Raw genomic sequence first — 41,593 nt, 5'->3', positions numbered from 1 at the left:
TGCAACCGAATATCAGGATAGACGTACTTATCTTATCATTAATATTCTTCCAGAGGACGTTTTGCATTATCCCCCGCCAAGGAGACCGGATCGTAGCGGTCCGACCAAAGAAAGAGAATTAATTTCATTTATCGAGCGAACGGATTTTCCCTGTGTCGGGGCCAAGTCAGCCCTTAATCAGGGCGGATTGTATATCCTGCATGCGCGATCATTGACATCTGCTTGGAATGACGTGGCTCTCCATACCGCAGTCGTCAGATTTGCAGAAGAGCACGGGAACCGAAAACGAGGGTTCCGGTCGCTGATAATATTATTTGAAGGACCGCTCAATCTTAGCGAGCGGAATTATGAAAAATATCTATGGGAGCGCTTGCAAAGCTGGACGGACAAAGACGTTTGGCTGGGATATAAAAATGATGCGAGCGTTAGCAGTGATCCGAAGGACACTCATTTTTCGCTTAGTTTCGGCGGTCACGCATTTTTTGCTGTGGGCTTGCATCCGCGGGCCTCACGCAAAGCTCGCCGTTTTTTCAAGCCTGCTATTGTTCTTAACCTTCATTCCCAGTTTCAAAACCTGCGTGATCAGGGGAAATATGAGGGTATGCGGAAGGCTATATTACAACGGGATCGAAAGTTTCAGGGTAGTATAAATCCGATGCTTTCCCGTTTTGGAACCAGTTCGGAAGCGCCCCAATATTCCGGACGCAAGGTGGATAATAACTGGCAGTGCCCTTTTAAAAGAAGAGAGTTACAGGGCAACACGGAGGATCACAAGTGAACATAATAGAACCAAGAAGCGGTACGGCATTTTGTCTGGAAAAAGGCCAGACTCTCACAGTCCGTGATCCGGAAGGTGAACAGGTGGCCGATTTGTTAGCATATAATGCGAAAGATACCCGCGAAGTTCTGTCTTCGGGTCGCACCCTCGATTATGCATCGCGAATATTTCTGACCAAAGGCGATCCGCTCTATTCCAACCGTTCAAATGTCATGCTGGAAATTACCCATGATGACGTGGGGCGTCATGATTTTCTGTTAACGCCTTGTTCGAAAGACACTTTTCGGATCATCTACGGAGATCAATCTCCCCATCACGGTTGCTTTGGCAATTTAAAAGAGGCCCTTGCTCCGTTTTCTATTTCTGAGGACGATATTCCGGTTGCGTTTAACTGTTTTATGAACGTCGTTGTCGATGGGGAAACCGGAGAGCTTTCCGTAGAGCCACCGAGATCAAAAGCCGGGGATACTATCTGCTTCGAAGCGAAAATGGATCTGGTTATCGGCCTGACAGCATGTAGCGCCCCCCAATCAAACAATGGCAGCTTCAAACCGATCGAATATGAGATTGAGTAGTGCGCAACTCGCCATTCGTGCAAAAGCATTACATTATTGCCTTATCTGATTAAGGACTGCGATATTTCTGTATCTCAGCCATCCAATAGCTGTTCTGTTTTGCAGAGCCGTTATATTCCGTCTTTATCTCTTCATTCTCAGATATTTCGGATATATCCATCCGTTCTCTACATCCCGAATAAAGATGCAACCAACATCGCTTAACAGCGTTGTCTTTAACATGTCGGAATCGGCCCTGCAGGAATGTAACCATATACCGAATAATCGCGCTGCATTCGCGCAGCAATCGGATTCGGGTGAAACCCGTCCCTGGGATTTTTTGGTTCAGACAGGCCCGATTATCACAACCGCCATTCACGCTGGACACACGATACGCGATGAATTGCAGCCGTGGCTTGAAATTAGCGATATGGATCGCTTGCGTGAAGAGGACCCGCTGACCGATTATTTTCTACCCGTTGGCGATAGTTTGTTACGTGTAAACCGTTCACGTTTTGAAGTGGATTTGAACAGGCCGCGGGACAAAGCCATATCCACCAATGCGGAAGACTTATGGGGACTTCATGTCTGGAGCCCTGATCTTCCGCAGGAGCAGATTGAAAAGTCTATGCAGCTGCACGATCAATTTTATGCCATGGTACGTGACCATTGCGATAAAATGATCGCAAGATACGGCCACATCATGCTGCTCGATATACATAGTTATAATCACCGCCGCGAAGGCGTAGAGGCCCCGCCAGCTCTACCAGATGAAAATCCGGATATTGACCTGGGCGCGACTACCATGAACCATGAGATCTATGGCGAATTGCTGGAACGTTTTGCGAAACAATTGCGCCGTTTTCCGGTTTGCGGAAAAACCCCAAGCGTTGGGGTCAATATCCGGTGGGAAGATGGGGGCAATTTCCCTGAATGGCTACACAATATATATGGCGATCAAGCTTGCATCATAACCCTGGAATATAAAAAATCGTTCATGGATGAGTGGACAGGCGAAGCGGATATTCTAGCGCTTCAGTGTCTGCGTGAGGGACTTTCCCATGCCGTAAACGAAGCACGCATTTATTTTCAACAAATGGCGCGGTCTATTGCATGAGTAGTAGTGGCCTGGCTGCGTTTCGTGCTTCCCAGCGAAAGCATGATCTAGAGGATGACAGTAGGCGTAGAGCCAAATTATCCCCCGCTGCGGCGCAAATCGATGAAGCCTTAGCTATAATGGATAGTCAGATTGATTGGCTAACCCGTCTCACGCCGGTTAATATCGATAAAATCAAAACTGAATTTATTGCTTCTGGCTTTCGTTACATGCCCGACAGTGAATATGGCGAGGGGTTAAGCAATGACGCACCTGTCTTGCGAAAGCACCTGTTCGCTCTGCCCATTGATGAAATTGAAAATCCGCTGATTGAAGCCCTGTTAATCGAGAAGCAACGCGAACTGGACCGCCAGATAGAGTTGGTCAGGATGCGCGACCGTGACGGCTTTATACTGGCCAGCGTCGATCTGTTTGGGAGTGTAGGGGAACAGCTTCTCGAGCAAGCAGATGATATAATGAAAAATGTTCCTGCCTTGCCGAGCGACGAAGCAGATTGTGATGCTAATGCTGTCGCACATGCGGCTCGCAAGGCAACCGCATTTTATACCTCCAGCAATCCCGATTTCAAATGCGATGTTATTATCGATCCAAATCCCGGAACGGGGCTATACACGTCTATGGGCAATTTCCATATAGCCTATGACTACCGCGTTGCAAACTCCCGGATAGATCCCTTGATCCAGCATGAGGTCGGAACCCACGTTGTGAGCCGCCATAACGGTCTGTGTCAGCCGCTCCATACATTGGCGGGCGGCCTTGCAGATTATGATGTTCTGCAAGAAGGTTTGGCGGTTATGGCGGAATATCTCGCGGGGTATCTCCCCGCTGATCGGCTGCGTATATTGGCTGCGCGTGTCATAGCGGCTCATATGGCGATTGAAGAATATAAAGGCGCTGAAATCTATGCCTGCCTAGCCGAAGAATTTCATATGAATAGCGATATGGCATTCGAAACCGCCGTTCGGGCCAAACGTGGCGGAGGCCTGACCAAGGATGCGCTATATTTGAAAGGGCTTTCGGAATTGCTTGCCTATCTGCACCATGATGGTGAGATGGAAATACTATTTCTCGGTAAATTTGCGCTGAAACAGTTGCATAGCCTTGAGAAACTTCTCGAACAGGGGGTTATCATTCCGCCGGATATAATTCCGCAATTTCTTCACAATAGAAACGCCCAAGAGCGTCTGAATAGAGTCCGCTCTATGTCACTATGTTCACTTTATCAGGAAAGCCCTGAACAATGACAAAAGATAAAATCAAAATTGCATTTGTTGTTAATAGCGTAGAAACTGAGCAGGATAATTACACAACAATCCGGTTGGCAAGACGAGCGGCTGCGCGTGGCCATGATGTTGCGCTAATTGGTCTGGGTGATTTTATCTATGACTGGCATGGAACAATCTGCGCAATGGCGACCATAGCCAATAAAACAAAATTCAAAAACGACAAAAATTTCCTTGCACATCTTCAGGACAAGAGCGCAAGTCGTCAACGGATAGAGGTGGAGAAATATGATATTCTCATGCTCCGTAGCGATCCGGCAGAGGAACTTGGTTCTCGTAGCTGGGCACCTTCATCCAGCCTGTTGTTCGCGCAGATTGCTGCCGCCCATGGGGTTATCGTCCTGAACGATCCGAAACATCTCACCGATGCAGTGAACAAGACCTATTTTCAAGGGTTTCCCGAAGAAATTCGTCCCGCCACGACTATCACACGCGAACCCGATGAAATCGTTGCGTTCCTGAAGGCCCATGACGACAAGGGTGTGATTAAGCCGCTGCAAGGCTCCGGTGGTCAAGGAGTATTCATTATCAACGAAGCTAACCGCCAAAATCTTAACCAGATTATGGAGGCTGTTATTCGTGACGGTTACGCGATTGTTCAGGAATATCTTCCCGCCGCCAGCAAGGGTGATCTTCGCATGATTACACTGAATGGCAAGCCGCTGGAAGTGGACGGTCAATTTGCCTGCCTCCACCGGTTTAGCAAGAGCGATGATCCCCGGTCTAATATATCAGCAGGCGGCGGCGTAGAATTGGTTAAACCAGACGCAGTCGCAATGAAGGTTGCGGAAATTGTTGGCCCGAAGTTGATCGAAGATGGCATGTATCTGACCGGGTTGGACATTGCCGGTGACAAGATGATGGAGATCAATGTCGATACGCCGGGTGGGCTTACATATATCGAGGATTTGAGCGAGGTGAACTTTTCCGGTGCCATTATTGATGACCTCGAACGAAAAGTGCGACTTAACCGGCAATATGGTGGAACCTTAACCAACCGTCAGTTGGCGGTTTTATGATAGCTCGTTACGCAATGCCTCCGACAAAGCCAGAGGTTTCGCCTTCACCCGGCATAGCCATGCGCATGGTTCCGCCGCATCCGCGCTGACGGCATCGTGCACGCCGCTCGACATCTTCAAGCCAGAGATATTTTGCATCTGGCCGGCTCAGCAGTTCCTCTCCCGTCAACCATCTAAGCTTCCCGCATTTGCGGCATAGCAGTTCCAGCCGGTCGCTGGGCTCCAGATCAAGCACCTGTATATTGCGTTTCCAGTTCACCAGAAATCCTCGCCGCTGGGAATACGTGTGAACGCAATCTTGCCACCGACATTGCCGCCATTGGGCGGTTCCCAAAAACCGATACTGGCAACCGTCTTGCCATATTTGATATTAAGCCGGTCGATCGCGAGGCCAAGCCGTTCCCATCGTTGCCGTTCGGTATCGTCATTGAGCAGAAAATCAAGCTGGCGGTGATTAGCCGGGGTAAGCTCGCCCAAGGTCACTCCTACCCGCAAAACCTTTGTCTTGCTGTTTAAGCGGCGTTCTGCGCGTTCCCATAGCGTTTTCAGGCCGGCGAGTATGGCCTGGTCATCATTGACCTGCGGCAGGCTGATACTATCCGCAAATCCATCGTCATAACATTGCATCCACAGCATGAGCGATTGGCAGTAGAACCCGGCGCGCCGTAACCGTCTGGCCGCTTTAACGAGCAACACACGCGCTATCGACCGTGCATCTGCCATAGTCCTTGCTTCCGGGGGCAGCACACGGGCATGTCCATACATGCCGCGCTCGGTCGGCGGCGGCTCGATTGCATAGCCATGAAGTGCATACCAAAGGCGCTCACCGGTGACATTACGCCATAGGGCGCGCATTTGCTTGGGCTGGATCTTCAGGAGGTCAGAGGTTGAGAATACGCCAGCTTTGCCAAGCCTGATCCGCATACGTTTACCGACACCGGGAATGTCATCAAGAGCGACCTTCGCTAACGGTCCCGGCATCAGACTGGGGTGCCATATGGTCAGACCATCAGGCTTTTGGGTTGATCCGGCGATCTTTGCCAAGTGGCGGTTTGCTGCAAAACCAATGCTGCACGTTACGGTCGCGCCGATATTATAACGGATTGCCCGTTTGATCCGCGCGCCAACGCCCGCAGGGTCATGTTGCTGACGTTCGTCCAGACGGCAGGATAGCTCGTCAATCGACTTCACCTGATCTATCGGAACGACCGACCCTATCTGTGCGACCAGAGCATTATGGGCGCGCCTATAAAGATCCGGCTTTTGGGGCACCAGGATCAGGTCACGGCACATGCGCCGCGCCTCATCCACCATCATGACATTCTGTACCCCCATGGCTTTGGCTTCGCGGCTACAGGCAATCATACAGGTCCTGCCGCCTTCATAGGGCACAACGCCTACCGGTCGCCCTCGCAGCGATGGATCACGCAGCTGCTCAACCGAGGCAAAGAAGCCGTCGAAGTCGAGATAGAGATGTTCTGTGGTGGTGGGTTTGCGCATGGCTGCCTTCGTGATTCGGGAGACTGCCATATGAGAACATTAAGTGAACATTCGTCAAGAACTGTTCATCTGGAACGAGCAAACTTATGAAAAATATCTCGTGTGTCGAAGGTGTGCATATCTATTCCTTCTCACCGCTGGGGTCCCAGCGCGTTGTATAGGGCCCGCTAATCAGGAGAAGAATGAGAATTATCGCTGTTATGATAATAGCCAGCCATAATTCGCCAAACCCACATATTAGGCCAATAGCCCCCGAAGACCAGATAGCTGCTGCTGACCCGGCTCCCTGAACAAAGCTGCCTTCACGAAACATGGCCCCAGCGCCCAGAAAGCCGATACCGGTTATGACCCCTTCGTAAATGCGGCTTGGATCAATCTGGAAATTTTCGTCATTCGTCGTTGCGAGCAGTTCCATGGCACCGATCGCAAGGCCACAAGCGCTGACAGAGATAATCACAAATGGCCGAAAATCTATCGGTTTACGTCGCAAGAATCGTTCCATGCCGATCAGCAGCGGCAAAAAAGTTGCAGCGCCCATACGCAACAAAAAGTCCGTCCATGCGATGGTTTCAGGAGTAAAAAGGGCGTTCATGATACAAGTAAAACAACTCGCGCGCCCTTCGGTTGCAGTCTCAGGCCTGTCCCGGGAAATAATTAAAGATATTCATTAAAGTATCGCGGGAACCGGAGGCTTTCAGGAACGTATTGATAGGTTGTGAAACCCATGCAATCTTCAACCTACTGCCCGCCTCCTCCCGGGCTTGTATATGTAAGCGATAATGAACCTGGAATATCCCGCGTTAAACGGGGGCGTGGTTTTCAATATATGCTACCGGATGGCTCAACGCTGAAGTCGGCAAAACATCTGCAACGTATAAAAGGTCTTGGATTACCGCCAGCCTATACTGACGTATGGATATGCACCAAGCCAAATGGCCATATTCAGGCCACGGGATTTGATAGCGCATCTCGCAAACAATATCATTATCATGACGACTGGACGGAATTTCGCAACCGGCAAAAATTTGAACGGCTTGCAGATTTTGCGAAATGCCTTCCGCGCATTCGCAGACGTATTGATACCTTGATGAACGAAGCAGGAAAGTCCGACAGGTTTTCAAAAGAGATTTCGATTGCTGCTGTAGTTCGGTTGATTGACAGGACAGCGATACGGATTGGCGGACGATCAAAATCCAGTCAGGGCGCGACCACGCTTAAGATGAGTAATGTCAAATATGAGGAGAATATCCTGCGCCTGCGATATCGTGCAAAGGGAGGAAAGCGGGTGCAGATGAGTCTTCGGGATACTAAACTCCAAACCATTCTGGAAGAGGTGCATGATCTGCCCGGAAAAAGGCTGTTCCAATATATTGGAGAGAATGGAGACGTATATCCGTTGGATTCCGCAGATGTTAATCAATGGCTCAAAGAGGTTGGCGGGATGGAGGATATCAGCGCCAAAATGTTTCGCACCTGGCAGGGTAGTGTCGCCGGGCTGGATGCTGTTTTTAGAGAAACTGAACCTACGATCAAACTGGCTTGTGAGGCGGCTTCGAAAGTCTTGCGCAACACGCCTTCAATATGCCGTAGCAGCTATATTCATCCGGCGGTTATATCTTTGATCGAGATGCAACCGGAAAAACGGGAGAAGAAACTCAAGGCGAAATTTGAAAGAATTCGTGGATTACGGGTTGCGGAAAGCCGCCTGGTGAATCTTATCCGTCATGAAGGCAAATAGCTTTGGTGTCAGGCAGTTTTGCGAAGAGCCTCGTTCATGAGCCCAAGCCCGGCTTCCACACTGCTTAACCGTATCTGCGTCCGGCCCACCGCGCCGCAATGAATTTCTTTGTGCAGAGGTTCCACTCCTTTGCAGGCACATGCGAAATGGACCAGTCCTTCTTCCTCATTGCCCGGCGGAGGACCCGCAAAGCCGGTCACAGACAAAGCTATATCCGCCCTGGACCTGTTAAGTGCCCCCTCGGCCATCTGGATTGCCACCTCTTTTGATACCGCTCCATAAACTTCGAGCGAATGGGCAGGGACGCCGAGCATGTCGCGCTTTGCCTCATCGGAATAAACCACAAAGCTACGTTCAAAAACATGGCTCACACCTTCTATATCGGTCAATAAGGACGCTATAAGACCGCCGGTGCAACTTTCCGCAGTGGCAAGGCGAAGTTCCCGCTCACAGACATTGTGAAGAAATTCCCTGAGGTTATTTTCCAACTTCTGCGGTACATCAAGTGAAAGCAGTTGGGTCATATCCCACTCCGGATCAATTGGCGAGCGTTGGCAATAGAAACGACTTGGCTGCAAAAAAGTTGCGGTGCGTCCTATTACTGACAGAGAGCGATGGCCAAAAATACCGTATGTTTTTCAGCAAAGATGAATGCAACTTTTCATAGAATCGTCCGTTATTATTTCATGACACAGAAAAATGCCGATGATCCGATAAAATCGAAATCGCATTCTGATGATGGTGCACCGCAAATTGAGGGCCAGAGGGCGCGTGGCGGTGAAATCATATTAAACAAACCATGGCGCCGTATCGTGTTCTTCGGTGGGCTGATTGCAGTGGTGCTGTTTATAGTGGTTGCCACGATACTGGGTTATTCATAACAGTTTTGAACTAAATCCGGATGGGGCTCCTCAAGTTTTTTTGGGAACCTATCAGGGGGTTGCAAGTTAAGTTCCAGACATGGCAGCACGTGCATATTGGAAAGGACAGATCAGGATCGCGTTGGTTTCGATCCCGGTCGAGATTTACCCTGCAACCCAGTCGGGCGCACAGATTTCTTTCCGCCAGATACACGAGCCTTCGGGAAAGCGCATAAAATACGAAAAAGTCGTTCCCGGTGTCGGGCCGGTTGACCATGATGAAATAATCAAAGGGTTTGAATATGAAAAGGACAGCTATGTCCTGCTCGATCAGGACGAGATTGACGCCGTAAAACTGGAGAGCAAGAAAACCTTGATGCTGACCCGGTTTGTCGATGCACATGAAATCGACGTACTCTATTATGAAAAGCCTTATTATGTAGTTCCAGCCGACGATTTGGCGGAAGAAGCCTATGTCGTTCTGCGTGAGGCCCTGCGTAAGACAAAGAAGGTCGGGGTGGGGCAGCTTGCTGTGCGTGGTAGCGAGCATCTGATCAGCTTGAAACCATGCGGCAACGGGCTGGTGCTGGAAACGCTGCGCTATGCCGATGAAGTAAAAAAGGCGCAGAGCTATTTCGAAGATATAGATGATATTAAGCCAGACAAGGAACTGCTTAACCTTGCCGAGAAGCTGATTGAGGAAAAATCGGCTCCCTTTGATCCTGAAGAATATCAGGACCGCTATGTGGATGCGCTGCAAAAGCTGATTGCCAAGAAACGCAAAGCGGGTGGCAAGAAGGTGCTGGAGGATGTCGAGGACAGCACGGACGAGAGCGGCAATGTTATTGATCTGATGGCGGCGCTGAAAAAGTCGGTTGCTGAAAAAGATGGCGGAAAGAAGCCGTCCGCAAAGAAAAGCAGATCGCGTAAAGCCAGCTAGTCATGGCCCGGCAATCCGATCCTCTGTCTGATTATAATCTGAAGCGTGACTTCACGAAGACAGCAGAGCCCGAAGGTAAAATTAATAAAGGCCAGGGTAACCGGTTCATTGTCCAAAAGCATGCAGCGCGGCGACTGCATTATGATTTTCGTTTGGAAATGGACGGCGTATTGAAAAGCTGGGCAGTGACCAAGGGCCCCAGCCTTAATCCAGATGACAAACGGTTAGCCGTTCGCACTGAAGACCATCCGCTATCTTATGCCAAGTTTGAAGGAACAATCCCGAAAGGCGAATATGGCGGCGGTACGATAATGCTATGGGATGAAGGAACATGGGCGCCGGTCAAGGGCAAGAGTGCTGATGATCTGGAAAAAGGCCATTTGCATTTCATCCTGAACGGCGAGAGGATGAAAGGGGAATGGTTGCTGGTAAGGATGCGCGGCAAAAAGGGTGAGAAGCGGGAAAACTGGCTGCTTCGCAAGATCGAGGATGAACATGCGGGAGGGAGCGATGACCTCGTGGCGCGTGAGCTTACCAGCATAAGAACAGGCCGCAGCATGACGGAAATCGCCGACGATGAGGGCGGAGAGATTTCGCTTCAGGGCAAGAAGGGGAAATCTTTCAATGAAGCCATGCGAAAAGCTGAAAATAACAGCGACGCCAAATCAAAAATTTCCAGGAAGAATACAGATAAAACGCCCGCCAAGGGCAAAGCTCCAGCCTTTCGGAAACCCCAACTGGCGACATTAGTAGACAATGTACCAGCCGGAAATAACTGGTTCCACGAGATCAAATATGATGGTTACCGTTGTCAGCTGGCTGTAGCGGGTGACAAGGCAGTAATTTACACCCGGTCAGGCAAAAATTACACGGATAAATTTGCCGATATTGCCAAGGCCGCGCAGGCGCTGGACCTGCCGCCAGTTCTTATTGACGGTGAGATTGTCAAACTGAACAAGAATGGAAATCCGGACTTTTCAGCACTCCAGAAGGCGTTGAAAGAAGACAGCGGCGACCTGACTTTTTTTGCCTTTGATATATTGGAGCAAGAAGGGGAAGATTTAACTTCTCTTACTACAATTGAGCGCAAGGAACGGCTGGCTACGTTGCTAGGGGATAGCGATGGCCCAATCCGTTTTTCCGAACATATTATCGGTTCCGGTGAAAAACTATACAGTGCGATGTGCAAGGCGGGGCAGGAAGGAATCATCTCAAAACGTGCCGACGCACCTTATCGAAACCGCCGCACCAAAAGCTGGTTGAAAATCAAATGCACGAGACGGCAGGAATTTGTGATTATTGGTTGGCGTGAGTCCGACAAGAAAGGCCGTGCTTTTGCGTCGCTGTTGCTTGGACAATATGAGAATGGCGAACTGGTTTACAAAGGACGTGTAGGGACCGGTTTTACTCAAGATGTAATGGATGACCTGGCGACCAAGATGGCTCGGCTCACCCGAAAGACTCCGCCTGCCGATGTACCAAAGGCGGAAGCCAAAGATGCCCATTGGATTACGCCAAAACTGGTTGCCGAAATCGCCTTTGCCGAATTTACGGCGGATGAGCGTGTGCGCCACGGCAGCTTTATCGGGCTACGCATGGATAAAAAAGCGGAAGATGTATCACCTGAGCGGCCTTCACAGGTGGATCAGACCGAGGACAGTTCTCAAGAAGTGGATATTTCCAGTCGCGACCGGGTAATATTCCCGGATGCGAAGGCGACCAAGGGGGATCTGGCAGATTATTATAAAGAAATGGGCGGGCTGATGCTCCCGTGGGTCGCTCATCGTCCTCTCAGTCTTGTTCGCTGTCCACAAGGCCGTGCAAAGAAATGCTTTTTCCAGAAACATCATGCCGGGAGTTTCGGAGAGCATGTCAAAGAGGTGCCAATTACCGAGAAAGACGGCGGTGTCGAAGATTATATCTACATTGAAGACGTATCCGGACTGCTGGCCTGTGTCCAGATGGGCACGATCGAGTTTCATGGTTGGGGATCAAGGATTGACCCATTGGAAAAACCGGACCGGATGATATTCGACCTTGATCCGGATGAAGGTCTGAATTTCACAGATGTCATAAAAGCAGCGAAGGATATTCAGCGGACACTTGCCGACCTCGGACTTACCAGTTTTGCGATGCTGACGGGCGGTAAAGGCATTCATGTTTATGTGCCGCTAGACCCGCAGGCCGAATGGCCGGAAGTAAAGGATTTCGCGCGGCGATTTGCCACCGCTTTAGCCCAGGCACAGCCCGACAAGTTTACTGCCACCATGTCCAAGGAAAAACGCAAAGGAAAGATATTCATTGACTGGTTACGCAATCAGCGCGGAGCAACCTCGATAGCTCTTTATTCTGTTCGTGCGCGTAAAAATGCTCCGGTGGCCGTGCCGGTAACTTGGGAAGAGCTAGACGATTTTGATAGCGCCGGCCATTATACTATCAAAGATATAAACACACTGGTCGAGCGGGCCAATCAGACGGGCCTGCGCCACTGGGGAAAAGCGGCGCAGGAGCTTCCCGATATTTGAATATATCCAATCAGTCTAAACTCAAGACAATGCAGATTACGAGGCTTTGGCCGCTTCTGCATTTTCGCATACGACCGGCTCCAGTGGCCGTCCCATCGTCCAGTTCTTTTGCAGCCGGATTTTGGGATTTGGGATACACCAGATTTCTCCGGTACTATCGATTGCAGTGACCCAGATTAAATTATGTTCCGGTCCATAATCGATTATGGCGTGTGCAAGCCCATTGCCTTTGTCTAATGCAAACACTGGAAGAGGGGGATTTAATTGAGTCAGTGACATTATGATCTTGTCCGTTAGAGTTTGACCGTCGCGTGATCTCCGCTTTCGTTTTCTTGCATTCTCATCCCGAGCATCATTTTAAAAGCGCCTTTGATACTCATATCGGCGGTCCATATTTCAGCATCGCGCAATTCAAACCGCAGCATGAGCATGTCGGGATCGTCTCGCCCTTCATCATACCAGGCGGCGACTGCGTTATTCCAATGCTTATCAATAATGGAGGTGTCTTTTTCCTCAAACAAAATGCCATCTATACAGGCAAAGAGATCATGCCCTTTACTAACGAACTGTGCCATTGCTTGGCCGCCGGGAGCGAGCCGGTTGGAGCGGCTGGTATAAAACCATATTGCACCCTTGGCATCCTCGTCCAGATACGCGCGCATGGGAACGCTGTGATCGGACGAACTGTGTAAATTAACCAGCATGTTGGGGCTGTCGGACAGAGCAGTCCAAAATTCTTTTTTGATGTCATCGGTATTGGTCATCATGTTTTCCTGATTGTTACATAGAGGTTAGAAAAGTTGAGAGCGGCGGGTCTGCCGCTCTCAATCTTAAATTCGTCCAGTTTCGCTGTCAGGCTCTCAGTGGGTGCTTGAAGATTGCTTGCTGCTTGACCCAGACGCAGAGTTGTCCGCCGACAGATAATCGCTTTGGCCAGAGCTTTGCTGGACCCGCAGATTATTCTGAACATGCTTGACGCCGGACACTGCATCTGCACAATCTTCAGCACGGCGCTTCGCCATCTTGCTATTAGTCGTTCCATCAAGGGTGACTTCGCAATCTGAAACCGAGACGCTGATATCCGAAGCATCCACATAATGGTCTTTAGTGAGATAATCGTTCACGTCTTCTTCAATCCGGCTATCAGAGCGGGTGTAGCCCTTGGGGCCTTTGCCTCTGTGACTATCGCGCATCCGGCGACGTTCTGCATCTTCATCACCGAACCAGGAACGAACTTCGTCACCCGCTTTGTCTATGAAACCGCGGTCATCCGGATCATAGTCATCGCGACCATAATCCTGGTCCCAGCCCTGACGACCACCATAGTAGCCGTCGCCGTAACCCTCTTGGCGATCACTGCCATAACTGCGTGAACGGTTCGGGGTAAGGCCGCGTTGGCCTACCCTGTTACCGGCACCATAGTTACGGGAACCACGTGAGGACTGTTGCTGGGAATAGGGATCATCATAGTCCCGATAATTCCTGCTTACCTGATTCCGGTCATAAGCATTATCGGCGCGATCGGCGCGATCAAAATTATCTGCTTCGTAGTTTTGATCATATTCGTTTTGATCATATTCAGGGGCATAAGACTGACGTTCGATATAGTCTGCCCGGCCGCCACGATATTGACCGCTATAACGTTCAGGCCGGTGTTCACGCTCAGGGGGATGAAAATAATTGTGTCTGGATGGATGTTTGTTCTGGTGCATTTTTTCTCTCTCCTTTCAGATTGGGAACCGGCAGGCGCCAAAACACAGGGGGGAGGGAGGCAGCCATACCGGTCGTTACATTCACGAATGAAGCTGGAAAAAGTTGCAAAATTTTTTGGGAGGTAACTTGATACAAACAAATGCTAATTCTGAAAATCTAATGCTGCAAAGCGGGCCTTATTTTACAACCCTTTCAATTACAGAGAAAATTTGGTCCAAATATATTCTGATAACGAAATATACCGCGTAGCGAATGAAAAGCATGTGGAGCAAGATGTGCAATCTTTACGATGAGTGCTTTTAATTCAAAGCGGCTGTCCTATGATGCTATTCGGGCGAGACGCATGTACGTGTTTGCCTTGAAAGAGGCTCTGCAGGCATGTTCATTTATGGGAACAGTTCTTGTGCATCTGCGTAGATGGATAGGCAGATGTCTCAAAATTGCCCTCAATGGATCGAAGATGATATGAATCAATCAGCACACTGGCGGAGTAATTGTCAGTGCGCCTGATTTTTATAGTGCTGTTCTTGGCCATCGCTCTTCGGGGGTATGAATGGATTTCAACGAGTCATAACACGCCGTGGGCTCCGCTTTCGCTGACTGATCCCATCGGACCATTTACCTTAAGAAAAATCGATGCTCTCGCCGATGATTATAGATTATGCCAATCATTGTTGGAGAATGCCGGGCGGAAGTTTTCTACGCTTCCGCCGGTCAGACAAAATGCCGATTGTGGTTATGATAATGGCGTGGCGTTAGAAAACGGGGAGGGCATGAATTACAGTCCGGCCGCCAAAATAAGCTGCCCTGTCGCGGCAGGGCTTGTGCTTTGGGAATGGCAAATATTACGCCCCGCCGCATTCAAATATTTCAGTGCACAAGTCGATGAGATTATTACTTATGGCGGGTATAGCTGTCGTCGCATCAATAACGCCAAAGAGGGAAATTACAGTGAGCATGCCTCCGCGAATGCCATTGATATTGCCGCTTTCCGTCTTTCTGATGGCCACATCATATCCGTGGCAAGCCATTGGAATAGTGCAAATGAAAAGGCTGCCTTTCTAAAAGAAGTAAGGGATGGAGCGTGCGAGGTTTTTGCGACGACATTATCGCCCGATTATAATGCCGCTCATGCCGATCATTTACATCTGGACCAAGCAAGACGAGGGGGAAGGAGTTTCTGCCGCTAGCAATAATCGCTGCAACTTAATCATCCATAAAGTGTTGGTGCGGGGGAAAGGAGCGCGAAAAATGTCCCTAAAACAAACCGAACTTCATGAAGACAGTCTGCCCGGAAAAGAAAGTGATCTTGAGCCAAAGCCCGATTGGCAACCCCGCTATCCCGGATCAGGCCGGTTAACAGATAAAGTCGCAATTATCACCGGCGCAGACAGCGGTATCGGCCGTGCTACTGCCGCTCTGTTCGCGAGAGAAGGAGCGGATGTTGCGATTGTCTATCTCAAGGAAACCGGCGATGCGGACAAGACGGCCAAAATTGTGGAAGATGAAGGCCGCGCGGCACTGACCATTGAAGGCGATCTTGGCGATCCTGAATTTTGTAAACAGGTCGTTGATAAGGTCATAGACAAATTCGGGAAAATCGACATCCTTGTTAACAATGCGGGTGAGCAGCACCCTGATAAAGACATTACCGAGATTACTGACAAACAATTGCGTCGGACTTTCCAGACAAATATTTTTGCAATGTTCTACCTGACGCAGGCCGCACGCAAGCATCTGAAAAAAGGGGCGGCCATCATCAACTGCACTTCTGTCACGATGTATAAGGGCTCTGCACCATTGCTTGATTATTCCGCGACAAAGGGCGCGATCACTGCCTTTACCCGTTCACTATCAGAAAATCTGGTGGCAGATGGCATCCGTGTTAATGCCGTCGCGCCGGGACCAATCTGGACCCCGCTTAACCCCTCGGGCGGAGCGACCGATGAAATGCTTGAAGATTTTGGTGAAGACACACCGATGGGTCGCCCCGGTCAGCCCAATGAAGTCGCACCATCTTTCCTGTTTCTCGCTTGTGAGGATTCCAGCTATATGTCCGGCCAGGTTCTCCATCCCAACGGCGGGGAGATTGTAGGAAGCTAGACATCCGCCATGATGCTCACAGCGGAAATGCGGTTCTGGTGGCGCGGGGATGAAAGTCAAGAATTGCGATCATGGTTGAAGCGGCTGAACCTCGAATTGTCTGGTGTCGAAAATCGCACAGATGTGTATTTTAAAACGGACGACCCCCTGACCGGGATCAATCCCCTGACCGGTATCAAGCTTCGCGGCGGCGAGAAACTGGAAGTCAAAAAGCAGACAGGTGAGGGGAGCTTTCGCTCCAGCACCGGTGAGCATTGGAACTTCAATACATGGAAAAAAATTCCCGGCAATGAACAAAGCGTAACACCGGCGGACTCGATCGAGGTCAGAAAGCAGCGCTGGCTAACCGTTCTTGACGAGAAAGGGCGCGAGACGAGCCTTCTCAACAGAGCCCAAAACGGTTGCCAGATCGAAGTCAGCAAAATCCATGTCGGCAATAACACGGAGAGCTGGACGAGTTTCTGTCTGGAAGCCTATGGAGCAGAAGAAAAACTCAAGCCCATATTGCAGCTATTGGTAGATCAAGTGGGAGAGTTCCCGCCCATGTTCCAGTCTGCTATGCAGACCAGCTATCCGGAGTGGTTAGCGCTTATCTCGGCTGATCCAGAATGAACCTGTCCGAAAAGGCGTAAGCAGCTAGCGGGTGCCCAATAGCTGCCGTTACTCACCCTTTGGGTTCATTGCATGAACCAGTTCACCGAACAGACTGTCCACTTCCGGATTCTGGCTTCGACCCATTAAACTCACGCCAATCGCGGTCAGCATGCTGAGGGTGAAACCGGGGATAATTTCATATACCCAGCTCGATAACGAGCCACCTTCGATGGTTATGGGAGCGTATAGCCAGAATAAAACGGTTGCTGCGCCAACGATCATGCCTGCCAGAGCGCCATCACGTGTCAGTCCCTTCCAGTATAGGCTTAGCAATATGATCGGGCCAAATGCCGAACCAAAACCTGCCCATGCGTTGCTGACCAAGGATAGGACGTTGCTATCCGGATCAAATGCCAGACCGATTGCCACTACAGATACCAGAAGGACGGAAATCCGGCTGATTGTCACCAGTTCCTTTTGCGACGCGGATTTCCTGATGAATATCTTGTAGAAATCTTCTGTAAGCGAGCTCGACGATACAAGCAGTTGCGATGAAATCGTGCTCATGATCGCGGCAAGAATGGCCGCCAGAAGGAACCCTGAGATAAAGGGGTGGAAGAGGACTTGGGACAGCAGAATGAATATGGTTTCAGGGTCATCAAGAGCAACCCCTGTTTCCGTAACATAGGCCAAGCCAAATAATCCGACCAAAACCGCTCCGGTCAGGGTTACAGTCATCCATGTCATGCCAATCCAACGGGCAGTTGCGATATCCTTCAGCGTCCGGATCGCCATAAAGCGCACAATGATATGCGGCTGCCCGAAATATCCCAATCCCCAGGCAAGGCTCGATATAAGGCCAAGCGTGGTGATACCTTCAAACCATGACAGGGCAACCGGATTAGCCGTATTGATCGCCACTTGAGCTTGATCCCAGCCACCTATGGTCTGCACGGCGACAATTGGAACGAATACCAGTGCCAGAAACATCATGCAGCCCTGAACAAAATCGGTCAGGCTTACGGCCAGAAATCCGCCGAATAGCGTGTAGACGATCACCACGCCAGCAGTGATAAACAGGCCCAGTTCGTAGCTTGTACCGAATGACGCTTCAAACAGTTTGCCGCCTGCGACAATGCCGGCGGAGGTGTAAAGCGTGAAAAATATAACGATGACTATGGAGGAAAAGACACGCAGCGCACGGGTTTTATCCATGAACCGTTTTTCAAGAAAGTCGGGGATTGTGAGGGCGTCATCAGCTTTTTCTGTGAATACCCTGAGCCGGGGGGCGACGAGTAGATAATTGAAATAAGCCCCGATTATTAGCCCCACCGCGATCCACGCTGCGCCAAGGCCGCTCAGGTAAACTGCGCCCGGCACGCCCATCAGCATCCATCCGCTCATATCCGACGCTCCGGCCGAAAGCGCGCCCACAGCAGGATGAAGGTTTCGTCCTCCCAGCAAATATTCCGAGCTGCTGCTGGTCGATTTGCGCCATGCATAAAGTCCAATAGCGATCATCGCTATGAAATAGATAGCGAGCGAAATCAGTTCTCCAGCATTCATATATCTATATGTCCTATCCCGTTATCGACACTTACCGGAAAACCTACATTATTCAGTTTCTTGCTTATCCTTGAACCAAATAACTTCAGGTTACCAGCTTTCCAGCCCGTCACAACAGTTGGCTCCGTCTTGTAACTGGCGGAGAACACCATTCATATTTTTCCATTTTCCGGGAGCAATATTTTATCAGACTGGCTTTTTACCGTATGTTCCTGTCAGCGAATGTATACCGTAACTCACTTAGTGTTCGAAATAGATATGTCAACAGTCGCTGATTCCACGGCTTATTTTGATATATTAAAGGTTCGACCACTTAATTATTGCACATGAGCGCTTAAGTACCTACTTGCATGCATGATTGGAAAAGGTTGCTGATGGAACTTAGAAAAACAATTGTAATTAAAGTGGGCTCCAGCCTGCTTGCGAATACGGAACGATTGACACCGCGTTGGGCGTTTATGCACAACCTGATGGAAGATATAGCTCGCTTGCGCGAAGACGGAGCGAAAGTAATATTATGTTCCTCCGGATCGGTCGCGCTTGGATTGAACATGATTGGGGAGCGGCCGGAAACGGCGGGCCTGCGCGATAAACAGGCTGCGGCTGCGTGCGGTATGCCACTCCTGCTGAACGCCTATAAGCAAGTGGCGCATGAATATAGTTTTGAGATAGCTCAGGTGCTTGTCACTTTGCGTGACCTTGAAGACCGGAACCGGTTTTTGAACACCAAAAATACGGTCGACCGGCTGCTTGACGCGAATATCATGCCGATTATCAATGAAAATGATACGATTACGACTGAGGAAATCCGGGTTGGAGATAATGATAGGCTATCCGCGAAAATCGCGCAGATGGTGCAAGCGGACGAGCTTATCATTCTGACACAAGTCGATGGTTTATTTGATAAAGATCCATCGGACCCTAGTGCCGTTATGGTCGAAGAAGTTATCGATGTATCTCCCTATTTGTCGGTAACTGATGGGGTAAGCAGCCTGGGTTCCGGCGGGATGCTCACAAAGATACAGGCTGCACATATGGCCCAGAATGCAGGGTGTGATACACGAATTGCGCATGGGGAATATGAACGGCCTGTCACTTCCGTGTTAAATGGCGAAAGACGCCATACAAAGGTGCTCGCCGATAAACATCCAGCTTCCGCCTGGGCAAACTGGCTTACTGACCGGCTGCAAATGGCGGGAAGTATTGTCATTAAACCCGCTGCCGCCGCTGCGCTGGAAGATGGTCCGCAAAATATCGGAAGGGAAGATGTTCTCTCTATTCAAGGGCCGTATGTCAAAGGCGATGTTATCCACGTTTACGACGAATCCGGTAAGGAACTGGCCAGAGCTTTGACGAATTTCTCTTCCGATGAAACGATGGCTCTCGCGCGGAACGCCGGAATGTCTGCATTGCAGTTACTGGGCTATGAAACGGGAGGCACGCTGATTACCGCCAAGAATATGATCGTGCTCAGCGAGCGTCATCTTCCGTGGGATTTGCCTGCCGACGATGCCATGACAGAGGTTTCGTCTTAGGGTTGGATTTCCCCGATCTCAAGTATCGGGGCCGATTCCAGCCGGTCTGCATCCATCATGGCCGCAATGCGCTGCACCGAGGAAATTAATAGGCTTTGCTCCCAGTTTTCCAGTTGGGAGAAGGAAACCAGAAAGTCTTCCTGCAACATTTCAGGCGCGTTTTCGATGCACTTTCTGCCTTTGTCGGTCAGTACTATTTCCACCGAGCGTCGGTCATCAGAGCTTTTTTCACGCGTCACCATTTTTGACTTTTCCAGCCGGTCCACAATGGACGTGACTGTTGCATGGGACAGGTGAACCGACTTGGCGATGACCGACGGCTTTACTCGTCCACCTTTTTCAAGTGCTTTAAGTATCAGCAGTTGCGGCGTGGTTTGACCGGTTTCCTTTTTGAGCCTTTTCGAATGCAAGTCGATTGCGCGGTTAATCTGGCGCAAAGCGACTAAAAGTGCGTCGGAATTCGTCAACATTGCCATTAATGTCCTTGATAAGAATTGAACGCTTTCAACGTAAGCTCATAGCTGATCTTTTGCCAAAGCTGCGTGATGATATTCAAGCCAGCAAGGAAACATTGCCGCCTGCTGCAGTCGTATCAATGCAGACGTGCCTTTCGGTAAAGCAGCGGTCGGAAAACTCTTTGTCGGTGACTAACGGAATTAACGGCCCGTCTCGTTCGGCAAGGGCTATGCGTATGGAGCGGAGGTCTTCAAGGTCGCTCCAGCATATAACCGCCTCTATGCCGTTGAGCCTGGACAGGAATTCGCGGGGGAGAAATCCATCAAGTGCATGTTCTCCCTTGGCCCCCGGCACGCAGATCAGCGGTGTACAGCCAGTTTCACTCACAATTTCCGCCTGCTTTACGGATTCTTCCACCGATGGACCAAGGCATAATATTTTCCCCCGTGCATAGGTGAACAGCTCATTGGATTCCCCCGTGGGGCCGGGCATGACTTCACGGCCATATGGCTGTTTGCTGGAATCGGGAAGATTGTCGAGCGCGGTCTGAATAGTGACTTCGTCCAGTTCTGTACCGCGAGTGACCGGCGTCAAAGGGCTGTCGCTTTTATAAAAGCGCGGTAAATAATGCGGTCCTCCAGCCTTGGGACCTGTGCCGGACAGCCCCTGTCCGCCAAATGGCTGGGACCCTACAACAGCGCCAACCTGGTTACGATTGACGTAAATATTCCCGATCTTCAGTTCTGCGCTCAATTTGTCAATGCGCCGCTCGATGCGGGTCTGCAAACCAAAGGTTAGCCCATAACCGCGATTATTTATGTCGTTGATAATCGTATCAAGCTCGTCATTTTCAAAGGTGGCCACGTGCAGAACCGGCCCGAATATTTCTTCTTCCAGATCGTTAATCCCGCCAACCTTTATGACCGCAGGCCCTACGAAATAGCCGTCATCAGGGGAATCGAGCTGTGTGATCAGGCGGCCTTCTTTCTGCGCGGCGGCAATATAGGCGCTGATCTTTTCATAGGCTTTCTCGTCAATGACCGGCCCGATATCGGTGGATAGCCACCATGGGTCACCTGTCTCCATAACGTCCATAGCGCCTTGCAGCATGTGCAGAAACTGCTCAGCGACATCCTTGTGCAAATAGAGAAGCCGCAAAGCCGAACAGCGTTGCCCCGCAGACTGGAATGCCGAAGTGATGATATCCCGAACAGATTGCTCCGGTAAGGCTGTAGAATCCACGATCATGCAGTTCAGTCCACCGGTTTCGGCAATCAAAAGGGAATCTGGCTGACCATTTTCAGCAACATTCCGGTTTATCGCCTGTGCCGTCGCGGTTGATCCTGTAAAACAGACTCCCTGTATACGGGGATCACCGCAGATTACATTGCCTACTGTAGCGCCAGCGCCAGGCAAAAGCTGAAGCGCCGTTAAGGGGACGCCGGCCTCATGCAGCAGATTTGTCGCAAGGGCAGCAATAAGGGGGGTCTGGTCAGCTGGTTTCGCCAAAACTGCGTTCCCTGCCGCCAATGCGGCTGCGACCTGGCCGGTAAAAATTGCCAGCGGGAAATTCCAAGGCGAGATACAACTGATTGTTCCACGCGGCTCGTTTTCAGGAAATTTCTCTGCCTCTTTGGCATAATAGCGCAGAAAATCGACCGCCTCCCGCAATTCGGCAATTGTATCAAACTGGGTTTTGCCCGCTTCGCGTGCCAGCAATGCGAAAATTTCGCCATGGTGCTGTTCATAAAGATCCGCAGCCTTACGCAAGACTTCAGCCCGCTCTGAGACGGGAGCATCCCAGACGCGGGCTTCCTCCATTGCTTCCAGAGCTTGTTTTTCATCAGCCTCAATGACTTCGCCAACCTGACTGTCCTTTATCGCGGGATTAATTATTTTATGCGTGGTTCCGCTGGTAACAGGCCGCACGGTTATAGGTGACGAACGCCATAGCTTTTCGGCAAACGGTGCACGCCCTGACACATAGTCATTCAGGTCGGTGCGATTGGCCAGATCCCAACCACGCGAATTGATACGTTCTGGTAGATATAAATCACTAGGCTTCTTGATTTTTAACTGGCTTGCTTCCTGATCGGCTTTCAGCGTCTTAAAAGGATCGGTGGCGATCATTTCGGCTGAAACAGTGTGATTCGCCAATTGGTTTACAAATGAAGAGTTAGCACCGTTTTCGAGCAGGCGCCGGACAAGATAGGCCAGTAATTCACGATGCTTTCCGACTGGCGCATAAATTCGTGAACGAACCTTTTCATTGCTGAGCAAAGCGCCGTGCAAAGTCTCTCCCATGCCATGGAGTCTTTGGAACTCGAAATTATCGTTATTACCCGCCATTTCCAGAATGGCTGCAACGCTATGGGCATTATGTGTGGCGAATTGCGGATAGATACGGTCCGTCATGTTCAGCAGTTGTGATGCACAGCAGATATAGCTTATGTCAGTCGCCGATTTTGTTGTGAATACAGGAAAGTCGGAAACGCCGTCCATTTGCGCCCGCTTGATCTCGCTGTCCCAATAGGCGCCTTTGACCAAGCGAACCATAATTTTTCTATCAAGTTGTATGGCAAGCGCATAAAGCCAGTCGAGAACGAAGCTGGCTCGCTTTCCAAACGCCTGCACAACGACGCCAAAGCCATCCCATCCCGTCAGGCGTGGATCGCTTAGCACCATCTCAACCATATCGAGCGACAGGCCAAGGCGATAGGCCTCCTCAGCATCAATATTCAAGCCAATATTGGCATCTCGAGCGGCGCGGGCCAGTTCACCCACGCGCTCGGCAAGGGCAGGAACTGCCTTGGCTTGCTGGCTCATCTCGTACCGGGGATAAAGGGCCGATAATTTAATCGAAAGACCCGGATTTTCGCGTAGATCATCGGAATGGGCCACCTTTGCGATTTCCTTTATCGCGTCGGCATAAGCATCAAAATAGCCATCCGCACCTTCTTGCGTAATAGCGGCCTCTCCCAACATATCATAAGAATAGGTCGCGCCTTTATCTTTCCATTTCTCAGCCCGCTTCAACGCAAGCTTCATGTCCTCCCCAAGGACAAACTGGTTGCCAAGCTCTTTCATAGCTTGCCGTACAGCCGTACGGATCACTGGTTCACCCAATCGCTTTATTGCGCCCCGCAGCGCCTCCAGTGGCCCACGGCTTTCAGGCTGATTTATCACGCTGCGCGTCATTTCCAGAGCATAAGTCGATGCGTTGACGAGCGAGCTTTCAGACTTGCCAATATGTTCTCGCCAATTGGACGGACCGATCTTGTCTTCGATCAGATCATCAATCGTCTGGTTATCCGGAACACGTAACAGTGCCTCAGCCAAGGTCATCAAGGCGAGACCTTCGTCGGTGGAAAGGCCATATTCACCAAGAAAACTTTCGGTCAGGGTAGGGCCGGAAGCGCGCCGAACATCCTGAACAACCTGTATCGCGCGCTCTTGAATACGCGTGCGCATATCTTTGTCCGGGCCGAAATTTGTCATTAGATAATCTAGGATCTCGGCTTCATCGGACCGGTGATGGATGCGAATTTTTTCCCGGTAATCAAACAAACTAATCATTGATGATGGAACCCTCATAAGATCATTTCAATTTATGTGATCTATTGTCTATCGCAGTTACAGCTTTGAGCCAACCTTTGTGAAATGGCTGGCTAAAGTATGAAAATTTGCTGGCCTTTGAGTATTTATAGGTTAATGGTTTCTTGCTCCCATTATTAATGGAACTGATGGAGCCTGTATGTGTTTATTAGATGGTTAACACGATTGTAACTATTTGAGAGAAGGTATGACACAGAAATCTATGGGCGCTATGGCGATGTTCGTAACGGCTGTGACTGCATCAGGTGCAGTTCCATCCAGTGCGATTGCGAATGATTCCGCCTCCTTCAAGCTCAGAGCTGTTGTTCCTGTCTCTTGCGAGGTCCAGTTTACTCCGACGGGCTCGGGGTCAAGCGTTGCCGCTGATATTATCCGGCTCGGTGAGCTTAAGGAAACATGCAATTCGCTCGACGGGTATAAGCTGGAAGTCCGCTATACGCCCAATACTCTACGCGGTGTCACCCTCTATGTTGGAAATGAGCGCGTTGTGCTTGACGGGTCGGGCCGGGCGTATATTCCCGGCTCTGCCGGTCCCACGATCCAGACCCGGAGGCTTTCTGCCGGAATTGGTGAGAATGGCTTTGACACGCGCGAGTTTCAGGTTGTCGCTATAGCGAACTGATGCTGGTTAGCCCTGATCTACCGGACATGTTTTGCAGAATGGACAGGTCTGGGACCACATAGCTCTTTCATTCTGTTCCCCGTTGCGAAAGGTGAGGATGATGTTTGTCGCAGCCTATTGGTGGAAAGTTCATCCCGGAAAAGAAGACCAGTTCCGTGCAGCATGGCGGCGCGGCACCAACCTTATCCAACAGAAATATGGCAGCCTTGGATCCCGCTTGCACCGTGAAGAGGATGGGCGGTTCATCGGCGTTGCAGAGTGGCCGGACAAGGCGACATGGCAAAAGGCTTTTGATGCCAAAATGGTGTATGACGAGCCGGAGACGAGGCAGGCATTTGTTGATGCCATATCGGAAGCCGCTGATGAACCGCTTTTGCTGATGGAAGTTACGGACGATCTTTTGGACAGGAAATAGCCTGTTGCATTGTAGAATCCGTTATATCCTCGCCCTATGTCGTCACTATACCGACTATCTGGATTGAATCCTGTCCCATGATAAAGGCTGCATCGCAACTTGACGTTCAACCCGTTCTCTTCGATAATGCATTATGACCGGATACGCAAAAATCAAACATAAAACCATCAATCGAATTCAGGACAACATATTGGCGAGGGCGGAACGCAAAGTTCTGACCCGGATATGTAGTCGGCTGCCCCTATGGGTCACGCCGGACAAGCTGACAGCGATAGGCATGGTTGGCGCGGTAGCGATATTTGCCGGTTACGCGGCAAGCAGCTTTCACCTTGGATGGCTATGGCTGGCTATCATAGGCATAGCTGTCCAGTGGTTTGGGGACTCCCTCGACGGTAGTCTGGCACGATATCGCAAAATAGAACGCCCGAAATATGGCTATTTCCTAGACCATAGTTGTGACGGAATTACGACAGTCCTCTTGCTCGCCGGCATGGGCCTAAGTCCCTTTGTCCGCGTCGATGTCGCGCTATTCGCAGTGTCAGGTTATCTATTGCTCTCCATACATGCCTATCTTTCAGTCTATACGGTGGGCGAACTCAAGCTTTCCTATCTTGCCGCCGGTCCGACTGAGTTAAGAATAGTGGTCATCACCATGACACTTTTGATGATGGTGCTTGGGACCAAGGATCCCGGCTGGTTTGGAGAAATTTCCGGATTTGATGTGTTTGTCGGAGGCGTAGGCGCTCTCTTCATGGTGCTATTTATCGTTCAGACCATTATTACGGCCAGGCGCTTGGCAATTCGCGAAGAAGTACAGCAGGCTGGTACGGGAAAAGACGGCGAATAGAATTTTGCTATCGCGACTGGAACTTATCCAGCAAAGATAACCGACCGGCCCGTTCTTGTTGACCGTTTCTACCGCGCATTATAGTTCCTTTACATGGAGCATGAAACCTCACTGATCGGGACCATAGTCGTTGGTATCGGTGTGGCTTTTCTAATTGGGGCATTGGCGCACCGGTTACGGATCTCGCCTATCGCCGGTTATTTGCTCGCAGGGGTTATTGTCGGGCCGTTTACGCCGGGTTTTGTGGCTGACACAGGGCTTGCGCTCCAGCTTGCAGAGATTGGCGTTATTTTGCTTATGTTCGGGGTAGGTCTTCATTTCTCGGTTAAGGATCTGCTGTCCGTACGAAAAATTGCGCTGCCCGGTGCAATCATCCAGATAACAGTCGCTACTGCACTTGGAATCGGGCTGGGCCTGATGCTGGGCTGGTCGCTGTCGGGGGCGTTGATCTTTGGTCTGTCACTGTCGGTCGCAAGTACAGTCGTGTTGATCCGCGCATTGCAAGCCAAGGACATGGTTGAGACTGAAAAAGGGCGGATCGCAGTCGGCTGGCTGGTTGTCGAGGATATAGCGATGGTGTTCACGCTTTTGCTGCTTCCCACCATAGTCGGCTCGCTGGGCGTAGAGGGTGGTTCAGGGAGCTGGACCCGATCGGCGGTTGTCGTGCTGTTGAAGATTTTTGGCTTTGCAGCCTTCATGTTGTTTGTCGCGCGGCGCATTTTGCCTTGGGTTCTTCACTGGACAGCGCATTCAGGATCGAGAGAGCTGTTCCGCCTTTCGGTGCTGGCGATTGCTTTGGGCGTCGCATTTGGCGCAGCGGTTATTTTCGACGTATCTTTTGCTCTCGGTGCGTTTTTTGCGGGCATGATTCTGGGTGAGACCCAGCTTAGCCGCCGTGCAGCGGAGGAAACGCTGCCGCTTCGTGATGCTTTTGCGGTGCTGTTCTTTGTCTCGGTCGGCATGATATTTGACCCGATGGTGCTGATTGAACAACCCTTGTCGGTGGCGGCGACGGTGGCGATCATAGTCTTTGGTAAAACGATGGCCGCCTATGCGATCGTCCGTCTATCCGGCTACAATAAAGAGACAGCGGTAACAGTGTCGATCAGCCTGGCGCAGATAGGCGAGTTCTCTTTCATCCTTGCCGGGCTCGGCGTTGCACTGGGGGTTATGCCGGATACCGCGCGTGACCTGATACTTGCGGGGGCGATCGTGTCGATCCTTCTTAATCCCATTTTATTCGCGCTGGTGGCGCGGCGTAACTGGCAGGCGGCCGGACAGAAAGTCGCTATCCCCGATGAGGATATACCTCCACCCGAACCGGACCGCACCATTTTGATCGGTTTCGGCCATGTCGGCAGACATGTTGCAAAGCTGATACACGAGCGCGGTGAAGCTCTGACGTTGATAGAGGACCAAAAGGACATTGCCGCAAATGCTATGGAGGCTGGATTCAACGTGGTTATCGGCAATGCGGCGGCAGAAAATGTGCTACGTCAGGCGGGAATTGACGGTGCCCGGACATTGCTGATCGCTATTCCAGAAGGGGTTGAGGCAGGGGCGATTTGTCGTCGCGCGCGCGCTATTAACCCTGACCTGACTATCATCGCGCGTGTCCATTCGGACGAGGAAGTGGCTGACCTGACACAGCATGGCGCAGACCATATCGTGCTGGCTGAGCGTGCAACCGCTGAACGTATGGCTGAGTGCGCGCTGGCGGCGCAGATATCACGTTGAGAGGCCGCGCCGCAGGTCAAGGCCGCTGGGCTCCTGAAAGGAACGCAGCCCGAATTCCGGCAAAATAGCTATCAGATGGTCGAATATATCCGACTGGATATTTTCATAGGGATTCCACGCGGTCGTGTTTGTGAAGCAATATATCTCGATAGGTAGCCCTTGCGGCGTGGGGGCGAGCTGGCGCACAAGCAATGTCATGTCCTTGGCAATATGGGGACTGTTTTGAAGATATTCTCTGATATAAGCGCGGAATGTGCCGATATTGGTAATGCGGCGTTGGTTGATCCGGTCACGTCCGGATTTTTCGACTTCGCTATTCCATTCGCCAATTTCTGACTGCTTACGGTCAAGATATGCATGAAGAAGCTGAAAGCGGCGTAAATCCTGTTGCTCCTCATCCGTAAGAAAGCGGATGTCATTCTGGTCGATAAAGATTGATCGTTTGATCCTCCGCCCACCCGATTCGGACATGCCGCGCCAGTTCTTGAAGCTATCCGATATCAGCCGATGCGTCGGGATAGTGGTGATTGTCTTGTCCCAATTCTGCACCTTGACCGTGTGAAGAGCGATATCGACCACGTCGCCATCTGCATTCAGGGCCGGCATCTCTATCCAGTCACCGACACGCAGCATATCGTTTGAAGTGAGCTGGACCGAGGCGACGAGGGAGAGGATCGTGTCCTTGAATACCAACATCAGGATCGCCGCCATCGCACCAAGGCCGGAGAGAAGAAGGAGCGGCGATTCGTCCATCAAAATGGCGATCATGAGTATCAGGACGCCGCCGTAGACGATGATTTTCAGTAGCTGGATATAGCCCTTGACCGGACGGGCAAGCGCATTGGGCCGACGCTCGTAAAGTTGGTTGACGAGGGTCAGAACCTGACTGATGGCCATGCCGATAAAGAGGACTATCGACGCAGAAACTACATTGCTTATGACGGAAACTAGCGGTTCCGGCAGGTACGGGACCGCTGCGATGCCCCTTGAGATGATGAGCGCCGGCACAATATAGGCGAGCCGCGAGGCAACGGGGAGTAGCGATATATCACGGCGCGGAAGCCATCGCGTGCCCAGTATCATCAAAATATGTCTGACGATAAAATTGGCGACCCAGGCAACGGTTACGAGGATTCCGATACCGATTAACGATTCAACCCAAGGCGGGATGCCGTTGAGGATGGGGAGGGCTGTCGAAAAACTTTCGAACGTGAACTGGCTCATAATATTATGCCCGCGAAACGGCGGGCTATATCTCCTTGTGATGCGGGGCGAATGAAGCCGCAACCGTGACGATGGCGACGGCCCCTGTCAACCGATGTGCGGGGCCAATATCACCACACTTGCAAAATATGCCGTTGAACCTACCGGGCCGGAGATAGAGAAGGTTTGATAACCGCCCAAGTAGAGGTTCCTTCAAACAGCTTTTCTGGCACTGATTTGGCGGATACCCAGCGCTGTTCCAACCATGTAGCGCTATGATCAGATATATCCATAAATCAGAAACCGTATGAGATTCTGCAATATAAATTATCTTATGTCAGAATAGCCAACCAAGGCTGGTTGCCACTAAGCCGCTGTTTTTCATGGAAAAAGATGGATCCCCCGTGAGGATTCGAACCTCAATTAACGGAGTCAGAGTCCTTTTTTGACGCTACGGAATCCTTGCCATTCGTCCTTCATGTTGCATCTATGTTGCATCTTCAAAAATTGCTGTCTCTACTGCATCGGCTATACCTGCATCTTTTTCCGCCTGATTGAATAAGTGCCCGTAAGTATCAAAGGTCACCTGAATTGATGAATGGCCCATCCAAGTTTGGATTCGCTTAGGCGATACATTTTGCTCAATCCAGAGCGAAGCGCAAGCATGGCGGAAAGCATGAAGGCCATAAAGCGGCTTTTCCCCATCCGGCGTTTTCAGACCGCAAGCAATCTGCACCGGGCCGCTGATCCCCTGTAGCATCGCGGGATGCGACATAACTTTTCCCGATGGCGATGGAAAAACCAAATCCATAGGGGAGGGCGGGCAAGCGAGTTTCCACTTACGCAGTGCCTGCAAAGCCATATTGGGAAGGGGTATTGTCCGGCGTCCTGCTTGTGACTTTGGCGGGCCGATATTGTTCTTTGCGTCCGCACGCTGGATGACTGCGACCATTGCACCGGATATGTCGATTGCCTGCCAAGTTAATCCCCGCAGTTCGGAAGCACGCAGACCGGCGAATATTGCAAGGCAGTGCAGGGCAAGGGCTTGATCGTCCCCTGAATGGCCCAGGATGGCGGCTAGGGCTTTTTTAGGTGGGATGACTATCTGGGGGCGGGAACGTCCGCCTGAATCCACAGTGACGCCCAGGGCGACGTTCTGAGCGACCAGACCGCGTTCCTGGGCATCCTTTATCAGCATCCTTAAGGATTTAAGAACGCGGGAGGCCATAGGAGCGGAAAGGTCTTTCATCCATTGATTGCGATAGGCGATGACATTGGGCTTAGTCAGACGGGAAAGTTTGACGGCACCACAAAGCGGATTGATATGCAATCGAACGTGCTGGTCATAGGCTGCAATCGTGGTTGCTTCCCGGCCTTTCAAAGTTACAGTCTCGATCCATAGCTTGCCAGCTTGTTCAATCGTGATTGATTGGCTGTCCGCTGTATGCGTTCCCTGGCTGACTTGCCATGCAGCGCCGACCTGCCAAGCCTCAGCATCCTTTTTGCGGCTGAACTGCTTTGACCGGCGCTTGCCTGACTGATCCCGATAATCGACAAGCCAGCTTTGCTTCTCATCACCCTTGGCATTGGTCCATAGGCGTTTGCGAATAGTGGTCATGAGTTATCTATGAGATTACCAGCAATGTGGCCGCCCCAACTTACATTTTCTGCCCAGCTTGCCACTTCTTGCCAAAGCTCATTTTGCTTATTTGAAAGGCCAGTTCCGTTGATTGCATCTTCGATCCTTAAAACAATCAAGCTCACATTGACTAAGAGACCTCTGGGATAAGATGAAATATCATTTAGTAACTTAATCGACTTTTCCGCTTTTCTAGTTTCGTGTTTTTGCGGTGAAGCAAAAAGCAAAGATCCTGAGTTTATAAAACTATATTTCTGTATTTTCGAATTAGATGCACCTTCAGTTGTTATACCGCTCAGGTCTCCTGCCAAAAATGTCATCATAACTGGCGACTCATGGTTTCTTGATGCTAATACCGCAGCCTCAATTTCATAGGCACAATGTCCAACCACAATACGAACGCGCTCCGGGGTAAGTCCGAGCAACAATAATTCGATAGCAAACGCTAGTTGGAACAGGTGCCCTCCATTGTATATTGCGGGTTTACCGCGGCCAGTGTTTAATCCTTCCGGAAAGCCAATACGTTGGAGATTCTTCAACCGAGCCCTAAACCCAGGTAATTGCGTATCAGAGATACCATAGGTTTGAGCTAAAATCGCCTCGACCTCTGCGTAAGTGAAACTTGCTGGCAATGAGACCTCCGAAAACAAACATTTCTTTTCCCCTTGCACAGTTTTCAATGTATGTCTAATGAGTGCAATGATACTCTTTGTATTAACGTGTATCTAGGAAAAATAAAAGGAAAAGTATAATGGCCACACCTGACAGCATTGCTGACGATTTATTGACTGGCATCCCAGCGGCTGCTGAGTTTCTGGGAAGAACTCCCAGGGCAGTATATCATCTCGTAGCAAACGAACGGATTCCATTCATTCGTAATGGACGACGCTTATATTTTCGAAAATCCGAACTCGACGCAGCATTCACTGGCGATGTTAGCGGCCGAGAAACCTCAGCTCAGTAATTGGCCAGCCAACGGGCTCCAATCCCGATGACCGGCCTAACCGAAACCTTAACCAACAAGGAAACGACTATGGAAACCAATAGCATGTGCGCGGTCAATACCGCCAGCCCATTAGAGACAAACCAAAAGAAAGCCCGTGCCGGAATAGAGGTATTGGCGAGTTGGAAAGACAATCTCGGCCATACCCCCTTCAATGCTGCAAGCCTTGATGACGGCCAAACTCCCTTCACCGAGGCACAAGGTATGGTTGAAGTCCTGAGCGCTCTATTCGCAACAGGGCGTGACAATGCAGAGCGGCCTAGCGAGACAAATATCAGTGATGCATCTATTGCCGCCGCCTTGGATGGAATTAGCAGGCTGATGAGCCTCTCCAGACTGGAAGCCGATAGCTTTGAATATTCCCGCCGTCAGGGGAAAGGCGGTGAGCTATGAAAATGCAGGCATCTTTACCAAGCTCTAATCGCAGTGAATTTGCGAAACTTCTCACCGATATTGAAAGCGCGCGCGAGGCCGTTAATAACCGTTCAGAAGAGCCTCAGATCGATGAACCTGATGCACTGATGGACGACCTGATCCATGCAGAAGAAAAGTTAGCCAGCTTCGAAACCAACAGCCTGGATGATCTTGTTACCAAACTGGAGATATTAAAGGTTGAAGAGGAAGTGGCGCGCTACGCTACCCAAGCAGTCTGGGAGGGCTTTATCCGGGATCTTTACCGATTAGCTGGCAGGCAGAGGTTTTGCCCAAAGGCTTGGCTTGCAGATTGGGCGGCGGCCGGTGGTGCGTATTTTGTTCAGGGTGAAGCCGTAAAATTCATTTACTCAACCACGAGTCATGCCAATGAACTTTCGCATCTTCTGAGCCAACTCAATGAACGCACCAAATCCGAAATTGAAGCGCTTATCCTAACCAATTTCAAAACGCTGGTTGCTTAAGATTCCTATATCATGGGGAGAAAACGCAACCAAGCTGATCACAAAGCCGATACACGGGGCGGAAGCTGGACGGGGATTCCCCATGCCGTAATGGATAGTGACGCCTATTTAGACCTTTCATTATGGGCGAGGGCAATCCTGGTAGAGATAGTCCGAAAAATGAATGGATATAACAACGGTAAGATTGCTGTTAGTTATGCTTATCTGACCGCGCGCCTAAATAATTCGAACAAACGGAAGATAGGCGCAGCTATCGCAGAACTTATGAGCCATGGCTTTTTGGACACCGAAGCGGCCGCCGATTGGAAGGGGCGTCGGTCAAGGGAATATCGTTTGACCTTCGTCAATACGACGCCCGGCGATAAGCACAAAGCGGCAACCAATGATTATCGGGATTGGGTAAAACCAAAACAGAAAGCCGGTAACGATGTATCACCATTAAAGGCCAGTAATGGTGACACTCCATCACCATTAGCAAAAAAGAATGGTAACACATCATCACCATTAAAATTCGCCAATTTACGCAAAACTGCGCCAAATGACGAAATCGACGCTTCAAAGAATGGTGACACATCGTTACCCCTTATATGTAAGCCATACCCCCCTGCTCAAAACCCAGAACCTCAGCCTGATAAATCACTGCCCGAAACACCAACAACAGCAACAACAACACTCGAAAAAAAATCGGGTCCAAAATCTGAGTTGAGTTTTGAAGATGCTGTTCGTGATCAAATTGCTTCGATCTGGAAAAGTCTTACCCCTGATAAGCAGCGGCGTTTGGCAAATAACAATAACGTCACTGTCCAGGAAATAGCTTCGTTCGTTGGTGGAGCTGACAATCTCAGTACTCCGAAGCTTGCAGCGCTCAGAAGCGATATCGTGCCCAGATGATGAACCGATGAAAGGATGCCCACATGAAGACCAAATACACGCCCGGTGATCTTCTCATACAGGCCCTAAAGCTGTGCGATAACAATCTGGACGAAGCTATGAACATTTTGAAAGAAGCATCCGAGCTTCGACCTGATCATGGTCTTTCAGGTGTCTTGCTGGAAAGAGTGCAGAAAATCCGGCTTTTGTCTTTTGAAATGTGCAGAAATGACTTTGCTGATGCAATATCTTCGCTGCAATCTGCGGAGGCGATTGGCTACTACAACAAAATCACAGGCGGCTTAGTCGGGAAGAAGTTTTAGGCGGGTATTATAATACCGTTGATGCTATAATTGCCGAATCAAGCGGAAGGGAAAAAATGAAACAACAGCTTTCTCACCAGCAAATAGATATCTGTAATCATCTATCTACGAAGATGCGTGACTTTGCGATGGCAGAAGCAAAAGATTGTTTGCCCTTGGCTATCGAATGGATGGGAGGCGCATGCTCGACGGAAGAAACATTGGAGGTTGTTTCTAAACGCGATCAAATGGTGGTTGCTATCCGTATAATGGCTTTAGAAGGAACCTCCCACAATAGGCCAATGGCAATAGATGCACTATTCAAAGCGCTATTGTCGCTTAAGGTTTCGGCCTTGAATAGATTGTATAAAGAACGGCAAAAGCCGAAGTGTGATCGGGACTTCCGGAAGCTGCTGTCGAACGATTCAGTTTAAAACTGTCATGCCCTAAAGACGAAATATGACAAAACGAGTAACCAAAACGATGCTGAAAGCGGTTCGTATTGCTGCCGAGAATGGCGCAACTGATCGCGAAATAGCCGAGCTGCTCGATATGTCTGAGCGGAGTCTTTATCGCTTGAAGCACACCAACGCTGACCTGGTTGAAGCATTGAAAGTTGGCAAGGCGGTTGCCGATGATCGGGTCGAGCAATCGCTATATCGGCGCGCTACCGGTTATAGCTTCGACACCGTTAAGGTTTTCATGCCTGCCGGGTGTCTAGAGCCGGTTTGCATTGAGATAGTCGAGCATGTTCCCCCTGATACCACGGCTGCAATTTTCTGGCTCAAAAACAGGCGCAAAGAAGATTGGCGGGATAAGCAAGAGCTCGAAGTGTCTGACCAGTTCACGTCCGCAAGCATCCTTTCGAAAGCCCGACAACGAGCCGGAATGAAAGAAAAACCAGAAAAATAATTCTTCGCAGCTCGTGCGATTCAAAATCTGGCTGTCAGGTGTAAGTTAATTCCTATGACAGCTATTAAACCCGATCCCCAAATGATCCAAACAGCGCGATTAGCCGCGTCTGCTGGCCTTAGCCATGAGCGCATTGCCAAGCTGCATGGCATTAGCGAGCGCACCCTCTACCGCATGAAAAGACGTGAAACCGAGCTGGCCCAGGCACTGGATGCCGGTGCACGTTTAAATGCTCAACGCTGCCGGTGCTGCCAACAAATTATCAGACATGATGGAGACGAAGACAATGGATAACATGGATTACGAGAAAACCAGAGCAGTGCTTCAAGAGCAACGGATTGAGGCTGTCAGACTTTACGAACGCGCTGCGGTGGCCGCTTCGGATGGCTCAGGCACAAAAGAACAGGCGGCCGAAGCCAAAGGCTGTATTGCTGATGTTGATGATCGCCTGGAAACATTGGAGATTGTCCGAAAGGAAGCTGAGCGCACTGCTTCTGCTAATCGCCTGGCTGCTTCGCGAAAAGACGTAAAAGCTGATCGCATAGCAATAGAAAAGGAGCTGCAAATACAAGAAGCAGCCGCTGCCCGCATTCAGGATATGGCAAAAAAAATGGGCCAAGATGCCGAATTGATCAACCAATCAAGTCGCAAAGTTGTGGCAGTTGCAAAGAAGCATGAAGGGCTACTCGCTCATGAGTTCCAGCACATTCTCCGTGATTTCAATGCCGGGCTTTATCAATTCAAGGAATCTGTTGCAGGGCATTTAACCGTCTCTGGCATGAATTTGGCCGGTGCCAATTTCGATAATGCCAAGTTCGCGGTGAGAGATACAAGCCTTTCGTCCAGAATGAAGAGCCGCAATGATAGCGCGCGTATCCGCCTATCTATCCTTGATGACTTTGTGAACGACAACTGATGTTCAGTCATCTGGTATTAGTTCCGGCATTCGATGGAACAGCTCTGCGTAAGGCTGGCGAGCATATCAACTACACCGGCAAGCCTGATTGGAAGTTCCAGCCATTGGACCCTAGCGAAGCTACCATCTGGGCCGCTACGGTTAAGCGGCCTCTGGATGCCGATGCACAAATAGCTCTGGCGAATAAGTCACATTCTCAAACTGTGGCCGACTTCAAGCGAGCTGGTTGGAGTGTTCAATCAAGCGACAGTAGCAGCGGACAGGATTCCAGCACAGCCATAAAGCAACGCCTAAATAATGATGAGGTCACTCATGGTAACTGATCCCTTTGAGTATGCGCGGCGCGGTGCAAGGCGCACTGAGCCTGATGATCCGCTTGTTGCTGATTTCCAGCGTGAGCGTAACGAGCGGATAGCTTATGATATTAAGCTTACAAACGCAGCGCCCGACGAACTTGCCAAATCGCGGCGGCTTTCAAGAGAAACTGACCTGCCTGCCCCGATAGTTATTCACAACATTGATACGGTGGAAAAAAGACAAAGCATCAATGCGATGATCGCCGCGGTGAACCAGTTTCCATCATTAGGCCGGTGGGTTTCCACAAATAAAAACGCTACATTGGTCACAGACGATATCCACGGTGTTACCAATCTTGCCAAGAAGTTTGATCCGGTTGAATGGACCAGACTGCATGGCACCCTTAAGCCTTCTTCGGCGAAGTCTCCGACCGCTCTCAACACAATAACGGGCCTACTCGCTAACTTTGCTGGCGGCATTTGGGACATTCAAACCGGCCTTGCCTGGTCCGCTATTGATGCGGGCATAATTGATGCGGGCTACCAATTCAATTTTGGTCCGGGCCCATTGATCCAGCGGTTATCAAAAGAGGATCTGCAACAACGCTATATCGACAATCAGATTGCCGTGAACCGCGCCTCGCCTCGCTTTCATAGCAGGGAAGCCAACGCTGCGTTCCAGGGCGGCGCTTCTCTGTTAAGGCAAACACCCGGCATAGCGGCATCAATCGCGACCCGTTCAAGCATACCTGCTTTGGTCAATGCAGGCGTAAATTCTGCCGCTCCGGCCTATGCCAAATACCGTGTGCGTGGCGGCACGGCAGGCGAAGCTGCAACTGGAGCCCTGCTTGAAGGCGGTATTGAGGTTGCTACCGAGAAGCTTCCCATGGGCATCATTGTCGAAGCCTTCGGGAAGGCTGGTGCAACCAAGTTTTTGCGTGATTACCTGGCAAGGGAAATGCCGACTGAGCAGGTGGCAACCTTTGCTCAGGACGCTGTTGATACTGCCATTGCAAACCCCGAAAAGACATGGGGCCAATTCGCTGCTGAACGTCCAGGCGCAGCCTATGACACTGCCATATCAACTCTGACCTCGACCGGCGCGATAGCAGGGCTTTCAACAGGTGTTGAGCGCCTCGCTCGCGGCCGCACCGATCAAGCGCGGGCAGAAGCTGGCGCAATCTTTCTCGATAAGCTCATGGAATCATCTGCTGAGAGCAAACTTAAAAGCCGTGATCCCGAAGCCTTTAAGGAGCTGATCAGGCAGGTTTCAGAAAACAGCCCGGTTGATTCCGTCTTCATTCCTGCCACCGCAGTCCGGGAATATATGCAATCTGAAATGTATTCCGAAAGCGAGTTCTTTTCAGGCCTTGAAACTGAATTGACTGAGGCCGAAACGCATGGCGGGGATATTGTCATCCCCATAGAAGATGCGCTGGAAGCAATGGCCGGGACGCCTGCCTATGATGCGCTAAAAGATCATATCCGCTTGACTGCTGGCGGTGTCAGTAAGAGCGAGGCGGACCTTTTCAATGAGGCAGTGGCTGATCAGGTGCAAACGCTCGGCGAAGAGATAGAGGCTGATCTTGCTCGCGAGAAAGCAGCTCGTGCACCTCGTGAACGCCTGCTCGACAAAATGCGGAGTGATCTCCAAAATGTTGGCTATTCCCCTGATGCTGCTCAAGCCCAGGCTGAACTGGTAACTGCGCGCGTGGCGACACGTTCGGCTCGTCTTGGACGTGATCTTGAAGGCAACGAGCTGGATAATCTCTCAATACGGCAGGTTTTGCCGGAGCGATTACGGCCCGTTCTGCAAAAAGCGGATGATTTGGATATTGCCATAGCTGGCTTGCGTGGAACATTGAAAGACGAGCCTCCCGGCCAAAGCCTGGTCGAATTTATCAGCCGTTCGGGCGGGGTTCGAGATACTGGCGGTGAGCTTCGCGATATTGGATTGAATAAATGGCGCAAGCCTGGCTTCAAGAGCCCCTATCTGGAAAAGAAAGCGGCAGGCTTCTTTGGCATTGGCACCGATAGCAAAGGGCTGGATGATGTTGCATCGGCCGCTGCGCTGGAAGGCTTCATTGCGAAAGCTGACACAGATTTGCTGATCGAAGCGATTGCCGAAGAAGTTGGCGGTAATCCGGTTTACCGAGAAGAGGATTTGCAGCGCGGTCGGACCTTCAAAGATGGTATAGACGATCTGGCAAATTTCCTTGGCGGTCTTGGGCTTGATCCCTCAACCGCGAGTAAAGCCGAGATCGAAACATCCTTACAGCGCTACCAGGAAGATGAAATCTCGGCGCGTGTATTGTTTCAATCAATCAATGACGGTGCGCGCGGCAAAGTAGGATTTGACGGGAATAAGGCTGTGATATCCCTATTCGAGGGGCGCGACCTAAGCACGTTCATCCATGAAATGGGCCATGTTTGGCTTGAAGAGCTCAAAGCTGATGCTGCGTTGGACAATGCACCGGCACAGATCAAAGAAGATTGGAGCTTCGTGGCTGACTGGTTTGCCATTAATGGTTACCAGGTTGATAAAACGATCCCAGATGATGCCCACGAACTCTGGGCGCGCGGTGTCGAGCGGTTTATCATGGAAGGTAAGCCGCCTTCGGGAGTGTTGGATAAGGTATTCCACACGTTCCGGTCATGGATGTTGGCCGTTTATCGGGCTGTGGAAAATCTGCGCGCTCCAATCAGTCCCGAGATTCGTGACGTAATGGCCCGTATGTTGGCAACCGATACAGAGATTGCCGAAGCTGCCGAAGCGCAAGGCCTGAAAGCCCTGTTTGACAATGCCGAGATAGCAGGCATGACCGAGAAAGAGTTTCGTGCATATCGTCAGAATGTCGAAAGTGCCCGGGATGCAGCTTATGATAACCTGTTGGTCAAAGTCATGGGACAGGTTCGCCGCAAGCGCGAGAAGGAATATAGAGAAGTTGAGCGCGGCATTGAGAAAGAGATCGCGCAAGACGTCGATAATCGCCCGGAATACCGCGCGCTAAACTACCTCCGGAACGTGCAAGCTATGGATAAAGGGACGGTCTTCGCAAGCTACGGCTCCACCATTGGGGGCAATCTTCCTGTCCGGGTTCTTAAGGATGGTGGAATCGACCCTGATGAAGCGGCCCAGATGACCGGCTTCGATACCGGCGATGACATGATTAAAGCCCTCATGGGTATAGAGACAGAACGCAAGCGCATGAAAGAAGCGGGCGATAAGCGCAGCCCGCGCCAGGCATTGATCGATTATGAAGTCGAAGAGCTTATGCGGCACCGTTACGGTGATATTTTATCTGATGGTTCAATCGAAGAGGAAGCGCTGGCTTCGCTGCATGACGAACGCCAGGGTGAGATTATAGCTGCTGAGCTTCGGACATTGTCGCGCCGGACCTCTCAGGAACCTACTCCCTACAAGATCGCCAAAGATTGGGCGGCTGACAAGATCGCCGCTGGTGTCGTCACTGATGTTATCAGCCGCCAAGCTATCCAGCGATATGCCCGGGCGGCCGCGAAAGCTGTTCGTGCTGCCGAGGCTGCCATGATCGAGCAGAATATTGATGAAGCCTATAAGCAAAAGCGGATTCAGATGCTCAATAATGCTTTGATCAGTGAAGCGAAAAAGCGCGCTGACCAAACTGAAACGGCAATTAAACGCTTAAGCGAAGTGTCCAAAAAGCGGACGATGAAGTCCGTCGATCAGGATTATCTGGAACAGGCGCAGGCATTGCTGCAATCTGTTGATATTCTGCCTCAAAGCCAGCGCCGTATCGATGCACGCATGTCATTTGAGGAATGGGCTGAAAGCCAGTCATCTAAAGGCTATGATTTGGTGGTGCCAAGTTCATTTGCATCGCGTATTGGCAAAAAGCACTGGTCCAGGCTGACAGTGGAAGAGCTTATTGGTCTTGATGAAGCTGTGAAGCAAATCATGCACCTGGGGCGAACCAAGCAAACCCTGCTCGATAATCAGAAACAGCGTGAGTTTGACGCTGTGGTGAATGAAGCCGTGGATAATATGCTGGTATTGCAACAGCGCCCGGCTGATGATTTGACAGAGCCTAGCAACTGGGATTCGCTGAAAGCAGGTGTGATCAGCGCAGAAGCTTCTCTCGTTAAGGCCGAAACAATCTTCGACCGTCTGGACAGCCAAAAAGCTGACGGCGTGTTTAATCGCGTGATCTTCAAGCGCATTTCTGATGCTCAAGATCGCGAGCAGGCAATGATCAAAGATTATATTGAAAGGCTCAATGGTCTGATCAAGGCGATTCCCAAAGCCACTATCAGGCGCTGGTCGCAAAAGATCACAATCCCAGAGTTACAAGATCCAGCTACGGGCCTCCCAGTCGTTACTAACCGGGAAAAGCTTATCAGTATGGCCCTGAATATGGGTAACGAAAGCAATACTGCCAAATTGGTAGGCGGTTATGGCTGGGATGAAAATGCTCTCATGCGCGTTCTAAACCGAGAACTAACGGATGCAGAATGGCATTATGTGCAAAAGGTATGGGACACAATCGGCAGCCTTTGGCCTGAAATTGAAGCTATGGAAAAGCGGCTTAACGGAGTTGCACCAGAGAAAATTCGGCCGCGTTCATTGGACACGAAAGCCGGTAAGCTGCGCGGCGGCTATTTCCCGGTGGTCTATGATGCCAGTAGGGATTTTGACGCGGAGATTAATCAGGCGCGCAACTCTGATATGTTCGAGAATACCTATCGGAAAGCGGCAACCTCACGGGGATTTGTGAACGAACGAACCGCGGTAGAGCGGCCGATCCATTTGAGCTTGGGTAATATCAATCGGCATGTTGGAGAGGTAATTCACGATCTAACACATCGTGAGGCCGTCATTGATGCTGACCGCTTTATCTCTGATCGCCGTATCATGCGGGCAATGGATAACAGCATCGGCCCTGCCGAACGTAAGCAGCTAAGGCCTTGGCTCCAGCATATCGCGAACGAATGGGCTGTAGACAATCAGGCAATGCAAGGTTGGGAAAGATGGATCTCCCGGATACGCACGAATGCAACGATGGTTGGCCTTGGCTTCCGAGCATCGACAATGATGATGCAAGCTGCCGGTTATTCGAACAGCTTTGAGCGTGTTGGTGCAAAACACATGGCTCCTGCGATAGCGAAGTTTTGGAAAAACCCTCTGCAAACTAGCAATTTCGTCCTGGAGCGTTCTGGCGAGGTTCGTAATCGGATGAGTAATCTGGATCGCGATATTAGAGATGCTGTGCGAAAGCAGGCGGGCAAATCTGATCTGATCAGTGATGCACAGCGTTTCGCATTCATGGGCATTGGATATATGGATCGGGCTGTCTCCGTGCCTACATGGCTCGCTGCTTACAATAAAGCACTGGCATTCGGTAAAACCGAAACACAATCTGTTTATGAAGGTGATAAAGCCGTGCGCCAATCGCAAGGCTCAGGGGCTGCCAAAGACCTTGCTGCTGTTCAGCGCGGACGCGGCAAAGCTGGCGAAGCGATGAAGCTCCTCACTATGTTTTACAGCTATATGAGCGCCTTTTACCAGCGCCAGCGGTTGCTTGTGCAAGATAGCGGGACGGCTATCAAAAGCCGAGATGTTGAAGCAGTGCCAGGATTATTAGCGCGAGCATGGTGGCTTATCATTTTGCCGCCTGTTCTTGCCGAGCTGCTTGCCGGTCGCGGCCCCGATGAAGATGAAGATCCTGCTCTTTGGGCTATACAGCGTATGATGTTGCAATCAGTCGGCCCTATCCCTGTCGCGCGTGATGTAGCATCATCGGTTGATAGCGGCTTTGGTTATTCATTTACGCCTGCCGAGGGCTTGGGCCGTTCAGCAGTTGGAAGCATTAAAGACACCGTGCGAATAGTCCAAGGTGAAGACACCAAGCGCGCTACACGCAATTATATGGAAATGGCCGGCTATTTCACAGGCCTGGTACCCGGCCAGGTCGCGGCCTCAACTCAATTTATTATTGATGTAGCCTATGGCGAACAAGATCCAGACGGAATCGGCGAATGGATAGAAGGCCTTGCTAAGGG

41 protein-coding genes (1 of these 41 only partly in view) are annotated in these 41,593 nt (G+C 50.6%); 28 read left to right on the top strand and 13 right to left on the bottom strand.

What is annotated here, in order from left to right; genetic code table 11:
* Positions 1–61: 61 nt before the first annotated feature.
* The 5 genes from gntA to VIN76_RS08855 all read left to right on the top strand — a co-directional run bounded on the left by gntA (position 62) and on the right by VIN76_RS08855 (position 4,751).
* Positions 62–778, top strand: a complete 717-nt coding sequence (gntA, locus tag VIN76_RS08875) for a guanitoxin biosynthesis heme-dependent pre-guanitoxin N-hydroxylase GntA (RefSeq protein WP_414696326.1) — start codon at positions 62–64, stop codon at positions 776–778.
* Entirely contained in the window at positions 775–1,353 is a 579-nt protein-coding gene (locus VIN76_RS08870) for an urea carboxylase-associated family protein (RefSeq protein WP_332041474.1), read from the top strand. Before gntA ends, VIN76_RS08870 begins: the two co-directional genes overlap by 4 nt.
* Before the next feature lie 184 nt (positions 1,354–1,537).
* Positions 1,538–2,449 carry an N-formylglutamate amidohydrolase gene (locus VIN76_RS08865; RefSeq protein ID WP_332041473.1) on the top strand — a complete coding sequence of 304 codons (912 nt, stop codon included), beginning with the start codon at positions 1,538–1,540 and terminating at the stop codon, positions 2,447–2,449.
* On the top strand, positions 2,446–3,693 hold the full coding sequence (locus VIN76_RS08860) for a tyrosine/phenylalanine carboxypeptidase domain-containing protein (protein WP_332041472.1): 1,248 nt from the start codon (positions 2,446–2,448) through the stop codon (positions 3,691–3,693). The genes VIN76_RS08865 and VIN76_RS08860 overlap by 4 nt, the downstream gene beginning before the upstream one ends.
* A complete protein-coding gene (locus VIN76_RS08855) occupies positions 3,690–4,751 on the top strand; it encodes a glutathione synthase (protein WP_332041471.1) in 1,062 nt (353 codons plus the stop codon). The genes VIN76_RS08860 and VIN76_RS08855 overlap by 4 nt, the downstream gene beginning before the upstream one ends.
* A gap of 7 nt (positions 4,752–4,758) precedes the next feature.
* Here VIN76_RS08855 and VIN76_RS08850 read toward each other — a convergent pair whose 3' ends face one another.
* The 3 genes from VIN76_RS08850 to VIN76_RS08840 all read right to left on the bottom strand — a co-directional run bounded on the left by VIN76_RS08850 (position 4,759) and on the right by VIN76_RS08840 (position 6,843).
* Positions 4,759–5,010, bottom strand: a complete 252-nt coding sequence (locus VIN76_RS08850) for a hypothetical protein (RefSeq protein WP_332041470.1) — start codon at positions 5,008–5,010, stop codon at positions 4,759–4,761.
* Entirely contained in the window at positions 5,007–6,251 is a 1,245-nt protein-coding gene (locus VIN76_RS08845; protein WP_332041469.1) for a type VI secretion protein ImpB, read from the bottom strand. The genes VIN76_RS08850 and VIN76_RS08845 overlap by 4 nt, the downstream gene beginning before the upstream one ends.
* Before the next feature lie 121 nt (positions 6,252–6,372).
* The gene (locus tag VIN76_RS08840) at positions 6,373–6,843 is read right to left on the bottom strand and encodes an MgtC/SapB family protein (protein WP_332041468.1); all 471 of its coding nucleotides are present in this window, start codon (positions 6,841–6,843) and stop codon (positions 6,373–6,375) included.
* A gap of 234 nt (positions 6,844–7,077) precedes the next feature.
* Here VIN76_RS08840 and VIN76_RS08835 point away from each other — a divergent pair, with 234 nt between their 5' ends.
* Positions 7,078–7,989, top strand: a complete 912-nt coding sequence (locus tag VIN76_RS08835; RefSeq protein WP_332041467.1) for a DNA topoisomerase IB — start codon at positions 7,078–7,080, stop codon at positions 7,987–7,989.
* A gap of 8 nt (positions 7,990–7,997) precedes the next feature.
* Here VIN76_RS08835 and VIN76_RS08830 read toward each other — a convergent pair whose 3' ends face one another.
* The gene (locus VIN76_RS08830) at positions 7,998–8,513 is read right to left on the bottom strand and encodes a CinA family protein (protein ID WP_332041466.1); all 516 of its coding nucleotides are present in this window, start codon (positions 8,511–8,513) and stop codon (positions 7,998–8,000) included.
* A gap of 90 nt (positions 8,514–8,603) precedes the next feature.
* Here VIN76_RS08830 and VIN76_RS08825 point away from each other — a divergent pair, with 90 nt between their 5' ends.
* The 3 genes from VIN76_RS08825 (at position 8,604) to ligD (ending at position 12,314) form a co-directional block, all read left to right on the top strand.
* Positions 8,604–8,870, top strand: a complete 267-nt coding sequence (locus tag VIN76_RS08825) for a hypothetical protein (protein WP_332041465.1) — start codon at positions 8,604–8,606, stop codon at positions 8,868–8,870.
* 79 nt (positions 8,871–8,949) lie between these two features.
* On the top strand, positions 8,950–9,789 hold the full coding sequence (locus VIN76_RS08820; protein WP_332041464.1) for a Ku protein: 840 nt from the start codon (positions 8,950–8,952) through the stop codon (positions 9,787–9,789).
* A 2-nt stretch (positions 9,790–9,791) separates the two neighbouring features.
* Positions 9,792–12,314: a DNA ligase D gene (ligD, locus tag VIN76_RS08815; RefSeq protein ID WP_332041463.1), complete on the top strand. Its 2,523-nt coding sequence runs from the start codon at positions 9,792–9,794 to the stop codon at positions 12,312–12,314.
* A 36-nt stretch (positions 12,315–12,350) separates the two neighbouring features.
* Here ligD and VIN76_RS08810 read toward each other — a convergent pair whose 3' ends face one another.
* From VIN76_RS08810 to VIN76_RS16260, 3 genes are all read right to left on the bottom strand, one after another.
* A complete protein-coding gene (locus VIN76_RS08810; RefSeq protein WP_332041462.1) occupies positions 12,351–12,593 on the bottom strand; it encodes a hypothetical protein in 243 nt (80 codons plus the stop codon).
* A gap of 14 nt (positions 12,594–12,607) precedes the next feature.
* Complete coding sequence (locus VIN76_RS08805; protein WP_414696323.1) at positions 12,608–13,081, bottom strand: pyridoxamine 5'-phosphate oxidase family protein; 474 nt, start codon at positions 13,079–13,081, stop codon at positions 12,608–12,610.
* 93 nt (positions 13,082–13,174) lie between these two features.
* Positions 13,175–14,026: a BON domain-containing protein gene (locus VIN76_RS16260; protein WP_414696322.1), complete on the bottom strand. Its 852-nt coding sequence runs from the start codon at positions 14,024–14,026 to the stop codon at positions 13,175–13,177.
* Positions 14,027–14,527: 501 nt separating this feature from the next.
* On the opposite strand from VIN76_RS16260, the gene VIN76_RS08795 reads away from it, so the two are divergent.
* The 3 genes from VIN76_RS08795 (at position 14,528) to VIN76_RS08785 (ending at position 16,742) form a co-directional block, all read left to right on the top strand.
* Complete coding sequence (locus VIN76_RS08795; protein WP_332041461.1) at positions 14,528–15,217, top strand: extensin family protein; 690 nt, start codon at positions 14,528–14,530, stop codon at positions 15,215–15,217.
* A 61-nt stretch (positions 15,218–15,278) separates the two neighbouring features.
* Positions 15,279–16,130 (top strand): SDR family oxidoreductase, encoded by an 852-nt coding sequence (locus VIN76_RS08790; protein WP_332041460.1) that lies wholly within the window; start codon positions 15,279–15,281, stop codon positions 16,128–16,130.
* A 9-nt stretch (positions 16,131–16,139) separates the two neighbouring features.
* On the top strand, positions 16,140–16,742 hold the full coding sequence (locus tag VIN76_RS08785; RefSeq protein ID WP_332041459.1) for a hypothetical protein: 603 nt from the start codon (positions 16,140–16,142) through the stop codon (positions 16,740–16,742).
* Positions 16,743–16,790: 48 nt separating this feature from the next.
* Here the strand turns inward: VIN76_RS08785 and putP are convergent, their stop codons facing one another.
* Entirely contained in the window at positions 16,791–18,290 is a 1,500-nt protein-coding gene (putP, locus tag VIN76_RS08780) for a sodium/proline symporter PutP (protein ID WP_332041458.1), read from the bottom strand.
* A gap of 374 nt (positions 18,291–18,664) precedes the next feature.
* Here putP and proB point away from each other — a divergent pair, with 374 nt between their 5' ends.
* Complete coding sequence (gene proB, locus VIN76_RS08775) at positions 18,665–19,825, top strand: glutamate 5-kinase (protein WP_332041457.1); 1,161 nt, start codon at positions 18,665–18,667, stop codon at positions 19,823–19,825.
* Here the strand turns inward: proB and VIN76_RS08770 are convergent.
* Complete coding sequence (locus VIN76_RS08770) at positions 19,822–20,295, bottom strand: MarR family winged helix-turn-helix transcriptional regulator (RefSeq protein WP_332041456.1); 474 nt, start codon at positions 20,293–20,295, stop codon at positions 19,822–19,824. The two genes, proB and VIN76_RS08770, sit on opposite strands and share 4 nt — an antisense overlap.
* 82 nt (positions 20,296–20,377) lie before the next feature.
* A complete protein-coding gene (gene putA / locus VIN76_RS08765) occupies positions 20,378–23,857 on the bottom strand; it encodes a bifunctional proline dehydrogenase/L-glutamate gamma-semialdehyde dehydrogenase PutA (protein ID WP_332041455.1) in 3,480 nt (1,159 codons plus the stop codon).
* A gap of 226 nt (positions 23,858–24,083) precedes the next feature.
* Between putA and VIN76_RS08760 the strand changes: the two genes are divergently transcribed.
* From VIN76_RS08760 to ybaL, 4 genes are all read left to right on the top strand, one after another.
* Positions 24,084–24,518 carry a hypothetical protein gene (locus tag VIN76_RS08760; RefSeq protein ID WP_332041454.1) on the top strand — a complete coding sequence of 145 codons (435 nt, stop codon included), beginning with the start codon at positions 24,084–24,086 and terminating at the stop codon, positions 24,516–24,518.
* Positions 24,519–24,618: 100 nt separating this feature from the next.
* Positions 24,619–24,933 (top strand): antibiotic biosynthesis monooxygenase family protein, encoded by a 315-nt coding sequence (locus VIN76_RS08755; protein ID WP_332041485.1) that lies wholly within the window; start codon positions 24,619–24,621, stop codon positions 24,931–24,933.
* 133 nt (positions 24,934–25,066) lie between these two features.
* On the top strand, positions 25,067–25,780 hold the full coding sequence (locus VIN76_RS08750) for a CDP-alcohol phosphatidyltransferase family protein (protein ID WP_332041453.1): 714 nt from the start codon (positions 25,067–25,069) through the stop codon (positions 25,778–25,780).
* A gap of 93 nt (positions 25,781–25,873) precedes the next feature.
* Positions 25,874–27,517, top strand: a complete 1,644-nt coding sequence (ybaL, locus tag VIN76_RS08745) for a YbaL family putative K(+) efflux transporter (protein WP_332041452.1) — start codon at positions 25,874–25,876, stop codon at positions 27,515–27,517.
* Here ybaL and VIN76_RS08740 read toward each other — a convergent pair.
* The 3 genes from VIN76_RS08740 to VIN76_RS08730 form a co-directional block, all read right to left on the bottom strand.
* Complete coding sequence (locus VIN76_RS08740; RefSeq protein WP_332041451.1) at positions 27,509–28,741, bottom strand: mechanosensitive ion channel family protein; 1,233 nt, start codon at positions 28,739–28,741, stop codon at positions 27,509–27,511. The genes ybaL and VIN76_RS08740 overlap by 9 nt on opposite strands.
* A gap of 466 nt (positions 28,742–29,207) precedes the next feature.
* The gene (locus VIN76_RS08735) at positions 29,208–30,338 is read right to left on the bottom strand and encodes a tyrosine-type recombinase/integrase (protein ID WP_332041450.1); all 1,131 of its coding nucleotides are present in this window, start codon (positions 30,336–30,338) and stop codon (positions 29,208–29,210) included.
* The gene (locus VIN76_RS08730) at positions 30,335–30,991 is read right to left on the bottom strand and encodes a hypothetical protein (protein ID WP_332041449.1); all 657 of its coding nucleotides are present in this window, start codon (positions 30,989–30,991) and stop codon (positions 30,335–30,337) included. The genes VIN76_RS08735 and VIN76_RS08730 overlap by 4 nt, the downstream gene beginning before the upstream one ends.
* A 119-nt stretch (positions 30,992–31,110) precedes the next feature.
* Here VIN76_RS08730 and VIN76_RS08725 point away from each other — a divergent pair, with 119 nt between their 5' ends.
* The 11 genes from VIN76_RS08725 to VIN76_RS08675 all read left to right on the top strand — a co-directional run.
* Positions 31,111–31,323 carry a helix-turn-helix domain-containing protein gene (locus tag VIN76_RS08725; RefSeq protein ID WP_332041448.1) on the top strand — a complete coding sequence of 71 codons (213 nt, stop codon included), beginning with the start codon at positions 31,111–31,113 and terminating at the stop codon, positions 31,321–31,323.
* Between the two features lie 69 nt (positions 31,324–31,392).
* Complete coding sequence (locus VIN76_RS08720; protein WP_332041447.1) at positions 31,393–31,755, top strand: hypothetical protein; 363 nt, start codon at positions 31,393–31,395, stop codon at positions 31,753–31,755.
* A complete protein-coding gene (locus VIN76_RS08715) occupies positions 31,752–32,258 on the top strand; it encodes a hypothetical protein (protein ID WP_332041446.1) in 507 nt (168 codons plus the stop codon). The genes VIN76_RS08720 and VIN76_RS08715 overlap by 4 nt, the downstream gene beginning before the upstream one ends.
* A 12-nt stretch (positions 32,259–32,270) precedes the next feature.
* Positions 32,271–33,149 carry a hypothetical protein gene (locus tag VIN76_RS08710; protein ID WP_332041445.1) on the top strand — a complete coding sequence of 293 codons (879 nt, stop codon included), beginning with the start codon at positions 32,271–32,273 and terminating at the stop codon, positions 33,147–33,149.
* Between the two features lie 23 nt (positions 33,150–33,172).
* Positions 33,173–33,451: a hypothetical protein gene (locus VIN76_RS08705; RefSeq protein WP_332041444.1), complete on the top strand. Its 279-nt coding sequence runs from the start codon at positions 33,173–33,175 to the stop codon at positions 33,449–33,451.
* Between the two features lie 56 nt (positions 33,452–33,507).
* Complete coding sequence (locus VIN76_RS08700) at positions 33,508–33,864, top strand: hypothetical protein (protein ID WP_332041443.1); 357 nt, start codon at positions 33,508–33,510, stop codon at positions 33,862–33,864.
* 25 nt (positions 33,865–33,889) lie between these two features.
* A complete protein-coding gene (locus VIN76_RS08695) occupies positions 33,890–34,342 on the top strand; it encodes a helix-turn-helix domain-containing protein (RefSeq protein ID WP_332041442.1) in 453 nt (150 codons plus the stop codon).
* A gap of 54 nt (positions 34,343–34,396) precedes the next feature.
* Positions 34,397–34,636 (top strand): helix-turn-helix domain-containing protein, encoded by a 240-nt coding sequence (locus tag VIN76_RS08690; RefSeq protein WP_332041441.1) that lies wholly within the window; start codon positions 34,397–34,399, stop codon positions 34,634–34,636.
* Positions 34,629–35,258, top strand: coding sequence for a hypothetical protein (locus VIN76_RS08685; protein ID WP_332041440.1), 630 nt, complete (start codon positions 34,629–34,631; stop codon positions 35,256–35,258). The genes VIN76_RS08690 and VIN76_RS08685 overlap by 8 nt, the downstream gene beginning before the upstream one ends.
* Complete coding sequence (locus VIN76_RS08680) at positions 35,258–35,581, top strand: hypothetical protein (RefSeq protein WP_332041439.1); 324 nt, start codon at positions 35,258–35,260, stop codon at positions 35,579–35,581. The genes VIN76_RS08685 and VIN76_RS08680 overlap by 1 nt, the downstream gene beginning before the upstream one ends.
* Positions 35,571–41,593 carry the 5' portion of an acetyltransferase gene (locus tag VIN76_RS08675; protein WP_332041438.1) on the top strand. The gene runs 13 nt beyond the window's last position, so only the first 6,023 of its 6,036 coding nucleotides appear in the window; its start codon is at positions 35,571–35,573; the stop codon falls past the right edge of the window. The genes VIN76_RS08680 and VIN76_RS08675 overlap by 11 nt, the downstream gene beginning before the upstream one ends.

Source organism: Parasphingorhabdus sp., assembly GCF_036568145.1.
Taxonomy (GTDB): Bacteria; Pseudomonadota; Alphaproteobacteria; order Sphingomonadales; family Sphingomonadaceae; genus Parasphingorhabdus.
This window is presented reverse-complemented; position numbering and strand designations above follow the sequence as displayed.

Bases quoted from the DNA above. Each gene is read 5' to 3' on its own strand.
- VIN76_RS08740 (WP_332041451.1), bottom strand. From the start codon at position 28,741: ATGAGCCAGTTCACGTTCGAAAGTTTTTCGACAGCCCTCCCCATCCTC.
- VIN76_RS08840 (WP_332041468.1), bottom strand. From the start codon at position 6,843: ATGAACGCCCTTTTTACTCCTGAAACCATCGCATGGACGGACTTTTTG.
- VIN76_RS08835 (WP_332041467.1), top strand. From the start codon at position 7,078: ATGCTACCGGATGGCTCAACGCTGAAGTCGGCAAAACATCTGCAACGT.
- putA (WP_332041455.1), bottom strand. From the start codon at position 23,857: ATGATTAGTTTGTTTGATTACCGGGAAAAAATTCGCATCCATCACCGG.
- ybaL (WP_332041452.1), top strand. From the start codon at position 25,874: ATGGAGCATGAAACCTCACTGATCGGGACCATAGTCGTTGGTATCGGT.
- VIN76_RS08860 (WP_332041472.1), top strand. From the start codon at position 2,446: ATGAGTAGTAGTGGCCTGGCTGCGTTTCGTGCTTCCCAGCGAAAGCAT.
- putP (WP_332041458.1), bottom strand. From the start codon at position 18,290: ATGAATGCTGGAGAACTGATTTCGCTCGCTATCTATTTCATAGCGATG.
- VIN76_RS08700 (WP_332041443.1), top strand. From the start codon at position 33,508: ATGAAACAACAGCTTTCTCACCAGCAAATAGATATCTGTAATCATCTA.
- VIN76_RS08785 (WP_332041459.1), top strand. From the start codon at position 16,140: ATGATGCTCACAGCGGAAATGCGGTTCTGGTGGCGCGGGGATGAAAGT.
- VIN76_RS08760 (WP_332041454.1), top strand. From the start codon at position 24,084: ATGACACAGAAATCTATGGGCGCTATGGCGATGTTCGTAACGGCTGTG.
- VIN76_RS08845 (WP_332041469.1), bottom strand. From the start codon at position 6,251: ATGCGCAAACCCACCACCACAGAACATCTCTATCTCGACTTCGACGGC.
- VIN76_RS08770 (WP_332041456.1), bottom strand. From the start codon at position 20,295: ATGTTGACGAATTCCGACGCACTTTTAGTCGCTTTGCGCCAGATTAAC.
- VIN76_RS08750 (WP_332041453.1), top strand. From the start codon at position 25,067: ATGACCGGATACGCAAAAATCAAACATAAAACCATCAATCGAATTCAG.
- VIN76_RS08705 (WP_332041444.1), top strand. From the start codon at position 33,173: ATGAAGACCAAATACACGCCCGGTGATCTTCTCATACAGGCCCTAAAG.
- VIN76_RS08690 (WP_332041441.1), top strand. From the start codon at position 34,397: ATGACAGCTATTAAACCCGATCCCCAAATGATCCAAACAGCGCGATTA.
- VIN76_RS08695 (WP_332041442.1), top strand. From the start codon at position 33,890: ATGACAAAACGAGTAACCAAAACGATGCTGAAAGCGGTTCGTATTGCT.
- VIN76_RS08820 (WP_332041464.1), top strand. From the start codon at position 8,950: ATGGCAGCACGTGCATATTGGAAAGGACAGATCAGGATCGCGTTGGTT.
- VIN76_RS08830 (WP_332041466.1), bottom strand. From the start codon at position 8,513: ATGACCCAACTGCTTTCACTTGATGTACCGCAGAAGTTGGAAAATAAC.
- VIN76_RS08755 (WP_332041485.1), top strand. From the start codon at position 24,619: ATGTTTGTCGCAGCCTATTGGTGGAAAGTTCATCCCGGAAAAGAAGAC.
- VIN76_RS08865 (WP_332041473.1), top strand. From the start codon at position 1,538: ATGCAACCAACATCGCTTAACAGCGTTGTCTTTAACATGTCGGAATCG.
- VIN76_RS08805 (WP_414696323.1), bottom strand. From the start codon at position 13,081: ATGATGACCAATACCGATGACATCAAAAAAGAATTTTGGACTGCTCTG.
- VIN76_RS08710 (WP_332041445.1), top strand. From the start codon at position 32,271: ATGGGGAGAAAACGCAACCAAGCTGATCACAAAGCCGATACACGGGGC.
- VIN76_RS08790 (WP_332041460.1), top strand. From the start codon at position 15,279: ATGTCCCTAAAACAAACCGAACTTCATGAAGACAGTCTGCCCGGAAAA.
- VIN76_RS08685 (WP_332041440.1), top strand. From the start codon at position 34,629: ATGGATAACATGGATTACGAGAAAACCAGAGCAGTGCTTCAAGAGCAA.
- ligD (WP_332041463.1), top strand. From the start codon at position 9,792: ATGGCCCGGCAATCCGATCCTCTGTCTGATTATAATCTGAAGCGTGAC.
- VIN76_RS08715 (WP_332041446.1), top strand. From the start codon at position 31,752: ATGAAAATGCAGGCATCTTTACCAAGCTCTAATCGCAGTGAATTTGCG.
- proB (WP_332041457.1), top strand. From the start codon at position 18,665: ATGGAACTTAGAAAAACAATTGTAATTAAAGTGGGCTCCAGCCTGCTT.
- VIN76_RS16260 (WP_414696322.1), bottom strand. From the start codon at position 14,026: ATGCACCAGAACAAACATCCATCCAGACACAATTATTTTCATCCCCCT.
- VIN76_RS08735 (WP_332041450.1), bottom strand. From the start codon at position 30,338: ATGACCACTATTCGCAAACGCCTATGGACCAATGCCAAGGGTGATGAG.
- VIN76_RS08720 (WP_332041447.1), top strand. From the start codon at position 31,393: ATGGAAACCAATAGCATGTGCGCGGTCAATACCGCCAGCCCATTAGAG.
- VIN76_RS08725 (WP_332041448.1), top strand. From the start codon at position 31,111: ATGGCCACACCTGACAGCATTGCTGACGATTTATTGACTGGCATCCCA.
- VIN76_RS08810 (WP_332041462.1), bottom strand. From the start codon at position 12,593: ATGTCACTGACTCAATTAAATCCCCCTCTTCCAGTGTTTGCATTAGAC.
- VIN76_RS08825 (WP_332041465.1), top strand. From the start codon at position 8,604: ATGGCCAAAAATACCGTATGTTTTTCAGCAAAGATGAATGCAACTTTT.
- VIN76_RS08680 (WP_332041439.1), top strand. From the start codon at position 35,258: ATGTTCAGTCATCTGGTATTAGTTCCGGCATTCGATGGAACAGCTCTG.
- VIN76_RS08855 (WP_332041471.1), top strand. From the start codon at position 3,690: ATGACAAAAGATAAAATCAAAATTGCATTTGTTGTTAATAGCGTAGAA.